Annotated in this window: 44 protein-coding genes and 4 tRNA genes (1 of these 48 running past the window's edge); 5 read left to right on the top strand and 43 right to left on the bottom strand. The window is 62.2% G+C overall.

Annotated features, from left to right (window positions below):
- Positions 1 to 2,441, top strand: partial view of a transporter substrate-binding domain-containing diguanylate cyclase gene (locus tag GS424_RS00240; protein WP_160940794.1) — the 3' portion only. Its footprint begins 67 nt before the window's first position; the window shows 2,441 of its 2,508 coding nt (coding positions 68-2,508); its start codon lies beyond the left edge, outside the window; it ends in the stop codon at positions 2,439 to 2,441.
- A gap of 41 nt (positions 2,442 to 2,482) precedes the next feature.
- Here the strand turns inward: GS424_RS00240 and GS424_RS00235 are convergent, their stop codons facing one another.
- The 33 genes from GS424_RS00235 to GS424_RS00075 all read right to left on the bottom strand — a co-directional run bounded on the left by GS424_RS00235 (position 2,483) and on the right by GS424_RS00075 (position 38,495).
- The gene (locus GS424_RS00235; protein ID WP_160940795.1) at positions 2,483 to 3,085 is read right to left on the bottom strand and encodes a hypothetical protein; all 603 of its coding nucleotides are present in this window, start codon (positions 3,083 to 3,085) and stop codon (positions 2,483 to 2,485) included.
- Positions 3,072 to 3,716 carry a hypothetical protein gene (locus tag GS424_RS00230; protein ID WP_160940796.1) on the bottom strand — a complete coding sequence of 215 codons (645 nt, stop codon included), beginning with the start codon at positions 3,714 to 3,716 and terminating at the stop codon, positions 3,072 to 3,074. The genes GS424_RS00235 and GS424_RS00230 overlap by 14 nt, the downstream gene beginning before the upstream one ends.
- A 2-nt stretch (positions 3,717 to 3,718) precedes the next feature.
- Entirely contained in the window at positions 3,719 to 4,714 is a 996-nt protein-coding gene (pilM, locus tag GS424_RS00225; RefSeq protein WP_160940797.1) for a pilus assembly protein PilM, read from the bottom strand.
- A 35-nt stretch (positions 4,715 to 4,749) separates the two neighbouring features.
- Complete coding sequence (locus tag GS424_RS00220) at positions 4,750 to 5,601, bottom strand: prepilin peptidase (RefSeq protein WP_280527517.1); 852 nt, start codon at positions 5,599 to 5,601, stop codon at positions 4,750 to 4,752.
- 30 nt (positions 5,602 to 5,631) lie between these two features.
- On the bottom strand, positions 5,632 to 6,027 hold the full coding sequence (locus GS424_RS00215) for a prepilin-type N-terminal cleavage/methylation domain-containing protein (RefSeq protein WP_244977739.1): 396 nt from the start codon (positions 6,025 to 6,027) through the stop codon (positions 5,632 to 5,634).
- A 110-nt stretch (positions 6,028 to 6,137) separates the two neighbouring features.
- Positions 6,138 to 7,346, bottom strand: coding sequence for a type II secretion system F family protein (locus GS424_RS00210; RefSeq protein ID WP_160940800.1), 1,209 nt, complete (start codon positions 7,344 to 7,346; stop codon positions 6,138 to 6,140).
- Positions 7,346 to 8,401, bottom strand: coding sequence for a type IV pilus twitching motility protein PilT (locus GS424_RS00205; protein WP_160940801.1), 1,056 nt, complete (start codon positions 8,399 to 8,401; stop codon positions 7,346 to 7,348). Before GS424_RS00205 ends, GS424_RS00210 begins: the two co-directional genes overlap by 1 nt.
- Before the next feature lie 31 nt (positions 8,402 to 8,432).
- A complete protein-coding gene (locus GS424_RS00200; RefSeq protein WP_160940802.1) occupies positions 8,433 to 10,139 on the bottom strand; it encodes a GspE/PulE family protein in 1,707 nt (568 codons plus the stop codon).
- Positions 10,140 to 10,634 carry a hypothetical protein gene (locus GS424_RS00195; RefSeq protein ID WP_160940803.1) on the bottom strand — a complete coding sequence of 165 codons (495 nt, stop codon included), beginning with the start codon at positions 10,632 to 10,634 and terminating at the stop codon, positions 10,140 to 10,142.
- Positions 10,631 to 10,966, bottom strand: coding sequence for a type IV pilus modification PilV family protein (locus GS424_RS00190; RefSeq protein ID WP_160940804.1), 336 nt, complete (start codon positions 10,964 to 10,966; stop codon positions 10,631 to 10,633). The genes GS424_RS00195 and GS424_RS00190 overlap by 4 nt, the downstream gene beginning before the upstream one ends.
- Positions 10,963 to 11,604: a hypothetical protein gene (locus tag GS424_RS00185; RefSeq protein ID WP_244977623.1), complete on the bottom strand. Its 642-nt coding sequence runs from the start codon at positions 11,602 to 11,604 to the stop codon at positions 10,963 to 10,965. The genes GS424_RS00190 and GS424_RS00185 overlap by 4 nt, the downstream gene beginning before the upstream one ends.
- Positions 11,601 to 15,563, bottom strand: coding sequence for a prepilin-type N-terminal cleavage/methylation domain-containing protein (locus GS424_RS00180; protein WP_160940805.1), 3,963 nt, complete (start codon positions 15,561 to 15,563; stop codon positions 11,601 to 11,603). Before GS424_RS00180 ends, GS424_RS00185 begins: the two co-directional genes overlap by 4 nt.
- A 165-nt stretch (positions 15,564 to 15,728) precedes the next feature.
- Positions 15,729 to 17,045 (bottom strand): coproporphyrinogen III oxidase family protein, encoded by a 1,317-nt coding sequence (locus GS424_RS00175; RefSeq protein WP_154332641.1) that lies wholly within the window; start codon positions 17,043 to 17,045, stop codon positions 15,729 to 15,731.
- Positions 17,045 to 18,340, bottom strand: coding sequence for a phosphoribosylamine--glycine ligase (gene purD, locus GS424_RS00170; RefSeq protein ID WP_160940806.1), 1,296 nt, complete (start codon positions 18,338 to 18,340; stop codon positions 17,045 to 17,047). The genes GS424_RS00175 and purD overlap by 1 nt, the downstream gene beginning before the upstream one ends.
- A gap of 133 nt (positions 18,341 to 18,473) precedes the next feature.
- Entirely contained in the window at positions 18,474 to 19,790 is a 1,317-nt protein-coding gene (locus GS424_RS00165) for an adenylosuccinate synthase (RefSeq protein ID WP_160940807.1), read from the bottom strand.
- A gap of 44 nt (positions 19,791 to 19,834) precedes the next feature.
- Entirely contained in the window at positions 19,835 to 22,015 is a 2,181-nt protein-coding gene (locus GS424_RS00160) for an ATP-binding protein (RefSeq protein WP_160940808.1), read from the bottom strand.
- Positions 22,012 to 23,298 (bottom strand): metallophosphoesterase family protein, encoded by a 1,287-nt coding sequence (locus tag GS424_RS00155; RefSeq protein WP_160940809.1) that lies wholly within the window; start codon positions 23,296 to 23,298, stop codon positions 22,012 to 22,014. Before GS424_RS00155 ends, GS424_RS00160 begins: the two co-directional genes overlap by 4 nt.
- Positions 23,299 to 23,334: 36 nt before the next feature.
- Entirely contained in the window at positions 23,335 to 24,747 is a 1,413-nt protein-coding gene (gene dnaB / locus GS424_RS00150; RefSeq protein WP_160940810.1) for a replicative DNA helicase, read from the bottom strand.
- Between the two features lie 214 nt (positions 24,748 to 24,961).
- Positions 24,962 to 25,513: a 50S ribosomal protein L9 gene (gene rplI / locus GS424_RS00145; RefSeq protein WP_160940811.1), complete on the bottom strand. Its 552-nt coding sequence runs from the start codon at positions 25,511 to 25,513 to the stop codon at positions 24,962 to 24,964.
- 15 nt (positions 25,514 to 25,528) lie between these two features.
- On the bottom strand, positions 25,529 to 25,789 hold the full coding sequence (gene rpsR / locus GS424_RS00140) for a 30S ribosomal protein S18 (protein ID WP_009305603.1): 261 nt from the start codon (positions 25,787 to 25,789) through the stop codon (positions 25,529 to 25,531).
- 22 nt (positions 25,790 to 25,811) lie between these two features.
- Positions 25,812 to 26,264, bottom strand: coding sequence for a single-stranded DNA-binding protein (locus GS424_RS00135; protein WP_101721121.1), 453 nt, complete (start codon positions 26,262 to 26,264; stop codon positions 25,812 to 25,814).
- A gap of 61 nt (positions 26,265 to 26,325) precedes the next feature.
- Complete coding sequence (gene rpsF / locus GS424_RS00130) at positions 26,326 to 26,619, bottom strand: 30S ribosomal protein S6 (protein ID WP_101721120.1); 294 nt, start codon at positions 26,617 to 26,619, stop codon at positions 26,326 to 26,328.
- A 465-nt stretch (positions 26,620 to 27,084) separates the two neighbouring features.
- The gene (locus tag GS424_RS00125; RefSeq protein WP_154332635.1) at positions 27,085 to 27,603 is read right to left on the bottom strand and encodes a hypothetical protein; all 519 of its coding nucleotides are present in this window, start codon (positions 27,601 to 27,603) and stop codon (positions 27,085 to 27,087) included.
- 198 nt (positions 27,604 to 27,801) lie between these two features.
- A complete protein-coding gene (locus GS424_RS00120) occupies positions 27,802 to 28,272 on the bottom strand; it encodes a MarR family winged helix-turn-helix transcriptional regulator (RefSeq protein WP_160940812.1) in 471 nt (156 codons plus the stop codon).
- Positions 28,273 to 28,417: 145 nt separating this feature from the next.
- On the bottom strand, positions 28,418 to 28,876 hold the full coding sequence (locus tag GS424_RS00115; protein WP_160940813.1) for a hypothetical protein: 459 nt from the start codon (positions 28,874 to 28,876) through the stop codon (positions 28,418 to 28,420).
- Between the two features lie 13 nt (positions 28,877 to 28,889).
- Positions 28,890 to 31,946, bottom strand: a complete 3,057-nt coding sequence (locus tag GS424_RS00110; protein ID WP_160940814.1) for a LamG domain-containing protein — start codon at positions 31,944 to 31,946, stop codon at positions 28,890 to 28,892.
- A 10-nt stretch (positions 31,947 to 31,956) separates the two neighbouring features.
- Positions 31,957 to 32,937, bottom strand: a complete 981-nt coding sequence (locus GS424_RS00105; protein WP_160940815.1) for a hypothetical protein — start codon at positions 32,935 to 32,937, stop codon at positions 31,957 to 31,959.
- A gap of 336 nt (positions 32,938 to 33,273) precedes the next feature.
- Positions 33,274 to 33,366 (bottom strand) — tRNA-Ser (locus GS424_RS00100).
- A gap of 60 nt (positions 33,367 to 33,426) precedes the next feature.
- Positions 33,427 to 33,517, bottom strand: a tRNA-Ser gene (locus tag GS424_RS00095).
- Positions 33,518 to 33,583: 66 nt separating this feature from the next.
- On the bottom strand, positions 33,584 to 34,438 hold the full coding sequence (locus GS424_RS00090; RefSeq protein ID WP_160940816.1) for an ABC transporter ATP-binding protein: 855 nt from the start codon (positions 34,436 to 34,438) through the stop codon (positions 33,584 to 33,586).
- A gap of 116 nt (positions 34,439 to 34,554) precedes the next feature.
- On the bottom strand, positions 34,555 to 35,802 hold the full coding sequence (locus tag GS424_RS00085; RefSeq protein WP_160940817.1) for a peptidylprolyl isomerase: 1,248 nt from the start codon (positions 35,800 to 35,802) through the stop codon (positions 34,555 to 34,557).
- A gap of 221 nt (positions 35,803 to 36,023) precedes the next feature.
- Entirely contained in the window at positions 36,024 to 37,835 is a 1,812-nt protein-coding gene (typA, locus tag GS424_RS00080; protein WP_160940818.1) for a translational GTPase TypA, read from the bottom strand.
- 90 nt (positions 37,836 to 37,925) lie between these two features.
- Positions 37,926 to 38,495 (bottom strand): J domain-containing protein, encoded by a 570-nt coding sequence (locus GS424_RS00075; protein WP_154332618.1) that lies wholly within the window; start codon positions 38,493 to 38,495, stop codon positions 37,926 to 37,928.
- A gap of 330 nt (positions 38,496 to 38,825) precedes the next feature.
- On the opposite strand from GS424_RS00075, the gene GS424_RS00070 reads away from it, so the two are divergent.
- Both GS424_RS00070 and GS424_RS00065 read left to right on the top strand, forming a co-directional pair.
- The gene (locus GS424_RS00070) at positions 38,826 to 40,586 is read left to right on the top strand and encodes an FAD-dependent oxidoreductase (protein WP_160940819.1); all 1,761 of its coding nucleotides are present in this window, start codon (positions 38,826 to 38,828) and stop codon (positions 40,584 to 40,586) included.
- A 164-nt stretch (positions 40,587 to 40,750) separates the two neighbouring features.
- Positions 40,751 to 42,202, top strand: coding sequence for a helix-turn-helix transcriptional regulator (locus GS424_RS00065; RefSeq protein ID WP_160940820.1), 1,452 nt, complete (start codon positions 40,751 to 40,753; stop codon positions 42,200 to 42,202).
- 70 nt (positions 42,203 to 42,272) lie between these two features.
- Here the strand turns inward: GS424_RS00065 and GS424_RS00060 are convergent.
- Positions 42,273 to 42,348 (bottom strand) — tRNA-Ala (locus GS424_RS00060).
- 83 nt (positions 42,349 to 42,431) lie between these two features.
- Positions 42,432 to 42,508 (bottom strand) — tRNA-Ile (locus tag GS424_RS00055).
- A 186-nt stretch (positions 42,509 to 42,694) separates the two neighbouring features.
- On the opposite strand from GS424_RS00055, the gene GS424_RS00050 reads away from it, so the two are divergent.
- Entirely contained in the window at positions 42,695 to 43,570 is an 876-nt protein-coding gene (locus GS424_RS00050; protein WP_160940821.1) for a LysR family transcriptional regulator, read from the top strand.
- A gap of 127 nt (positions 43,571 to 43,697) precedes the next feature.
- Positions 43,698 to 44,210, top strand: coding sequence for a bifunctional nuclease family protein (locus GS424_RS00045; protein ID WP_154332610.1), 513 nt, complete (start codon positions 43,698 to 43,700; stop codon positions 44,208 to 44,210).
- Between the two features lies 1 nt (position 44,211).
- Here the strand turns inward: GS424_RS00045 and GS424_RS00040 are convergent, their stop codons facing one another.
- The 8 genes from GS424_RS00040 to GS424_RS00005 form a co-directional block, all read right to left on the bottom strand.
- Positions 44,212 to 45,849 (bottom strand): MATE family efflux transporter, encoded by a 1,638-nt coding sequence (locus tag GS424_RS00040; RefSeq protein WP_244977622.1) that lies wholly within the window; start codon positions 45,847 to 45,849, stop codon positions 44,212 to 44,214.
- A 207-nt stretch (positions 45,850 to 46,056) separates the two neighbouring features.
- A complete protein-coding gene (gene gyrA, locus GS424_RS00035; protein WP_160940822.1) occupies positions 46,057 to 48,855 on the bottom strand; it encodes a DNA gyrase subunit A in 2,799 nt (932 codons plus the stop codon).
- A 182-nt stretch (positions 48,856 to 49,037) separates the two neighbouring features.
- Entirely contained in the window at positions 49,038 to 50,990 is a 1,953-nt protein-coding gene (gene gyrB / locus GS424_RS00030) for a DNA topoisomerase (ATP-hydrolyzing) subunit B (RefSeq protein ID WP_280527516.1), read from the bottom strand.
- 165 nt (positions 50,991 to 51,155) lie between these two features.
- Positions 51,156 to 51,731 carry a phosphoadenosine phosphosulfate sulfotransferase gene (locus GS424_RS00025; RefSeq protein WP_160940824.1) on the bottom strand — a complete coding sequence of 192 codons (576 nt, stop codon included), beginning with the start codon at positions 51,729 to 51,731 and terminating at the stop codon, positions 51,156 to 51,158.
- A complete protein-coding gene (gene recF / locus GS424_RS00020) occupies positions 51,728 to 52,843 on the bottom strand; it encodes a DNA replication/repair protein RecF (RefSeq protein WP_160940825.1) in 1,116 nt (371 codons plus the stop codon). The genes GS424_RS00025 and recF overlap by 4 nt, the downstream gene beginning before the upstream one ends.
- A gap of 18 nt (positions 52,844 to 52,861) precedes the next feature.
- Complete coding sequence (gene dnaN / locus GS424_RS00015) at positions 52,862 to 53,962, bottom strand: DNA polymerase III subunit beta (RefSeq protein WP_160940826.1); 1,101 nt, start codon at positions 53,960 to 53,962, stop codon at positions 52,862 to 52,864.
- Between the two features lie 362 nt (positions 53,963 to 54,324).
- On the bottom strand, positions 54,325 to 55,851 hold the full coding sequence (gene dnaA / locus GS424_RS00010) for a chromosomal replication initiator protein DnaA (protein WP_160940827.1): 1,527 nt from the start codon (positions 55,849 to 55,851) through the stop codon (positions 54,325 to 54,327).
- A gap of 91 nt (positions 55,852 to 55,942) precedes the next feature.
- Positions 55,943 to 57,034 carry an ATP-binding protein gene (locus GS424_RS00005; RefSeq protein ID WP_244977621.1) on the bottom strand — a complete coding sequence of 364 codons (1,092 nt, stop codon included), beginning with the start codon at positions 57,032 to 57,034 and terminating at the stop codon, positions 55,943 to 55,945.
- Between the last annotated feature and the right edge of the window lie 637 nt (positions 57,035 to 57,671).

Genomic DNA, 57,671 nt, shown 5'->3' with positions numbered 1-57,671 from the left:
AGGTCCAGGAACGCATCGTCACCGTCGGCTACATGGACAGCGCGGGCATGTTGACGCAAAAAAGCGACGGCACCTACGAGGGATACACGTACGATTACCTCATGCGCATCGCGCAATTCACCGGCTGGACGTTCGAATTCGTCGAAGCCCAAGGCGAAACGAGCAGTGAGCGAGCGGCCAACCTCATGGACATGATCGACAGCGCCACCGTGGACGTTGTCGGCAGCATGACGTACAGCCCCGCGCTCGGCGAGCTGTACGAATACCCGGAGAACAGCTACGGCGCCGCGCACACTTCGCTGTTCGCGCCGAACGCCGGAGCAACCGTTTCGCAAACCAACCTGTTCACGCAAGACGAGCTGCGCGTCGCCATCGTCTCCACGGCGAAGCAGCGGCGCGCCGAGCTCGAATACTATTGCGAGCAGAACGGCATCAAGCTGGTCACCATCGAATGCGACACGATCGCAGAGATGCAGGAAAAGACGCTGACGGGCGAGGCCGACGCGTTTCTCGAGATCGACATCAACATCCAGGACGGCTTCCACATCGTCTCGTCGTTCGCCGAGCGCCCCTACTTTTTAGCCGGCCCGGCAGGCGACCGCACCATCATCGACGAGATCGACGCCACCATCGAGCACATCAACCAAGGCAACCCCCAGCTTCAAAGTACGCTGTATGACAAGTACTTCATGAAGGCCGACACCAACTTCGCGCTGACGGACGAAGAGCTGCAGTACGCGAAGCAGCACGAGACGCTGCGCGTGGGCGTGATCTCCGAGAAGGCTCCCCTTCAATCGTTCGACAAGCAAACCGGCCAGTTCAAGGGCGTGACGAAAGGCGTGCTGGAGTATCTCACCAAACACGCCGGGTTCTCGTTCGAGGTCGTGCAGATCTCCCCTTCGGACGACCTCGACGAGGCCATTCGCGACGCCAACGTGGACATCATCGCCGGCGTGAACGACAACGACAGCACCGCGAACGATCACAGCCTCGCGCTGACGGCGTCCTACATGACCACCTCCACGCTGCTGGTGTACAGCAAATTCGTCGACCCCGACGACCTGGAGGGCAAGACGCTTGCGCTCCCCTGGGAGCTGGGCGAAGTAGCCCCGGAAGGTGCGAACACGCTTATTTACGACACCCTGGAAGAGTGCTTCGAAGCGGTGAATTCCGGCAAGGCCGATTATACGTACGGGCAATCCTACACCACGCCCTACTACCTCAACATCGACAACCTCAACAACCTGCTGTACCTGCCCATGTCCACGAAGACGGTGGACATCTGCTTCGGCATCGTGCAACCGATCGATCCCGACCTGCTGGTGATCTTCAACAAATCGCTGCGCGATTTGAGCGCCACCGATCTCGACTCCATCATCTACGACAACTCGCTGATCGACCAGAGCGAGCAGATCAGCTCGTTCATCAGCGATCACCTGCTCGAGTTCGCGCTGGGCTGCATATCGCTGCTGCTTATCATCATCGTGCTGCTCATGCTGTACCTGCGCTCCCGCATGGCCGCCGCGCGCGCCGTGCGCGAGGAGAACCTGCGCTTCCAAGAGCTGTACCGCCTGGCCAACGAGCAGTTCTTCGAGTACTCCATCAAGACGGACACCCTGCGCATATCGAAGTCGAAGAAGCTTATCGACGGGCTGCCCGAGGGAGACGCAACCGATCGGAACGAAAACTCCTCGTACCTCGCGCTCGACAACGCTCGCGAGCGCATCAAGACCGGCGGCAGCGCCGAGCTGCTCGACGCCTTCACGGCTCCGTCGCATGCCGTGACGGAAGTGCTGTGCAACACGGGCGAAGACTCCAAAAACGCACGTCAATGGATACGCGTCACCTCGCACTTCGTCGAGGACGACGACGGCAAGCCCATCTCGGTCATCGGGAAGATCGCCAACATCGACGAGGAGATGCGCGAGAAGATGGACCTGTCCGAGCGCGCTCATCACGACGGCCTAACCGGGCTGCTGAATTGGAAGACGTTCCAGGAAAAGGCAGGCGCGTTGCTGGTCACCGGGAAAGCCGGCGCGCTGCTGGTGGTGGACACCGACGACTTCAAGAGCGTGAACGACACCTTCGGCCACCTCGCGGGCGATCGCGCGCTGCAGCAGACGGCCACGGCGCTGGCGAAGGCGTTCCGCCCACAGGACCTGGTCGGGCGCTTGGGCGGCGACGAGTTCGCCATCTGCATCGACGGGGAAATCGACTACGACCGCCTCGCGCAGGCCTGCGCCTCAATCGTGGGCGACGGCGTGTCGTTCCCCGACCAGCAGGGCGATCCGCACGCCGTGACGCTCAGCATCGGCGGCGTGGAGCTGCACGGCAAGGCCGACTCGTACCAGAGCGCGTACCGGCAAGCCGACAAGGCGCTCTACCGCGCCAAGGCCGACGGCAAGAACCGCTTCGTCATCGAGCACTACCGACCCGAATAGGCTCCTCGCAACCGCACCCCTCGCTCCTCGCTGCTGCCGTGCTACTTGGTGCTCTTCTCCACGAGGCCGCTGGTGTTCGTGGCGCCGTTCGTCGTCTCGAGATACGTCACGCTGAGCGTCGCGTTCACGCTGCTGACGCTACCGTCGGCCAGCAGCTCGCCGGTCATCGTGAAGTCGGTGATCTGGCAGCGATACGTGCCGTTCTCCAGCTGGCGCACCACCTCGAGCGCCGACGCGTAGCTGGGAGTCGTGAACGACACCGTCACCGTGCGGCGCACGAGCTGACCTTCCACCGTCGGCTGGCCGAACGACAGGTTGTACGTGGTCGCGCTGCCCAGCAGCGTGTTCAGCTCGTTCAGCTCGTTGCGGATGTTGTCGTAGACGGCCACCTCCGGCAGCGTTTCGTCGTCGCCCAGCTCGTCGAGCTCGGCTTTCATGCGCGCGCGGTCAGCGGCCAGCGACTCCTGCGCGCCGATGTTCATCTCGATGCCCGCAAGCTGCTCGTTGTTCGCCGCCACCGTATCGGACACGTTCTTCACCACGAGGAAGTAATAGCACGCCACGACGAGCAGCAGCGCCAGAACCAGAATGAGCACCGTCTCGCGCGTGGAAAACGAGCGGTTCAAAATGCTACGCCGCGCCATTGTCGGCCCCCTCTCCCTCGTCCGAGGCTTCCGCTTCGATATCCAGCGGACCCTTAAACACGATCTGGATCGTGGCCGACGTGCCGCTGTCGTTTTCGCCCTGCGCCGTCGACACCGTCACGTGCGACACGCGCTCGTCGCTCTCCAGGCTTTCCACCAGCGCAGACACTCGGCTCAAGTCGACGCCCAAACAGGTGGCCGTCACCGTGTTCGACGCAACGCGCAGGGAGTCCAGGTAACCCACATTCATGACCTTCTGCTGCAACAGGTCGAGCACCGTGTCGCGGTCGACGAGGTTCTGCTCCTGGTCGCTGAGCCCCGGAACCACGTAACGGTCGTACTGCGCGTTCAGCTCTTCGTAATCGGCGTTCTCGGCAACGAGCGCATCGAGGCGCGCCTGGGCGGCGGACACCTCGTTGCTGCTGGCCATGCTGGCCGACAGCGGATCGACGACCGCGAACTTCGCGAAGATGCCGATCAGCACGAGCGCGATGGCGAACAGCGCGAGCTGCACCGCCAGATTGCCGCGCGCCTGCTCGGTATCGACCAGGTTGATGGACGTTTTGGTCGGGTACGTCGGCGCCTTGCTGCGCTTCAGCGAGCCGAGCGACACTTCCCGCTTCAGATCCATGGCTATCGCCCCGCCTTCATGGTGGCGCCGATGGCGGCCGGGCAGCGGAGCGCCTCTTCGACGGGCACGCGCGCGGGCGGCAGCACGTCGGCGATGGAGGCGACGCGGATGTCGGCGTGCTCGGCAACCGCTTCGACCAGCGGGTTGAGCAGCGACCCGCCGCCGCAGCAGTACGCCACCTCGATGGAGGTGTTCGGGTTGTTGAAACCGTAGAAGTTCAGAGCACGGCCGATTTCCACCGCGATGGATTGGTACACGCCGCGCGCGCCTTCCGAGCTTTGCGCGTGCTCGTAATCGGCGCGCTTGTACTGGTTGGCCACGTGCTCGTCCACGCCGAACTCGCGCGCGATGGCGCGGTCGATGTCGATGCCGCCGATCTCGATGACGCGGGCCACGTCGTAGGCCCCCTCGAGGAAGAAGTGCAGCTTCGTGACATGGTGCGAGAAGTCGATCACGCAGCAGTTCGCCAACGCGCGGGAGTTGCCGCCAACGAGGTTCTGGTACGCCGCCTGCTCGGGCAGCGCCATTTTCAGCTTGAGGCCGGCGCGACGGAACATCTCGGTGTAGTCGGCAATCGCCTGTTTCGGCGCGGCGACCGCGAGCAGTTCCATGCCCTCGGGCGTGCCGTCGGGACCGTTTTGCATGCCGAGCATCGCGTAATCGTAGAGGTAGCGGTCCTTGCCCTGCGAGATGTAGTCGCGGAACTCGTAGGGCAGGTTCAGCTGCAGCTCTTTCTCGGTCATGGCGGGCAGCGACAGGCGGCGGAACAGGCTGTCGGCCGCCGGCACGACGAACGCCACGTCCTTCGGCACGCCGCCCGTGTTTTTCACCACGCTCTTGATGAAGTCGGCCATTGCATCATGGCTGACCACGCGGCTGTCGACCACCAGGCCGTCGGGCAGCGTTTCTATTGCGACTTTGGTCACCGTCTCGCCGTCGCAGACCGCCAGCTTGACGCTGCTGTCTCCGATATCGACGCCCGTGTACGTTTTGCCCATGCGGCGCGTTTCCTTTCAGCCCGCTGCATACCCTGTCAGAACAACCCCGCATACCACGTGAGGATGGTCGGCCCCGCCAGCAACGTGAACACCGTCGCCGCCGCGATGGCCGGCCCGAAGGGGATCGCCCTTGTTCGGATGCTTTCGTCCTCGTCTTGCGAGGACGGAGCGGAAAGCCCCCGAACAACCGCGAACGCCAATCCCGCCACGCACGCAACCAGCAGGTTGAGCATCGACCCTGCCAGCCCCAAGAACAAGCCCACCATGAACAGCAGCTTCACATCGCCGCCGCCCAGCGACGAGCGCTTCGTCACCATGTCGAACACGAGCGACAGCAGCAGCACCCCGCCGGCCACGCCCACGGCGCCCACGATGCCGTCGAGCGCCACCGAGCCACCCGGATGCACCCAGCCGGCGAACAGGCTGCCCACCGAGAACGCGTCGGCGCGCGGCGCGGGCATGAACCAGATGGTGACGAGCCAGAGCACGCAGCCGGCCAGCACGAACCCGTTCGGGATGGTGAAGGTGTCCAGGTCGACAAGCGCCACCGCCATGAGGATGCAGACGAGCACGAGATACGCCGCCGTCTGCACCGACACCCCGTAGCGCACGACCACCGCCGCGAACAGCACGGCCATGAGCGCTTCGACGATCACGTAGCGCGGGCTCACCCGCTGCCCGCAGTGTCGGCAGCGGCCGCGCAGGGCAAGCCACGAGACGACGGGGATCAGGTCGAGCACGCCCAGCACGTGACCGCACGAGGTGCAATGGCTGCGGCCGGCCAGCACGCTTTCGCCGTTGGCCTGCCGCCACGCCAAGCAGTTCACGAAGCTCCCCAAGCAAGCACCGAGTACGGCGGCGATCCCCAAAAGGATCGCCGCCTGCACCGGAGAGAAAATTGCTAGAGGGATGGTCACTTACGGATTGGTGACTTGACCGCCAACCGCAGGCAAATCAGTTTGAGTAATAGCCGCTGTGACAGCCCAAGAACCATCGTCTTGCTTTTCGGCGTTGTCGGTTCCCGTTCCTTCGTTCACCGTGAGGTTTGTAATAGTGCCATCGTTACCCACCGTGGCAGTAGCAACCCAGGTCGTGTTTGTTCCAACTTCGTAGGCCTCGTCAGTGAGGATAGCTGTTGCAGCTGCCGATTTAACCGAATGGACGTTGGCATCCCCAACTGCTTGTTCCGCATTACCCAGCGCACCCGTGAACACGGGCACCGCAATCGCCACGAGCACGGCTACGATCGCCACGACGATCAGCAGCTCGGCTAGCGTGAAGCCGCTGCGATCCTCGCGCACCTTCTTTATCATTTCTTTCACTACGATTCCTTTCTCCGTGTTCGTGTCATCCAGGCATCGAACAAATCCCACTTTTCTCCTGTACAATGTGACATTTTCGATACCCCGGGGTGTCGAAAGAGTTACATCGCAGCATACAACGAAAACATAGGCAAATACAGCGCGATAACGATGAAACCTGCAAACAGCGCCATCAGCACCAGCAAGGCCGGTTCCATGAGCGCGAGCGCTTTGTCGGTCACGCGCTGCGTCTCGTCGTCGTAGAACACGCCCATGGTTTCCAGCGTGCCCTCAAGCTCGCCGGTCTGCTCGCCCACGATGGTCATCTCGATGAGCGTGCGTGGCAGATAGGTGCTCGCCTCCAGCCCCTCTCCCAGCGTGCGGCCCTCCTCCAGGCCGGCTTCCATGCGCCCCACCTCGCGCGATAGCACATGATTGCTCATCACGCGCGACGTGATGGCAACCGCGCGCGTGATGGGCAGCCCCGCCGCAACCAACATCGACATCGTGTTCGCGAACTGGGCGGCGCCAGAATACACGCCAACGACGCCCAGCACGGGCAGCTTCAGCTTCAAAACGGCGAACGTCGTTTTGCCTTGCTCCGTGTTGCTGAACAGCTTCACGCCCACGATGACGAGCGCGATGACCACGATAATGACCAGAATGTTGTTCGTGACGAAGTCCGATGCATCAATTAAAAATTGAGTCATGGCGGGCGTGTCCGCGCCCAACGACGAGATCATCCCCGTCATCGAGGGGATCACCATCACCATCATGACCGCGATCACCACCACGGCTATGATCGCCACGAAGATGGGGTACGTCATCGCGCCCTGCACCTTCGCCTGCACCTTCGCGCGCTTGTCGTAGTAATCGTGCAGACGCTCGAAGCTTTCGGGCAGATGACCGCTTTCCTCGCCGGCGCGCACCGTCTCGATGAACACGCGCGGAAGGTTCTCGCCCTTGTTCTGAAAGCTTTCGGCCAGGCCATGACCTGCCGACACGTCTTCGGCCACCTCGGACAGCACGCGCTTCAGGTACTTGTCGTTGGTCTGCTCGGCCACCAACGACGTCGCCCGCGAAATGGCGAGGCCCGCATTCAGGATGGTGGCGAATTGCGCGCACATGATGGCGAGGTTCTTCTGCTTGGCCTTCGGCTTCGTGATGTCCATGGTCAGCAGGTTCTTGCCTTCGCGCACGGGCTTGACGCTCTGCACGATGCGGCACTGCTCGCGCGCGCGTTCCATGGCCTCGATCTCGTCGAATGCTTCGACGACGCCGTCCACGCGCTCGCCGGCGGCCGTCATTCCGGTGTAGGTAAAGGTGGGCATCAGCGGAGGTTCTTTCTCACGTAGTCGACGTCGTGGGCGGCGGCGATGGCGGTATCGGACGCGATCTCGCGGTTGCGGGCCAGCGCGATCAGCGCGTTGTCCATGGTCACGCTGCCGGCCGCGGCCGACGTTCCCAGCGCGCTCGCGATCTGCGGCGTCTTGCCCTCGCGGATGAGGTTGCGGATGGCGGGCGTCACCATCATGAGCTCGCACGCCAACGAGCGCCCCACGCCGTCGCGGCGCGGCAGCAGCTGCTGCGACAGCACGGCTACGAGCGTCGTGGACAGCTGCATGCGCACCTGGCGCTGCAGGCCTTCGGGAAACACGTCCACCATGCGATCAATTGAGTCGGCGGCCGACTTCGTGTGCAGCGTCGCCAGCACGAAGTGGCCCGTCTCGGCCGCGGTCAGCGCCGTCTGGATGGTGTCGAGGTCGCGCATCTCGCCGATGAGGATGATGTCGGGATCCTCGCGCAGCACGGCGCGCAGGGCGTTGTGGTAGCTTTCGGTGTCCTGGCCCACCTCGCGCTGCGAAATGATGGATTGATCGGGCGTGTAGATGTACTCGATGGGATCTTCCATCGTGATGATGTTCTCGGCGCGCGTGTGGTTGATGCTGTCGATGAGCGCGGCGAGCGTCGTCGATTTGCCGCTGCCGGTTTCGCCCGTGACCACCACGATGCCGCGTTGGATGCCGGGGAAGTCCATGACCGCCGGCGGCAAGCCGAGTGTTTCGAGCGCCGGGATGCGGTCGGACAGCAGGCGCAGGGCCGCGCTCACGTGGCCTTGCTGGCGGAACAGGTTGATGCGCACGCGCACGCCCGCAAGCGTCTCGGCACGGTCGAGCTCGCCGATGCGCTTGATGCGGTCGAAATCGTCGCCGGCCAGCTCGCGCGCAAGCTGCTCGCAATCTTCGTGCGACAGCGGCGCATCGCCGTCGACGCCCGCATCCATGAGGCGGCCGCCCACGCGAAACTTCACGGGCAAGCCGCACACGATGTGCACGTCGGACGCGTTCACTTGATGCGCGAGGTCGATGATCTGTTCAACGTTCATGAAGGGGTCCTTCGCTCGGAGGTGAGGGTCGCTATTCCAGCGCCGTGATGGTCTTGCGGGCTTCTTCGACGGTGGTGACGCCGGACAGCACCAGCTCGCGGCAGCTGTCTTCCATCGTCTTGAACGAACCCGTGCGGTCGATGGCGTCCTTCAACTCTTCGCGCGTGGCGCCACCTGTGATATGGCTGCGCAGCGCGCGGTCGATGACGAGGATCTCGAACACGCCCGTGCGTCCGCGGTACCCCGTGCCGAAGCACATAGGGCAACCGGTTCCGCGGAAGAACTTGACGGAGGGGTCGTGCGGCAGGCCGAGCGCGTCGAATTCTTCGGCGTCGGGGCGGTACTCCTCGCGGCAATGCGGGCACACCTTGCGAACGAGGCGCTGCGAGATGACGCCGCGCACGCCGCTGGCGATGAGGTACGGCTCCACGCCGATGTCGATGAGGCGGTCGATGGTGGACGCGGCGTCGTAGGTGTGCACGGTCGACAGCACGAGGTGGCCGGTGATGGCGGCGCGCATGGCGATCTCGGCCGTCTCGCCGTCGCGGATTTCGCCCACCGCCACGATGTCGGGGTCCTGGCGCAGGATGGCGCGCAGACCGCTGGCGAACGTCATGCCCGTCTTCTCGTTGATCTGCACCTGGTTGACGGCGTCGATGTTGTACTCGACGGGGTCTTCCAACGTGACGAGGTTCACCGAGTCGGTGTTCAACTGGCGGATCATCGTGTACATGGTGGAGCTCTTGCCCGAGCCCGTGGGGCCGACGATCAGCACCATGCCGTTGTTCGCGCCGATGAGGCGTTGGTATTTGTCGAGGTTGTCGCCCTCGAGGCCGATGCCCGACGGGTCGAACAGCGCCTCGCTCTTGTCGAGCAGGCGGATGACCACCGTCTCGCCGTGGATGGTGGGCAGCGTGTTGATGCGCAGGTCGATGTCCTGCTTCTTGAGGCGGATGTTGGCGCGGCCGTCCTGGGGGACGCGGCGCTCCGAGGTGTTCATGCCGCCCATGATCTTGAGGCGCGAGATGACCGACGCTTGCAGCTCTTTCGGCACGGTGAGGATCGTGCGCAGCACGCCGTCGATGCGCATCCGCACGTGCAGGTCGGCTTCGCGCGGCTCGAGGTGGATGTCGCTGGCGCGCTCGGTTGCAGCGCGCTCGATGATGCTGTTCACGAGGCGCACCGTGGGTGCGGATTGCGCGTCGGCGTCGTCGCCCAGCGTGGAAGTCTGGAACGAGCCGGCCGCCGCGTCGTCGGAACCCGTGGCGCGCGCGTCGCGCTTCATCTCCTCGATGGCGCGAGCGGCGCCCTCGTTGCCGTACAGCGTCATGATGGCGCGCATGAGCGAGTCTTGCGTGGCCACCATAGGGACGACGCGTTTGCGCGTGGCGTTCTTCACCGCCTCGATGGCCATGAAGTTCAGCGGGTCGCTCATGGCGAGGTACACTTCTTCCGGCGTGGTGCGCACGGGCACCACGTTGTACTGGCGCGCGACGTTCTTCGAGATCACGCGGCTCATATCGGGATCGAGGTCGATCGCCGACAGGTCGATGAACTCCACGCCCAGCTGCATCTGCAGCGCCTCGATGAGGCCCGCCTCCGTGATGACGTCCTCGGCGATGAGCTCGTCGCCCAGGCGCCGCTTCGTCTCCTTCTGCTGCTTCAGGGCATACCCCAGCTGGTCCTCGGTGATGAGGCCCGCATCGATCAGCACGTCTCCCAAACGTTTATAGGCCATCTACGATCCTATCCTCTTCACGGTCATGGTAGTGTCGGCAAGCGTGGAGCCGCCCGATTGTATGGTTATGCGGAACGACCAGGTGCCGGCATAGGCATCGTACGAAAGATCGCTGAGCGTAGGACTGAGCCCGTTTTCAGTCGGCGCGAGGTTGTATTGCGTCCCGTCGGCTTCAAGCCAGATGCCTTGCTCGCCGGATCGCAGCGTCGCGCTCTCGTGGCGCGTCGCGCTCACGAACGTGACGTTGTCGGCCTCGACGCTGAGCGCGTACACCAGCTCGTCGCTTACCACCTCGACTGCCTGCGACAACATCGAATCGGCCTGCGTCTGCGTGGTGATGCGGCCATACGAGTTCATCGCCACCTGCAACCCCGCGGTCACCGCAATGCACAACAACCCGATGAAGATGATGCTGATCAGCTGCTCAGCAATCATAAACCCGCGCGTGTCGCGCAGGCGGGCAAGAAGACTTGTCTTGTGGAAATGGAAGATCATTTTGATTGACCTTCGCGATAGTAGTTGTATCCACCTGAGCTGTACAACATCACTTTGATGCTTTGAGAAGTCGTTGTTCCATCTTCTCCATCGGGCATCACAACCGTAACGCTACCGATGTTGGGAGATGACGACAACAGAGAAGACTCCGCTGCATAGGATGCGTGCAAAACGCGCTCGCTTCTGGATGTCACGCTTACGGACGCCATCACCATAGTTGCAAGCATGGTGGCGCCCAGCACAGCAATCAAGATGGCCGCCAACGCTTCGACCATCGAATCGCCCCGCTGATCGGCCAGCTTGCTATACACTTTATCGAGCAAGCGCATCATGACTGGCCTCCTTGCGTTTTCACTATAGACGTGTTGTCGCCATACGTGAACTCGACCAGTTGGCCTGACGCGTTAAACGTTGGGGTACATTGTATAAGCACGGTCATGTTGTACTTCGAATCCGCAGAAAGAGATGGATCCAACGACAGATCGACTTTCATGTTGAGATCGGCATCTATTGTAATTTTTCCATATACAGTTTTGAAGTTCCACTCGTCGCTGGGTTTTATTTGAAGACGGTTCGTATCAGAACCTCCAACGACATACGTTTCTTTGTTAGCACGCTTTTCGAGTATCGTGTTTGCTTGTTTTTGCGTCCAAAAGCTTTGGCCTAATACCGACGTCACACCATCGACGTCAGCTGTTACCTTCGTACCCGCGGTGACGACCTTTACCGTGACCGACCTTTGATTCCAAGTTAAATCATCGCCGCCTAGCTGTTGAGCGACCAGTTCCGCCGCCGATTGCATCGTGTATTCGTCCTGTTGCAGGTCAATATGCGTCTGCGCCGCCTTTGCCTGCACCGACGCCGCCGTGACCACCACCGACCCAATGATCCCGCAGATCAGAAAGAACACCAACGCGATGACGATAGAGGCGCCGGAGGTATCGCGGAGAATATGTCGGGTGCGCATCATGGTCGGCCGACCTCGTCCGCAACAGCCTCCTTCTCAGTTCCCACAGAAAGATATATATCCGAATAAGTATTTCCGCTATACAGACAAGCGAAATCAGCAAAACCTATCGCTTGCCCGCAATACCGATCTGTCTTCTTTTCTTGCCCCTCTTCCACTTCCTCTTCCTCAGGAACATAGAACGTAACGCTTGTCACCGTACCTGCGGATTCGTTTAGCTGAGAGCCACGTCCCACAAGGCCACCGAGGTTAACGCTTTTGCGCCAATGAGCATCGCCGGCAACTATTTCTATCGTGCTTTTTTCCACCGACGGGCTCTCCACAATCGCGCGCTCCGCATTGCCCAGCAAGAGACCTATATAAGCATCTTTGTCTGTTCTACCGGTTCCGATGAAACGTATGCTCGAGTTCAGAACTTTGCATCGAGTCACCTTCGCGTCAGCCGCGTCTTGGCCTTCAGGCGTCGTAACTCTACCTATCAATCCCCCCGCCTCGATCGGATCGCCCCACGACCCCCCTTTGACCTCAAAGCTGGTAGACAAGCCTTCCACTGTAGAATCTACCACCTCTCCACCATACACCCAACCAACGAGCACTCCCGCAACCCCGTTGTTAAGCGCTATATCGTGAAGGGTGAATTGACCGTCCCCTCCTTCAACATGGCAGTTCTCTACCTTCGCCCCTTCGATGACCCCTGCAAGCAATCCGAAGCAGCCCTTTGCATTCGTTCCATACGACTCTATCGAGGCTCCATCCGCAACAAGTCGTATATTTTTCAATGCGGTTTCACGTTCGGAGCTCTTTCTCACATAGGGGAAGAGCCCTTGCCCTTGCAGGCTGCCGCCTCCGGAGACGGAATCGCCTCGGTACCCACCGTTACCGAGCGCCGTGTACGTGACCACCGTGAAATTTCGAATAGCATACCCACCGCCATCGTATACCCCGGTAAACACATTTGTAAACTTATAGCCGCTTACCGAGCCAAGCTCGATGTCATGCGTTTGCAGGAAATAATCGCTCGCATAGTACGACTGTATCGAATCGTTTGTAATCCATGGAAGAGACCCGAAGAACTGGGTAGCATCTCTCACGCACCACGCCGAATCTTCACTATCACCCCAGACCTTGGCAACATTTTCATCAAGCGTCACCGCTCCGGCAAAGTTGAAGTTCACATAATACGACACCTGTTCCTTCTCAAGCGTCATAGTTGCCGTGCAATACTGTGCTTTTCGCGCAGCATCTTTTGGGGAGAGCAAATAGGTGTCGTACCCTTCTATAAGATTACTCTTTTGCCCCATTGTCACATTGTCTGCGCTCAGCTTTACGTTGTTCCCAGAAGGGACCACGATATAGTAGCCCCAGTTGCTGATTTCACCATCGTTCAAATTATCCGCAAGGTTTTCTTTGTAATCCAGATACCCATACGAGCCGGTAATGTTGTTGTTCGAGTCAAATTCCAGATACACCAATCCCAGGCCCATTTTCGGCTTCTCTTTGTAGGTTGCGATCAGCTTTACTGCGCCGTAAGAGAGCTGGTCGTTGTGATCGCCTACGGTGGTCCCGCCTTCGCCTAGCTGAATGGTGTACTCCTTGCCAGCAGGGTATGCACTCCCCTCAGATACTTTCCATCCGGTGAAGATAGAGCCCTCTTTTTCGGGTGCGTCTTTGATTGCGGCATAGGTTGCATCGTTTTGAACCGTATAGGGAACGTATTGCCTCTCGTATTCGCTCAGGGGATTTCCCTCTTCGTCACAATAGGTCAAAACGCGATAGAACAGTTCGTCGCGGCCGCTCTGCAGGAATCCCGTCGTCGTCGAGTTGTAGGGTATTTCGAAATCTGCAGAACTTGATTTGACCAGCTTGAAGCCGTCCTCTCCTTCCGACAGGCGCGCTTCGGACACGTACGCATCAGGCGTAGCCACGTCTGTTCCCCATGAATAATTGGATGTTGAGGGGAAATACCATAGAACCACACTTGGCAACGCAGTATAGGACGAGTAAACGTCGTAGCTAGAATTTTCAGGCAGCCATCCAACGGCAGGGGTTGCCGAATAGTACACGCGCAAATCCTTCGATGCCGGGAACTCCTCAAGACCGCCGCGCATGGTGGTCACATTCCATAGAGCAACGGCAGAAGAAGCGCCGAACTCGTTCTCGAACGTCTGTCTAACGGGCTTTCCCCAATTGCCGCCACGCGATCCGGTGGTGCCTACTCCAGCATTCCAGACGAGGTATTTTCCACCCAGCGTTGGGGCGGTATCCTCGAAGAACGATTTTACTTCAGCGATCTTTGGCGTTGTTCTGACGTACACGTCGTAACCGCCAGCATCATTTTTCGGGATGACGCTGAGGTCGGCGGCATTGAGATTCTTGGTATTGAACGTGATGGTCGTCAAGTCGGTAGGAGCCTCACCCTCTTGCAGCCCATCAACGCAGCCGGCCGAGAACGCCTCCCCTACTTCTCCATCCCAATGCCAGACATTGTTTTCCAGGTAGCCGGCTCTCAGCTCGTTTACCCATAACTCGTAAATTTGGTACTGGTGGCTTTCGGTTCCCGATTGAACCGATCCCAAGTTCGTGCCAGTCTCCGTCGTCGATCCGTTCGGCGTGTACGAACCCGTAGTCACTCGTATATTGGCTTCTTTTTGATCTGCATCGTTGAGTTTGACCCAGCCGCCCGTATACGCTTGCCGCGACGACTCCACGTTCTCGCTTATTAGCTTATCGTTGTTAGTTTTTACCCCTCTGATAACAGCCTTATCCTTGTCTTTCAGCGATATGCCGACAACGTCGCCCACTCCCGAAGCAGGCACCAACTCGACAACAGGATCTGTGTACGTTCCTTTAATATGAGATGCTTGGGTCTTCTCTTTGGTACCGTTTTCATCAAGGTACCTATAGCTGGGATTCGTCACCAAAACGGTCAATCTAGGGACTGGTTCCGGCCATTCGATAAAGGCTTGCGCCGACGAGGGAACAGACGCCCTGTCTCCCGTAGTCACCTGAGCCTCGACTTGAATTTTATCGTGATACGCGAAATTATCCATAAACGTGCTTGCAGCTTCGCTCTTTGCTGCAATCAAATCGGAAAGCGCATTCAGATCAATAGCGTAAACCGTAGGGCTCGTCGAGGAAGTCGTACGATTAACGAGCTGAACCGCATTCGCCGATGTCGGCAGATCCATTTCGACCGCATCATCAGAAGACTTCACCTCGAACATCCCGGAGAGAGCACCGCCCTCCAGCTGCAAGCCGCTGATAGTGATTGAAACGCTGTTCTTGCCTTCAGCGAGATCGGTGAGCTCAATCGACAACGCTGAGCCATTTGCCCACGACGCGCCGCTGGCAAGGTTTGGGTTTTCGATGCAAAGGTAGCTCTCTGCTTCATCCACCCAGATCACGGGGTTTCTGAGGGCTACTTCGGGGGTGGCGCCGGACGGGGTGCCTTCGTAGTAGCCGATCATGGGGTCGTTCGCCATGCGGGCTGTCTGGTCGGTACTTCCGCTGCCACCCGCATAGTAGGTCTGCGCGGCATTCGTGGTGGCGGGGGCTTGGCCGAAGAAGCCGGTTTTGCCGTCGGTGTAGAAAACCGCCGTCACCGAGGCGGTGTCCCGGTCGAACACGATGACGTAATCGCCGTCGTATACGGTGGAGTCGACCGAGAGCGATGTGAGTATATTGGATGCGCGCGCCTCGTCGCGGAGGAGATACGTTCCCGACCCTTCGGCGCGGTCATCGAGAAACGCCATCCACGTGCCCGACACCTTCATGGCGGTCATTTGGGTTTGAGCGGCGTTGGCTATGGACTGGGCGGCGTTGTTGAGCTCGACCATGCGCATGTTGCTCTGCGCGTTGAAAATGGAAGGGATGGCGATGGCCGCAAGGATGAGAATGATGGCGATGCTCATCATCAGCTCAGCGAGCGTGAAACCCGCCGTATGCTTTACCCGATCGGTCATAGCTGTGCCGCTTCCTTCTCCTATCAGGCAATAGAGCATAAAAAAGCCTTAGCCATGCATCATAACACTTACAGCACGGGGGGATATCGAAACGGTAGTCCATACACCAGAAACGCCCGCGACGAGGCGCGGGCGTTTCAACTTTTAATTGAGGGTAGCGCGCGGTTATTTGCCGTCGCCGAAGATCAGCTCGCGCTCCTCGCCCACGAGGGCGGCGCGCGCCTGATCGCGCAGGTTGTTCACGCCGATGAAGAACTGGCGCATCATCACCACCATGAGGTAGCGGCCTTTCGGCGTGAGTGTCAGCTCGTCGGCGTTGTCGCGATCGAACGCGCCCGACGCTTTCATGAACGTCATCTCCACCGGCAGACCGCGCTCCACGGACACGCCGAAGTCCTTCTCGAACTGGCGCTTGTCCAGGCGCAAGCCGAACAGCTGCATCATGAAACGGTAGCGCATCTGGTCGTGCTTCGAGAACGTGGCCTTGCCCATGAGCGACATGCGGTCGTGCTCGATGGCGTCGTTGTAGTCGTTCACCGAGAACGTGTTCACGTACAGGTTGTTGCCCAGGTAGGTGATGCCGCCGCTGCCGATGGCCGGGTACTCCTCGTAATCGACCACGTACTCGTCGATCATCGCGTCCTCGCCCGCCGCGCCCGTGCCGCGCTTGTTGAACGTCCAGGCGCTGCCGTGCTCGAACAGCGGGTTTTCGCCGCCGGCCAGCACCTCGGAGATGATCTCGTAGAAGCGCTGCTCGCGCGCATAATCCACCTTGCCCACGGTGCGCGCCAGCGAGCGCGACACGCTGGGGCTGGCCATCAGCGGGTAGAACGTCGTCTGGCTCGTGCCGCTTTCCACCACGCGCTCGATGTCGGAGAACAGCACTTCCTCGGTCTGCGCCGGGAAGTTGAAGATCATGTCCACGTTGAGCGACGTGAAGTAGGGGCTCGCCTCGCCGATGCGCTCGAGGATTTCCTCGCCGCTGCCGTACTTGTCGAAACGATCCATCTGCTTGAGCAGGTCGTTGTCAAAGCTCTGCACGCCCACGCTCAGGCGCTGGACGCGACCCTGCAGCTTGTCCAGGTAGCTGGGGATCAGGTGGTTCGGGTTCGTCTCGCTCGACACCTCGCCGATGGAGAACGTCTCGCGCGCCAGGTCGATGGTGTCGCACAGCTCGTCGATCATGATGGTGGGCGTGCCGCCGCCCACGTACAGGCTGTCGAAATCGTAGCCCAGCTCCTTCAACATGAGCATTTCCTTGCGCATGTTGGCGAAGTAGGGCACGGCGCGGTCTTCCGCGAACGGGAAGCGGTTGAACGAGCAGTAGGGGCACAGCCGCTCGCAGAACGGCACGTGCATGTACAGCATGTACTTCTGGCCGGGAACCGGGCCGGGCACACGCCGTTCCTGCGTCGGCTCGAGGCGCAGGTAGTTCTTCGTGCATTGACGCACGACGGAGGTGAGCAAACGTTCTGAAAGCATTAGTTCTCCCACGCGGCACGCCCGGCGGCGGCGCGTTTTCCGATATCGCTGCGGTATTGTTTGCCCTCGAAGTTGATGAGGTCGCACGCTTCGTACGCCTTCTCGCGAGCATCGTCGAACGAATCGCCCAGCGCCACCACGTTCAGCACGCGGCCGCCGGCGGTAACCAGTTCGTCGTCGAAATTCTTGGCGGTGCCGGCATGGAACACCGTCACGCCCTCGATCTCCTCGGCGTCGTCGATGCCGAGGATGACCTTGCCCTTCTCGTACGCACCCGGATAGCCCTCGCTCGCCAGCACCACGCACACGGCCCACTGCTCGGACCAGCGCAGGTCGATGTCGTCGGGACGGCCCTCGGCAACGGCCAGCATGATGTCCACAAGGTCGGACTCGAGGCGCGGAAGGACCACCTGCGTCTCGGGATCGCCGAAGCGCGCGTTGAACTCGAGCACCTTCGGGCCCTGGGGCGTCAGCATGAAGCCGCCGTACAGCACGCCGCGGTAATCGTTCGCGAACGGGTCGCGCGCCGTGGCGGCGGCGGAGCGTTCCATGATCTCGCGCATGGCGATAAGCTCGTCGGGCTCCACGATGGGCACCGGCGAGTACACGCCCATGCCGCCCGTGTTGGGGCCGCGGTCGCCATCGAACGCGCGCTTGTGATCCTGCGCCGTCACCATGCAGTGCGCCTTACCGCCCGTGACGAACGCGAGCAGCGAGCACTCGGGGCCGGTGAGGAACTCCTCGACCAGCACCACGTTGCCGGCGTCGCCGAACGCGCCGTCGAAGCAGGAGCGCACGGCGTCTTCCGCGTCCTCCAGCTCCTCGGCCACGATGACACCCTTGCCCGCGGCCAGGCCGTCGGCCTTCACCACGATGGGAGCGCCCAGCTCGCGCACGTAGGCCAGCGCCGGCTCGAGCTCGGTGAAGCTCGCATAGCGCGCCGTGGGGATGCCGTTGGCGTCCATGAATTCCTTGCTGTACGTCTTGCTGCCCTCGAGCTGCGCGCCCTGCGCGTCGGGGCCGAACACGGCGGCGCCCTCGGCGCGCAGCACGTCGGCCACACCCGCCACGAGCGGCGCTTCCGGACCGATGACCACGAGGTCGATGGCATGCTCGCGCACGAACGCGAGCACGTCCTGACCATCTTCGGCGTTCAGGCCCGCAACGTTCTGGGCGATGCCGTCCGTGCCGCCGTTGCCCGGCGCCACGTACAGGTTGTCGGTACGCGGGGACTTCGCCAGCGCCCACGCGATGGCATGTTCGCGACCGCCGCCACCCAATACCAAGATGTTCATATCAGGTCCTTTCAAACCCAAAAGCATTTCGATGGTCCGATGTTTCACGTGAAACATTTGTTCCCTTATCGCACGCTTTTGCGACGATTTGTTTCACGTGAAACATCGCGATGTCCTACAGGTCGTCGCAGCGTTACCGATCCCAGCCGCGCATGATGGTTTGGTCGCGATCGGGGCCGACGGCGATGATGCTGACCGGCACGCCGGTGATCTTCTCCAGGTACTCGACGTAGCGCTGGGCGTTCTCGGGAAGCTCCTCGAACGTGCGGCACTCGGTGATGTCGACGCCCTTCCAACCCGGAAGCTCCTCGTACACGGGCTTCGCGTGGAACAGCACGCTCTGCTGCATCGGAAAGTAATCGTACACCTTGCCGTCGCACTCGTAGGCCGTGCACACCTTGATGGTGTCGAAGGCCGACAGCACGTCGAGCTTCGTCAGCGCCACGTCGGTCAGGCCGTTGACCTCGGCCGCGTAGCGCGCGATGACCGCGTCAAACCAGCCGCAACGACGCTTGCGCCCCGTGGTCACGCCGAACTCGTGGCCCACCTTGCACAGCAGTTCGCCGACCTCGGCCTCCTCGCCCGTGCCGCCGTCCTCGGGGAAGCGCTGCTCTGTGGGGAAGGGGCCCTCGCCCACGCGCGTGATGTAGGCTTTCTGGATGCCCAGCACGCGGTCGATGACCGTGGGGCCCACGCCCGTGCCCGTGGCGGCGCCGCCGGCGCAGCACGACGAGGACGTGACGTAAGGGTACGTGCCGTGATCGATGTCGAGCAGCGTGCCCTGCGCGCCCTCGAACAGGATGGACTTGCCGTTGCGCACGGCCTCGTTCAGCAGCTGGGCCGTTTCGGCCATGTACGGCTTGAGGATGCGCGCATAGGGGAGGTACTCGTCGCAGATCTCTTCGACCGTGTAGGTGTGCAGGCCGTAGATCTTCTCGAGGATGGGGTTCTTCTGCGAAAGCACCGCTTCAAGCTTGAGGCGGAATATCTTCTCGTCCAGCAGGTCCTGGATGCGGATGCCCTTGCGGGCCACCTTGTCCTGATAGCAGGGGCCGATGCCGCGCTTCGTGGTACCGATCTTGTTGTCGCCCAGGCGCTTCTCGTCGGCGCCGTCGAAATCCTTGTGGTACGGCATGATCACATGCGCGTCGCACGAGATCTTGAGGTTCTTGCAGGAGATGCCTTCGGCTTCCAACATGGCCATCTCTTTGATGAGCACGCCCGGATCGACCACCACGCCGTTGCCGATGACCGGAACCGCATGCTCGTACATGACGCCGGAGGGCATGAGGTGCAGCGCGAGTTTCTTATCACCGTGGATGACCGTGTGGCCCGCGTTGTTTCCGCCCTGGTAGCGCACCACGTAATCGTATTCGCGCGCGATCAGGTCGGTGACTTTGCCCTTGCCTTCGTCGCCCCACTGGGCGCCAATCAGAACCGTGCTCGGCATGTCTGTTTGTCCTTTCGGTGTTTGAATCGCAGACTCACAGTATATTACAGTTCGACTTCATTCAGGGTCGGATCGGCTTCCCTCATCGTCTCGACGATTTCTTCATGGCAGGTGAACAGGATCACCTGGCGCATGCGGGCGAGCTCGGCCAGCGCGCGAGCGGCGCCGACGCGCCGGGACGAGTCGAAGTTCACGAGGATGTCGTCGGCCAGGATGGGCACAGCGCGACCCACGTTGTCGGCGGTCATGAGCAGCGCGATGCGCAGCGCGAGGTACAGCTGCTGGCACGTGCCCAGCGACAGATGGCCGGGGTCGCGCGTCGTCTTCACCGCATCCGTCACCTGCAGGCGACCCTCCGCGGTGAGGCTCACCTTCGTCCAACGACCGTCGGTCATAAGCGACAGCAGACGGCTGGCCTGGCGATACACTTCCGGCTGGCTCTTGCTCTCCCAGGTGGCGATGGCCGATTCCAGCATGCGGCGCGCCAGCAGCAGGCGCGCGTAATCCTGCGCGCTCTCGTCCTGGCGCGTGCGAATCTGCTGGTAGAGCAGCTTGTACTCGTCGAAGTCGCGCAGGTGCTCGGCATGGGAAAGCTCCTGCTTCAGCTCGCCGTAGCGACGGTTGAGCCCTTCGCTCGTCTCCAGGAGGCCCATGCGCTGCTGCGACTTCTGCGCGATGGCGTCGTCGATGGCGTCGATGGTGCGCTCGGCGCGCAGGTCGATGCGCTCGTACAGCCGCCGGCGCTGGCGTTTCGCGGACGCGAGGTTTTCCTCGAGCGCGCTGCGGCGCGACACGAGCGCCTGCAACCGCTGTTGGAACAGGTTGTTCTCGACGCGCAGATCCTTCGCCTCGTCGAGCAAGGTGCGCGAGCGGCGCAACGACCCCTGCGCTTCGCCCAAGCCGGCGGCGTCGAGCTGGGCGCGGGCGCGATCCCTGAAGGCGGCTTGGCTCTCAAGGCACGCTTCCAGCTTCTTCTTGTCCTGCAGCATGACCCACTGGGCATCCTGCTTGCGCGCCTCCTTCGCCTCCTCCTCCTTGTTGGGGCGGAACAGCATCACCATCGCGGCGAGGGCCAGCATGATGGCGAACACCACGAGGCCGATGCCGAGGGCCGTGAACGACAGGCTGGTGATCTCGCGACCGTGGACGAACAGCGGCAGGCCCGTGCATACGAACATGAGGGGGAGCACGATGGACAACCCCACCTGCACGCTGCGCTGACGGCGCGCGCGGTCGCGCTGGGCGCGTTCGTCGGCGGTTTCCAGCAGCGCTTCGTACGCCGCCTTCGACGTGGCGAAGTTGTCCTGCGCCAGATCGACGGCGTGCTCGCATTTCGCCTCGTCGACCGCGAGCGAGTCGATTTGGTCGCGCAGGGCGCGCTCCTCCGACGTGCCCAGGTTCGCCAGCTCGGATGCGCCGCGAGCCTGCGCGCGATGAGTCGCGACGAGCGCGTCCTCCTCGTCGTGCAGCGATGCCACCTGATCGGTCAGCGAGTCTATCTCGTGATCGAGCTTCTCGATGTTCGCGCGCTGGGCGGCCAGCGTCTCGATGGCGGTGTTCAGCGCGTCGAGGCGCGAGAGCAGCTCGTTGCGCTGCGGCTCCAGCTCGCGGAACTCCTTGTCCTGCCGCTTGAAGCGCTCGGCTTCGTCGGCGGCGGCCGTCATCTTGGCGCGCAGCTCGTTCTGCTGCGTCGTGAGATTGGCGATGGAATGCTCGATGCCGGCGGCGCGCGAGGTGTATTCCGCGAGCTTGTCCTGCACGGTCGCCAGCGCGTGGGCGGGCGAGGCGCCCGTGCCCGAGCCGGCGGTGAGCAGCTTCGCCGTGACGTCGGTGGTGTTGCGCAGCGTCCGCAGCTCGTCGCTGGTCAGGGAGAACATCGTCTGGAAGGTTTCCTTGTCGATGTCGGCCACCAGCGATGCGTCGCCCTGGAGCCCCTCGCTGTTGCGGACGCGAGAAAGCTCGAGCTCGTTGGAGGACGGGCCGTCGGCCTCGGCGAAGAACAACGACCCGGCGCGATCGGCGTTCGACGGCTTATAGGTGTTGCGGCTGCCGCGCGCCTCTTCCCACCCGAACAGCACGCCACCCACGAACGACGCGAGCGTGGTCTTGCCCGCCTCGTTCGGGCCGTACACCACGTTGAGGTGCGGGGCGAACGGGCCCACCGCCTTGTTGGAGAACGCCCCGAAGCTGACGATCTTGATGCGTTCGAGATAGGACGGCCTCATTGGTCATCATCCTGAGCGAGCAGGTCGAGCACGAGATTCTCGGCGGCCTCGGCGAACTTGTCGATGTTGCGCGTGTAGGCGCTGGGCAGCTGGATGTTCTTCCTGATGAACTCGTCCTGCAAGAAGGCGATGGCCTCGTCGGGATTGCGGCGCTGCGCGTCGGCCACCTGCAGGAACACGGCGGGGAACAGCCCTTCGCGCCGCAGCGCCTCCTTGTCGCGCGGCGGCACGGTAAGGTTTTCCAGCGCGTCGCAGAAGAACGCGGGGTACGCGTCGTTCACGTGCTTGCGCAGGCCGGCCAGCACGTCCGCGCGGTCGAGCATGGCGTGGAGCGGCGTATCGCCCTCGAGGGCGATACGCACCACCATCTCCTCGCAATGCGCCTTGCCGTTCTCGCGGAACAGCTCGCGCATGATCTTGTCGGTGATGGCCGGCAGGTTCGCGCAATCGGCCACGTCGATGCGCATGCGCTGCCACACGACGCTGGCCGTGGGGATGAACTCGATCTCGTTCGCCGCGCCTTCCCTGAGCGTGACCTGGTACACGCCGCGCTCGCCCGTCTCCTTGATGTCGCGGCCCTGGATGCAGCCCGAGAACACGAGCCGCGGGTCGTCGAAGGATGGGTAGGCGTACTTCATGTGGATGTGCCCGAGCGCCCAGTAGTCCATGCCGGCGCGCATGAGGACGGCGGGATCGACCGGGGCTTTCACCGGGTCGAGGTTAAGGCCGGTGTGCAGCAGGCCCACGGCGAACGGCGCTTCGGCCGCGCGCGGATGCTCGGCGGCCAGGGCGCGCTCGGCGGCTTCGCGCGTGACGCCCTCGGCGATGCATTCGTCCATCGGCCACGTCTGGTTGTAGTAGCCGCGCCCGCCGATCAGGCACAGCGGATCCCCGTCGCGCTCCACCAGCGCGAAGCCGGGACGGTCGCCCGGCAACATGACGGCGCCTGCGGGCAGCGAGAAGAAATCGTGCTGCCACGAGGTGTAGGGATCGTGGTTGCCCGTGACGAGGTACACCGGGATGCCCGCCTCGTCGAGCCGTTCCAACCCGCCGAAGAAGTGCAGGTAGTCGCCGTACGACGGGCGCGCAGAATCGAAGATGTCGCCCGAAACGACGACGAAGTCCACGTCGCGCGCGATGGCCGCGTCGACCACGCGATCGTACGCCTCCGGAATGGCAGTGAGCAGGCGGTTCGCCCACTTGGACGAAAGCGCGCGCAACCCACGGAACGGCGCCCCCAGATGGAGGTCCGCTGCATGGATGAATGTGACGCGTTTCGGCATGTGCCCAGTGTACCGCGAAACGGCTCAACAGGGGCTTTACATATAGCCGCCCGCGCGCGAATCGTCGATGAAATCCATGAAGCGCGTGTACTCCGCGTTGAAGGCCAGGGGGATGTCGCGCGTGGGGCCGTTGCGGTGCTTCGCGACGATCAGCTCGGCCGAGCCCAGGTCGGGACGGTCTTCGCTCTCGGCCTCGATCTCGTCCATGCTTCGATCGATGAACATGACGATGTCGGCGTCCTGCTCGATAGAGCCCGATTCTCGAAGGTCAGACAGCATCGGGCGCTTCTTGCCACGCATCTCCACCGCACGGGACAGCTGCGACAGGGCGATAACGGGCATGTCCATTTCCTTCGCGAGCACCTTGAGGCCTCGCGAGATCTCGCCGACCTCGACGGCGCGGTTGCCGTCCTTGCGCGACTGCGGCGGCGACATGAGCTGCAGGTAGTCGACGATGATGATGCCTTTTTCCGCAGAGCGCAGCTCGCGGCGGGCCTTGGCGCGCAGCTCGAGGATGGACAGCGACGGCGTGTCGTCGATGTACATGTCCAGCTTCGACAGCGTGTTGGACGCATCGGCGATAGCGCCCCAGTCCGACTCCTGCACCTGGCCGGCGCGCAGGCGCGACAGGTTCACGCGGGCTTCGGCGCACAAGATACGCTGTACCAGCTGCGCCGCGCTCATCTCGAGCGAGAGGAAGGTGACGGTGGCGCCCGATTTGGCGGCGTTCGTGGCCAGGTTCAGCGCGAACGACGTTTTGCCGACGCCGGGGCGAGCCGCGAGGATGACGAGGTCGCCGCCGCGGAAGCCGTGGAACAGGTCGTCCACGTCTTTGAACCCGCTGGGGATGCCGGCCATGGCGTCCTTCTGCTCGGCCAGCTTCGTCAGCTCCTCGAACGCCTCGGTGAGCAGCACGTCCATGCGCTTGAACGCGGACGAAACGCGCTTCTCGGTGACGTGGAACAGCGTCTTCTCGGCTTCTTCGACCACGACGCCCAGATCGTCGGGGGCATCGTAGGCCAAGGCCTCGATCTCGCCCGAAGCGCGGATGAGGTCGCGCAAGATGGACGTGCGCTTGACGATTTCCAGGTGGTTCTGCCAGTTGGTGAGCGCGAAGGTGTTGTCCGCAAGCTCGATGAGGTACGCTTTGCCGCCCACGGCTTCAAGCTGGCCCATGGCCTTCAGGTTGTCAGCGAGCGAGATGTGGTCGATGGGGATATGACGCACGTACAGGTCCATCATGGACTCGTAGATATGCTGATGCGCGAAGCGGTAGAAGTTCTCCTTCACCAGCTTCGGCGCCACCTCTTCGATGGCCTCCTGGTTCAGCATGCAAGCGGCGAGGACGGACCTTTCCGCTTCGATGTTCTGGGGATCGATCTTGCGACGGTCGGATGCGGCGCCATCGTCAGGTGCGAAGTCGGCGCTGTACGGCGCGGGTGAAGACATGCTCAAACTCCCTCTCGAATTGCGTGAATCCCTATGATACTGCAACGGTTATCGCAGGTCATTAGTTATTTTTGTGCAGCGTTTTCCCTCGCGGGCGTTATCCACCGACATAGGAAAACCCCCTCCGAGCACCATCAGGGCGAAGGGGGTTTTCCACTGTTTCCACAACCGTCGGTTGTGGATAAGTATTTTTTCCGAGCGGACGCTCCGGCTGCTATTCAGCGGCCTCGGCGGTCTCCTCTGCGGGAGCCTCGACGGCTTCTTCAACCGTCTCGACGACCTCGGCCTCAACCTCGGCCTCGGCCGGGACGGCCTCGTCGTCGGCACCGCCGACGAACAGCTTCACCGTCGTCTTGATGTCGCGGTACAGCGAGATCGTAACCTCGTGCTGACCGGACGTCTTGATGGCGTGGCCCAGCTCGATGCGACGGCGGTCGACGTCGACGTCCGTCGCGGCCTTGATGGCGTCGGCGATCATCTGAGCGGTTACGGAACCGAACAGCTGACCCTCTTCGCCCACCTTGGCTTCGACCTTGACGAGCACGCCGTCCAGCGTCTCCTTGATCTTGGCGGCATCGCCCACGCGGTTCTCTTCGCGCTTGGCGATGTTGTGCTTACGCTGCTCGAGCTGCTTCAGGTTGCCCTTCGTAGCGAGGATGGCGGCCTTCTGCGGGAGCAGGTAGTTGTTGGCAAAACCGGGAGCCACGTCGACGACGTCGCCCTCACCGCCCTTGCCCTTCAATTCTTGGAGCAGGATGACTTTCATGGTTCCTCCTTGCGCCTAGCGACTGCGGCGGTCGCCGCGGCCGCTGATGGCGGGAACCGCGTAGGGCATCAAAGCCATCTCGCGAGCGCGCTTCACGGCGTTCGCGATGTCACGCTGGTGCTGGGTGCAGGCACCCGTCACGCGGCGCGGCTTGATCTTCCCGCGGTCGGTAACATACTTGCGCAGCATCTGGGTATCTTTGTAGTCGATGTACTGCGTGTCCTCTTTGCAGAACTGGCAGAACTTGCGACGCGGCTGCTTCGCGTAATCGGACATTGTCTAACCTCTTTCGTATCGCTTAAAACGGGATATCTTCGTCATAGACCGAAGAAGAGGCATCAACCACCGGTGCGGCAACCACGGGAGCGGCTGCGGGAGCGGAGTAACCGCCGCCCATGCCGCCGCCGTACGACGACGAATCGTTGCGGCTCGACATGAACTCGAGCTCGTCGACGATCACTTCGATCTTGCTGCGCTTCTGGCCCTCGCGCTCCCACTGGCTCCAGCGGAGCTTGCCCTCGATGGACACCTTGGTGCCCTTGTTGAGGTAGCGCGAAAGGCTTTCGGCGCGCGCGCCGAACATCGTGCAGTCGATGAAGTTCGGATAATCCTCCCACTCGCCCGTCTGCTGGTTCTTGCGGCGGTCGTTGACCGCCACGCCGAAGCCGAGCACGGGAAGCCCGCTCGCGGTGGAGCGAAGCTCGGGGTCGCGGGTAAGGTTTCCGCTGATGATAACTCGGTTGATGCTCATGTGTGTCTACCTCTTCTCATGCCGGACGCTGGGTTGTCGCCCAGGCCCTCTACGTCGTCTCCTAGTCGCGGTCCGTGCGCTTGACGATCATGTGGCGTTCCACAGCGTCGGTAATACGCAGAACGCGATCGAGTTCGGCAACGTCAGCGGGATCGGCGTGGAAATCGATGAGAGTGTAGTCACCATCGGTCAATCCGTTGATCTCGTAAGCGAGTTTACGCTTGCCCCAGTTGTCGACGTTGTCCACCGTGCCCTTGGCATCAGCGATCGTGGTGTCGATACGCTTCATAACAGCGGCGCGGGTTTCCTCGTCGATAGACGGAGCGACAAAAAACAGCAATTCATAAGCCTTCATCAGCTCACCTCCTTTGGTCTTTACGGCCCCGGTGCTGAGAAGGCAAGATTGCCGGGGCAGGATTAGCCCGACTATTCTAGCAAACGGGAACGGAAACGACCAACACAATCTTTCCGCTCATCGTTTCCGCACCGTTTCGCCACACTTGCCTTGTCCCAACATCGTGCCGAACTTACATGATTCCATGATAGCAACCCCGTCTTACGCGGCGATGGCGCGTTTCTAGCACGCATCTTTCTCAATCTTGCGCGTTTCCAACGTCCAGCGAACGCGGATCGCACGCGCCGTGCCCACGTTTCCAACGCGGATTGCACACGGCGCGCCCGTCGTTCTCACGCGCATCCAACGCCGCGCCCGTCACACGCCCCGTTCGTGCGCCGTATCCCGGCATAAAAAAGCCGCGGCCCAGGTGGGAGCCGCGGCATGCGTTTCGTCACGCGCTGTGGAAAACGAGCGGGGCGCTGCTTATTCCTCGTCCTCGAGGTCGTCTTCCTCGAGGTACTTCTCGTCGATATCCTCTTCGGCATACGAGTCGGCATCGCTCAGCGCGATCATGAAGTTCGGCGCCTCGCCCACATACGCGGGCTCCTCCTCGAACGTCACCTTGCCCTCGTCGTCCATCTCGTAGAGGTAGCTCACCGCGTAGCCCGCATCCTCGCCCGGCACGCCGCCCTCGGCGATGATCGCGTCCTTCACGCCTTCGTCAACTTCGATGTAGCCGTCGTAGCACAGCGCGTACGCCGCGGCGCCGCGGGCGTGCTCCACCGTATGACGAGCCAGGTTGAAGCACTCTTCGGCCGTGTCGGCGGGATGGTTCTCGATGAACAGGTTCTCCTTCACCACGAGCGCCGTGAACGGCACCACTTCGGCGCCCTGGGTCATCTTCTCTTTGGCTTCGTCCAGCGAGAACAGGAGCACCTTCTCCAGAATCTCGGGGATCTCGGGAACTTCGACGTCAGAGCTCTCTACTTCACGATCGGCCATAGCCTTGTCCTTTCAAATGGATACTTCGTTGGCAACCAGTGTAGGGCTTGCGGGCGCGGGTGCGCACCTCCCCCTCCGCTTATTCGGCGTATCTGCAGAACTGAGAATGTTTCACGTGAAACATTCGTTCGGATAGGAAAACGCCCCGGCTCAGCAGGAGCCGGGGCGTTGGAAGGTTGAGCAACCTGCGGATTCGACCTAGTGGCAGCAGCACTCGTGGGCTTTGCGGCCCTTCTTCTTGCCGTTGACGCCCTTGTCCTTCATCGAGAGGATGAGCTTCTCGGTGATGGCATTCAGCTGGGCGATCTCCTCTTCGGACAGGCAGTCGATGATGTCGTCGGCCGTCTTGTCGTTCGCGACGATGCGCTTCTCGGCAACCTTGCGGCCCTCGTCGGTGAGCTTCACGGCGTAGGTGCGCTCGCCTTCGGCGTCTTCGATGGTGACGTAGCCGTTGCGCTCGGCCTTCTTCACGATGTCCTTGAGCTCGCTGCGGCTGAGGCCGAGGATCTTCACGAGCTCGCGTTGCGTGGTTCCGTCGTTGTCGATGAGCGCGTTCAACAGCGCGCCCTGGCCGCGCTTGTAGCTCTTCGGGCCGTTCTTGTGGAAGGCGAGGCGAGTGAGCTTGCTGGCCTTCTTGAGCTGCGCGAGGGTCTGGGATGCCTGGTTCATGGAGGGTCCTTCTTTCTTCATTTCTGTCTCTCTATGAGGCAACTATAGAACGCCTCGCGCAGGATCGATCTATTATCCACAAATATTCACTGAATAATTATTTTTCGAGGTGAACATGCTTACTTGTATTATTCATGAATAAGTATTAATGCAGGCAGTTCGCCGCTTCTTTGTCGAGGGATACGGCGAATGGCCGGACATCGACCTCCGTTGTGCCGGCATTCGACACGGAAATCAACAGGTTTCCGCGCACGAACCGCTGGGCCGCCTGGTTGCCGTAAGAGACATCGCCGAGGTGCGGCACGGCCGAAGGCGGCACGATGGAAGAGCAGTTCCGAAAGCCGGCCAGCAGCTCCTCCTTCGCGCCGTCGAACGAATGGGCGGGAACGACGTCCACCATCAAGCGGCGGTCGTCGGCGTCGTGAACGTAGACGCTGCGGTACGCGTGCCGAGGGCCGGGCAGCGCATCGCGCCACACGAGACGGAACCGTTCCCGCTCGAACAGATCGGCCGGTATGACGAACCTCTCGCAGCGCCCGTCGAGCTGGGCGCGGCGCGGCCAGCGGTCGGACCCGTACCTCTGGGAAAGAGCCTTGTCGTCCATAGCTCATCCTTTCCTACGGCATGGCTGAGCGGCGTTGCTCGCTCGCCCAATGATAGATGCAAAGTCCGACGCCCTCGGCGTCGTTCGTGGCGAAATGCTCGCGATAGGAGGATCGCGCGACAATCGTACGCGGAATGGGCGCGGTGTCGTCGTAGTCGGAGAAGCTCATCCCGTTCGACAGCACGGGATCGCGCCCGCTCGTCGACGCGGGCGTGGCCGACCCGTTGAGCGTGCAGCAGGCGTCGTATACCGCACGGTTTTGATTGCCCGTCGCCGCCGCTCTCTTGGATACGGCCACCTCATGATAGGTGAACCTGCCATCTTTCCAAACCTTCTTGCCGATCGATTTCACCTCCACGAACGCGAACGGCTTCATGGATGCGGGATCTTCCATGCGCGCCTCATACAAGTCGCATCCCAGCGCGTTGGCGAACGTGGTCACGATCGTCGCGCAGTCCGTGCAGTTGACCAGGTGCGAGTAGAGGGTCAGGAAGCCGCTCAGGTAGAACAGGCCATTCGTTCCGCAATAGTACGACTGGCCCCAACCCGACGTGTCGTACTCGAGGCCCAGCCCCTCGTTCACCTTCAGCTCAATCGCGCCAGCCACTTCCTCGGGCGTTTTCTTCCCCGCCGCCCAGGTGCAGGCCTTGTCCAACAGCGACACCCAGGGATACTGGGTTGGCCCGTTACGGCTGAGCCACGGCTCGTTCGGGTATGCCAGCAGCGTGTACATCACATGCTTCGTGACGGTCATCTTCTTCCATTCGCCCTGGTAGTAGCATTGCCACTCCAGCTGCAGCGCGTGCTTTCCCACGCCTTTTCCCGCCAGCACGTGGTAGGGAAACGCCAGCATTATGCCCGAGGCCTTCCCGTACCTGAACGTCGCCGTGGCCTCGTCGGAGTTGCCGAGCAGCGTCGAGCGGCTCTTGTCGATGGCGCGCACGTTCACGGAAGCCAGCGATGGATCGGAACACGTCAGGTTCACCTTGACCGTGATCTTCTTGTCCTTGACCGCCTCGATGCAGTACGCGCACGGATCGCTCTTGCCGCTATCCCACTCGGGTTTCGACACGAGTTGCGTCCCGCTCCAGGCCAGCGCAATGGCATCGGCTTCGCCTGCGGGCAACGAGGTGGTACTCGTCACCGCATGATGGTCGAAGAACAACGCGCTCACGCCGCACGGCAACAGCGTGCCCGAGGCGGGCATGTCGGCGAGGTGAACGATCAGGCTGACGGCCAGGTCAGCCAACGCCGTAGCGTAATAGAGCAGGCCCATGCCCGTGCAGATAGCCACGGCCATCGTCACCATCACGGCAATCGACCAGATCACCTTGAACCAGCGCAGCCCGCTCATGGCAGCCTTCAAAAGCGGCGTCAGCAGCCCGTTCGTCTTCAAAAGGTAGAAGAACGTGATGATGGTCTTGAAGGACACCGATCCTGAGAACAGCGAGCGAAACGCCGGGTTCGGCATGATCTTCGTCACGATGAAGTTGGTGATCTTGTCGCCGCCGGTAACCCTTACGCCGGCGAGCACGGTGAGCGCGCCGCCCACCAGCAGCAACACGAGCTCGATGTACCACAGCGTCCACTCGTCGAAACCCGCCTCGGCCTCGGCGATGGTCTGCGAGCCGTCGCGGTAATGGCCGACGAAGTACACGCGGCCGTCCTTTTCCAAGCGGCTCACGCGCAAGGGGGCAGGGTCGTTCCCCTTGAGGCACGCGGCCCGGCAGCGTTGCAGCTCTCCATCGCTCAGCGGTTCGGTCGCGGGCGCGCATGCGGCCATCATCGGCGTCGCACCCGCTTCCTGCACGACCTCGTCAACCACCGCGCCATTGCGCAATCCTATCGGATCGGCGGATACGGCGTTGTTGACGTCGGAGAAGCTTAAATCGTAAGAAGCTTGCAGCCCTTCCGCATCGAACGAAGGCTCTTCGGCGGCGTAGCTCTTCACCTCCGCGGCAGTGAGCGCGCGATTCCACATATCCACGCGCGAAATAGCTCCCGAGAAGCAATCCTTTCCGTTGTCGCTTCCGTTCGAGAGGTCGGCGCCGATGCGCAGCTTCGGCTCCTCGAGCACGTCGGAAATCGGCAGACACGTGGAAATCTGGCTGTCGAGCACCCCGTCCACGTACAGCGATTGGGTTTGGAGGCCGTCGTACGTCACGCACACGTTCGTCCAAAGCTCCGGCGGCACGGTGCCCTTCGACACCATGGGCGCCTCGTTGCCGCGCAGTGCGCCAAGACGCCAGCTCGTTCCGTCGCGCGCCACGTACAGCGACATGCCGGCTTCGCCCATCTGGTCGCCGTTCGCGAACACGGTGTACGCGTCCTGCCCATCGAATGGTTCGAGCCTGATCCAAGCCTGGACAGAATAGGCGTCGTTGCGCCGCCCTGCCGGGTTGATGGCAGGCTCGTTGGAGATGGCCAGGTACGCGCTGCCCCGCAGCTTGACGGAGGGGAACAGGGCGCGCATGTTCGCATCGCCCTGCAGCGCGATGGACGAGCCCGACACGTGCTCGACAGGCGCCTTGCATCCGAAGTCGTAGAACGCTGCCAGGTCGCCCGCGTAGGAAGACGCCTGGATATCGGCGTAATCCATCAGCAGCAGGTCTTGCACTTCCATCCCGCCGAGCGCGCGGTCGAACAGCCGCAGCTGACGTACGCCGCCCTTGACGCCCGCGCCGATGGCGAACGGCTTGGTGCTCGCGCTCCCCTTGCACGGCTTTTGCATGACCCGATCGAGCGCGCCGTTGACGAACAGGCGCACCGTTCCCGGTTCGTAGGCGATGCACAGATGGTTCCATTCGCCCTGCTGGAACGCTTCTCCATCGCTTGAAGTGGAACAGGTGCCGAATCCCTCGCGCCAGAAGGAAAATCCCTTCGCTGTCAGCCTGATATCGAGCGCCCCCTCCTGGCGCAGCACCGATGCGTCGGTCTCCACCGGGACGCCCCGCACCATCGCGTCGAGCGTGAAGGGCACGGTCCCGTCCAGCGCGATACCCGGCGCCGGGGCAGAAGCGCTGCCCGCGCCGCCAAGGCAGAGCGCGATGTATTGCCCTGCGTATTCCATGCGTCCCCCTCTACGCCGTCTTGAAGACCGTGCCGCAGGCCCCGACCATCACCAGGCGAAACGCCGCGTTGAACAGGCTTGCATCCGACGCGCACAGCACGTCGTGCGGATTGATGCCCCACTGGTGGCTCTGCATCGACGGCGCCATCTCCACGCCGTAGTCCAAATCGAGGCGCGCATCGTCCGGCCACGAGGGCTCCGACAGAGGCAGCGTGGCCCACACGCGCACGAACCCGTCGAAATACGGGGGCACGGCAGGCACCGCGGCCGAGAGTATCTCGGGGTCGGTCGAGGTCACCATGCTGGCATTGAGCTTCGCCGGTTCGCACTGCATGCCGATCGTCGTTCCGATGGGCACGTTGGTGGCGGTGAGGTAGAACGCGGCGTGGCGCGGCGTCCCTTCCGGATTCTTCAGGCCGTCGAGCTGTTCAAAGCTGGTTTTCGCCGTGCTGATGACATTGAGGTTGCGAACGCACACGCCCGGATTCTGGTGCACCCACACGACGAAGTCGTCGTAGGTGCGGAAATCCTCAGGAACGGTTTCCGTACTGTCGGTGTTGGCAATCCCGACCAGGCAGAATCGGTCGCTCGCCGTGGCGTCGAGCAAGAAGGGAGTGACGCCGACGGCGATGTCGTCCTTGTGGGGCGCGCTCACCTTGACGAACGAATCGCCAGCCGGGGTCTTCATGGCGTTGCCGCGCCAGACGCTCGGCGTCATGAACAGGTTGACGTTGGCTCGGTAGAGGCGGAGGTAACCCTCCTGCGGCGACGAGTCGAGGCTCTTCACGCGCGTGTACACGAAATTGGTCTTGCTCCCACTGGGCACCCGTTGGTTCACGTCATGCGTGTACGAGCTGGAAAGCTCGGTTTGGGGATCGGCAATCTGTTCGTGGGAGATGATGTCGGGCGACGAATACGTGCCGCCGTGCGAGGGAGTGGTGCCGTCGTCGGTTGTATCGTCGCGGAAGAGGAGCTTGTTTTGATAGGCCATGATCTTCGCCTTCCTGAAAGGGGTGTAGTTGGCAAAGGTGCGCGAATGCGCAGGACGTCAAGTGAGGAACGACATGAGAAGCCTCCTCTCGCCTATATATATGATTCATTCAATTATAGTTTAGACCGATCCGCGTGAGCCTCGCGAAGAGCACATCGTCCGCCAACGATCTCGCCGCTGCGCAAACGGTTCGAACCAAGCCGCCCGACGGAACAAGAACCGCATGCGTATCAGGGGTGCGACGCCGCGCCCACGGCGGTGTGTCGGGGGTGCGAGGATGGGGGAAGTGGGGAATTGGGCGCAAAAAAGCGCCCGAGGGCGCTTGTTTGGTAAAACTGGCGGAGGAGGAGGGATTCGAACCCTCGTCACCGGGGTTGCCGGTGAAACGGTTTTCGAGACCGCCGCATTCAACCACTCTGCCACCCCTCCGCACGGGGTGTCGGGGCCGAGCCCCGTATGAAACGCGCCACAGCGGGCGCGGGTGTAAACTGGCGGAGAGATAGGGATTCGAACCCTAGGTACTCTTTTGGAGCACACACGATTTCCAATCGTGCACCTTCGGCCTCTCGGTCATCTCTCCGCATCGCTGACAAGCATGCTCGCGCGTGGCGCGGTCATGCAGCAGCTACGTAGTATACAACAGCTACTAGGCGCTCACAAGCGAGAAATATTCCTCTTCACGAGCACCATCGAATTTCCCTCCCGCGCGGGCGGCGGAGGACGGGGCGACCGTGCGCTGCACGTGCAGCGGCACCTCGAAGAGCCCGCTCATAACCTGATCGTTCATCAGGGATTCCTTCGTTCCATCGGCGTGCAGGCGGCCGTTTTTGAGCAGCACCACGCGCTCGATTTCGGGGATGATATCCTCGGGGTAATGGGTGACCAGCACGATGCTCTTGCCCGCTTGCGCAAGCGTGCGCATGCTGGAGCGGACGTAGTACATGCCCTCGGGGTCGAGGCCCGTGCAGGGTTCGTCGAAGATGAGCGCGTCCGGATCGTGCACGAGCGCGCGGGCGATGAGCACGCGACGCGCCTGGCCGGTGGACAGCGTCATGATGTCGCGGGCGGCCAGGTCGTCCACGCCGAGGAGCTCCATCGCCGCATGCGCCCGCACGCGCGCATCGTCGACGGCGACGGCGTCGGTACGCGCGGGGATGCCGAGCGATCCGAACAAACCGCCGGCCACCACGTCCACAGCCGGCACGTGCACGGCGATCTGATCCTGCATCGACGACGACACGATGCCCAGGCTCCGCTTCACCTCGTCGAGCGTCGCGCGGACGCGGCCGCGGAACAGCACCGGCGGATCGTCGCGATGCAGCGGCAGCACCTCGCGCGTGATCAGCTTCACGAACGTCGACTTGCCCGAGCCGTTCGGCCCCAGCAATGCCAGATGCTCCCCTTCGTCAAGCCTGAACGCGTCGATCGACAGGATGGGCGAGCCGGCGCGCTGCACCACCGCATCGCGCAACTCGAGGAAAGGAGGGGTTCGGGAATCCATATCGCTCCTGATCGTCGGTACGTGTTTCACGTGAAACACGCGGGAGGCGTACATAAAAAACGGCGGGGCCCCGAAGGACGCCCGCCGTATCAGACTTGCGTTGCGCGTGCGCGCGGTTAGGCAGCTTCCGCAGGCTGGCCGGAGGCGTCGTCGCCCTCGGTCGAACCGGCGTCGGCATCGGCGTCAGCGTTGGCATCGGCGTTACCGTCGGCCGCAGCGTCGCTCTCGCCGTCGCTCGCGGCAGCGTCGTCCGTGCCGCCGTCGGTCGAACCATCGGCGGTGCCGTCGGTCGTGCCGTCCGTGCCCTCATCGGTGGTCGCGGCAGAATACTTCGACATGTCCACGTCGTAGGGCAGACCCTGCGGCATGTCGTTGATCTTGATGTCAGCAGCCTCGGTGGCCTCTTCGAGCCACTGCTGATAGGCCTCTTGCTGCTTCGTCGACTTCAGCGACGAGGCGATGTTGGAGATCCACTCTTCCGGGATCTGATCGAGGCTCGTCACCTCTTCGGGCGCGGTGTACACATCGGTGCACTTGATGATGTGGATGCCGTAGTCGGACGTGACCAGGCCGCTCACTTGATCCTTCTCAAGCGACGCGAGGCCGTCGGTGTACTCCGTCACGAGGTTGCTCGTCTTGTCCCAACCCACATCACCATCCTTCTCGACGGTGCCGGTGTCCTGGGAGTACTCCTTCACCGCTTCGACGAAATCGAGCTCGCCGGAGTTGATCTTGTTCAGCACCTCCTGGGCGGTAGCCTCGTCGTCGGAATTGAACAGGATATGGGAGGAGCGCTTGGCGCCGTCGTACGCGGTCGCGTACATCTGCGCGTACTGCAGCATGTCGGCATCGCTCGGGTCCTCGTCGGAGGCGAACGAAGCGTACAGCTTGTTCTCCTTGAGCTTCTGCTCGATTTCGGCGCGATAGCTTTCCTCGGTCATGCCGGCCTGATCGAGCGCCGACTGCCACTTCTCGTCGGTGTCGAAGTTCTGCTTCACCTTCGCGATCTGCTCGTCAACCTCGGAGCTCTCGACGGTGATGCCCTTTTCCTCGACGCCCTCCTTTATCAGCTCGCGCTGAGCATAGGAGTTGAACACCTCGTCGCGCACCGATGCGGGCGTGTACTCGTTCTGCGAAAGCCACGTGCCCCACGACTCTTCGTCGGCGGCACCCAGCTGCTCGCGCACGCCCTGGATGTAGTTCGTGACCGTGTCTTCGGCGATTTCCACGCCGTTGACCGTGCCCGCCACGCCGCCGGTGCCTGCCGAGGCGTTGCCGTCGGTCGAGCAGCCGGCCAAGGCCCATGCGCACGCGGCCGTCAGGCTCACCGCGCATACGGTCTTCATGATGTACGTTTTCTTCATATGACCCTTCCCTCGAACATGAGCTTCTTCGTCACACCGCTGACCGAAGCGCCCATGAGATAAGTACTGTGCTGTATTCTCGCACACGTGAGAAAACGGGTTCTTGCGTTGCACAATATACCCATCATCGATTCACAGTCCCCACGCCAGGTTCAGGGATAAACCCGCCGCTGGGATGCGGAGCGCACCGCATCCCAGCGCGCGGCTTGCGCCGCAGGCGGCTACTTCTTGGAGGCCTTCTTGCGGTCGGTGGCCGACAGCATGCGCTTGCGCAGGCGGATGCTCTTCGGCGTGACCTCCACCAGCTCGTCGTCCTCGATGTACTCGAGCGCTTCCTCGAGCGTGAACGTGATGGGCGGCGTGAGCGAGATGGCCTTGTCGGCGCCCGACGAACGCTGGTTGCCCAGCTGCTTCGACTTGGCGATGTTCACCACCATGTCGCCTTCCTTCGACGACTCGCCCACGATCATGCCCTCGTAGCAGTCCTCGCCGGGGCCGACGAACAGGCGGCCGCGCTCCTGCAGCGCGTCGAGCGCGTACGCCACGCTCTTCTCGGTGGACATGGAGATCATCGAGCCGTTCTTGCGTCCCGACATATCGCCGCGGAAGGGGCCGTATTCGGAGAAGTGGTGGAACATCGTGGCTTCGCCGCGCGTGACGTTCAGCAGGCGCGTGCGCAGGCCCATCGTGCCGCGGGACGGGATCTTGAACACGAGGTGCGTCTGATCGCCGCGCTGGTACATGTCGGACATCTCGCCGCCGGCGCTGCCGAACACCTCGATGGCCTTGCCCGCATACTCGCTGGGCACGTCCACCGTAGCTTCCTCGATGGGCTCCAGCTTGCGCCCGGCCTCGTCCTTCTTGATGAGCACGCGGGGGCGGCCTACCTGGAACTCGAAGCCCTCGCGGCGCATCGTCTCCATGAGCACGGACAGGTGCAGCACGCCGCGGCCGGCAACCTCCACGCCGGTCTTGTCCTCAAGCTCCTCGATGCGCATGGAGATGTTGCTCTCCTTCTCGCGCATGAGGCGCTCCTTGAGCTGGCGCGCGCCGACGATGTCGCCCTCGCGGCCCACGAGCGGACTCGACGAAGCCTCGAACACGATGGCCATCGTGGGCTCTTCCACCTGGATGGGATCGAAGCGCACGGGATTCTCGCGGCTCGTCACCATGTCGCCGATGTCGGCGTCCTCAACGCCCACCACGGCCACGATGTCGCCGGCGTGCACTTCCTGCTGTTCTTTCTTGCCCAGCGCCTCGAACGTGAACACCTGCTTGATGTTCGTGTTGTAGCGCGTGCCGTCGTTCTTGATGACGAGCGCGGGCTCGCCCTTGTGGATGGTGCCGGAGAACAGGCGACCCACGCCGATGCGGCCGACGAAGCTGGAGTGGTCCACCGTGCAGATCTGCAGCGCGACCGGGCCGTTCGGCTCGCAATCGGGTGCCGGAACCTCTTTGAGGATGGTCTCGATCAGCGGAACCATGTCCATGTTGTCGTCTTCGGGCGCATAGCGGGCGTAGCCGTTCATGGCGCTGGCGTAGATGACGGGGAAGTCGAGCTGCGCGTCGGAAGCCTCGAGCTCCACCATGAGGTCGAACACCTCGTCCACCACTTCGTGGGGGCGCGCGCCCGGGCGGTCGATCTTGTTCACCACGACGATGATGCGCAGGCCCTGGCCGAGCGCGTGCTTCAGCACGAAGCGCGTCTGGGGCATGGGGCCCTCGAACGCGTCGACGATGAGCAGGGCGCCGTCGGCCATGTTCAGCACGCGCTCCACCTCGCCGCCGAAGTCGGCGTGGCCGGGCGTGTCGATGACGTTGATCTTCACGTCGTTGTACGTGACGGAGATGTTCTTGGACAGGATGGTGATGCCGCGCTCGCGCTCCTGGTCGTTGCTGTCGAGCACGCGCTCGTCAACCTGCTGGTTCTCGCGGAACACGCCGCTGGCGTACAGCAGGCGGTCGACGATGGTGGTCTTGCCGTGGTCAACGTGCGCGATGATGGCGACGTTGCGGATGTTCTCTTGCTTCATGCCTTCCTTCTTCTTTCTAGTCAAGCCGCGCCGATGCGGTGCGACGATGATCCCGTAGGCACCGCGATTCGCGGGCGGGCGGCGGAGGCGCTACTCGTCGTCGAGCTCTTCGGCGAGACGGCGCTCTTCCTTGTTGAGCTCGGCTATGTGCTCGTTGAGCGTGGTGATGGTGCGCTGCGACGACACGATTTGGACGATGCCCCATACGGCCGCCGCGCTCGCAACGGCCGCGACGACGCCGAACAGGCCGAACGGCTTGCGCCCCGTCAACAGCGCCACGAGGCCGCCGATGACGGTCATGGCGATGCCGTTGCGGCGCTCGTCGAGCACCACGTCGCGCTGCTTGACCAGCTGCGTGCGCGCGGCGGCGATGCCGGCCATGCGAGCTTCGACCTGGTTGGACGAGGTGTAGCTGCGGGCGCGCTCGGCAGCGGCGCGCGGGTTGCGCGCTGTGGTGCGCGAACCTTTTCCGCTGGTCAGATAGTCGTATGCTTCTTGGAGGTTTTTGAACTGCTCGGTCGCGCGGTCCTGGAGCTTCTTGTTGTTGGCGAACCGGTCCGGGTGCAGGATCTGCACCGTTTCCTTGTATGCGGTTTTAACATCCTCGGGCGTGGCGTCGTCGTCGAGGCCGAGGATGCGCAGTGCTTCCGTACGATTCATAACTCCCCAGGTAACGGTTTCGCGATGGGTATCCGATCTGGGATTCTACCACGCCGCCTGCTCACGTGCGACGCGCCCGCCCTGCGCTCACAGAATGCACGTGGGACGAAGGCCGCGCGCACGGCGTCCCGAAACGCTTGCCTGCCTGCCCTGCGCTGAATGTTTCACGTGAAACATTCGCCTCTCGGACGAAACTACCCATCCAGTGTGGGCGCGGGGCGCAGAACTACCGAACGGGTGTGAAGGGGCGGCTTCGGCCCTCGCTACCATCGAATCAGATACTCGACCGAGGGGGTATCGAAGCATTCGCATCGCATAAAAGGAGGAAACATGTCCAAGAAAAGCAGCACGGGCACGGGGTTGTCGAGGCGCTCGTTCGTGACGGGCGCAGGGATGCTGGCGCTGGCGGCCGGAGGCGCAGGGTTGGTGGGCTGCGCTCCCACGTCGAAGGGGACGGCTTCGGCGGCGCAAGATTCCGCAGCGGGCGACACGCTCACGGCCGACGTGCTCGATAGAACATGGTCGTTCGAAGTGCCGCCCGAGCCCGTGAGCGATGACGAGATAGTCGAAACCATCACGGCCGACGTCGTGGTGATCGGATCGGGGATGTCGGGTTTGTGCACCGCCGCGTCCGCGCTCGAATCGGGCGCCGACGTCATCGTCGTGACGGCAGGATCCATCCCCGTCGCGCGCGGCGGATCGAATTACGGCATCGGTTCGAAGTATCAGAAGGAGCTCGGCCTGGACGTCACGCCGGAAACGTCCAACCACATCATCAGGATGACCCAGTACGTCGGATCATTGCGCGTCGATCAGAAGAAGTGGGCGCGCTGGATCAACAACTCGGCGGAATCGATGGATTGGATGATCGACCTCATGGCCGGCGAAGGCCTGAACGTCGGTCTTGAACGGGGATACGACGATCCTGCCGGCTTCCTCACCTCCTTGCCAAGCTCGCACTTCTTCTGGAACGACGAGAACCCCAACGGCACCGTGAACGGAGCGGAGCAGCAAGTGAACGCGTACGCGTCGTTCTTCGAGAAGAACGGTGGAACGATCCATTGGAACACGCCGGCGAAGTACCTGATTCGGGAAAACGACAACACCGGGCGCGTGAGCGCCGTGATCGCCCAACGCAGCGAGTCGGGCGACTACGTGAAATTCGAGGCGAAGAAAGCCGTGGTGCTGGCGACGGGGGACTTCACCCGCGACAAGGAGATGATGGCGAAGTACAGTCCTGCCGTGTACCGGAAGTACCACGATTCCATCCCGTGGGGCGAGGTCGATTACGACGCGCTCAGCGTGCCTTTCGGCCAGTTTGCGGGAGACGGGCACAAGATGGCGCTCTGGGTTGGCGCCGCCTGGCAGAAAGTCTACCCCTGCGCTCCCATGGAAACCTGCGTCTCCATCCCGTTCCCCAGCACCGGCGAAGTCACCAACTTCCTCGGGATTAACCTCGCCTCCGACGGCAAGCGCTTCATGAACGAATGCACGAGCGTGGCCCTGTCGGCAGACAGCATCGCGAACGTCGCCGGCGACAAGGTGTTCTACGTCTGGGATTCCAACTACGCGAGCATTCACGACGAGTGGCACGCCATCGGCGCGGCCGTCGGCGGCGCGACGCTCACTCCCGAAGAGGAAGTTGCCATATGGGACGCGAAGGTCGAGGAGGGAACGTGGTTCCGCGCCGACACGATCGACGAGCTGCTCGCGCAGCTCTCGGGTTTGGACGCCGAGGCGGCGAAAGCGTCGATCGAATCCTGGAACGCTTATTGCGAGCAGGGCTACGACGAGGAATTCCAAGTCGATCCTTCCATCCTCAAACCCATCCTCACGCCCCCGTTCTACGGATCGTTCCTCGAGAAGGACACGTCCTTCATGCTGCTCACCACCTGCGGCGGGCTGCGATGCAACGAGAAGATGCAGGTGTGCGACGACGGCGACGCTCCCATCGACGGGCTGTACTGCACCGGAATCATGACGGGCGATTTCTACTCGAACACCTACTCGTTCTCCATTTTCGGACAGAACCTCGGCGGTGTTTGCTGCACGCTGTCGTACCTGCTGGGTCGGGATTTGGCCCAGCTGTAATCGACAGGCGGTTTTGAGAAGCGGGCCGAACCCGAGATCGCAGGGTTCGGCCCGATTTCACGCGACCCCCTTTCTGATCTCCTGCATAGCACGCGCGAACGGGTAGAATAGGCCTGTGCGTATGCTGGGTAGCCTTCAAGGCGGGGGAGGGAAATCGCCGAGCCATGAGAATATCGAACCTGAAACTGTTCATTCCTTTCTGCCTCGGATTCACCTTGTTCCTTTCGTTTTTCATGGTGTTCATCAGCGGAGGAAACCTCGATCTGTACGGATCGGGCAGCGATTATTGGGACATCCAATACTTCACCGCGTTGCTCACGGTGTCCCAAATTCTCACGTTCTTACTGCTTTCCTTCATAGCGTTGAAGCGTCCTATCCGAAACCACGCGCTCCTTCCGCTGGGAGCGGCGGGCGTGCTCGCTATCGGGTTCTCCCTGTTCTCCATCAACGCGATGCTGCCCGAGAAGAGCTCGGTCGTGCTGGTCGCCGCCGCCATCCTGCTGGGTTCCGCCATCGCCGGCTCGATGCTCTCGTGGCTCGATCTGCTCTCCCGCACGTTCGGCATCGAGAACATCGCCGCCATCGCGGCGATCGGCACTTCGTTCGTCGGGGTGGTCAATCTCGCGCTCATCTCCTTCAACGACGTTTCCACGACCCTGCTGTCCCTCGGCATCATCGCCGCCGCGCATTTCTTCATCCTCGCCGGAATCGGGTGGAACAGCTCGCACCGCGCCGTCTCGACCCCTCAAGCCTCGAAGCCGTCCGACCCGATGTCGTACGCGAAGCACGTGCGCAAGCTGCTCGGGATGTCGTGGCGTTCGATAACCTGGGTGGCGGTCATCGGATTCTCCGGAGGCGTGGCGCGGGCTATGCTGTACGACAGCTCGACAATCAACCAACCGATACTGCAAATCATGTTCACGATGAGCTTCTTCGTCGGCGCCATCGTCCTCGCGGTGTTCTGCAAGGTCTCATCGTTGGCCGATGGCTTCGAAAAGCTCTACCTCGTGCTGTTCCTGCTTGCGGCGACGTTCTTTTTCATCGTGCCGTTCGCCGGCACGGAATACCTCAGCATGCTCGCCGGCATCGAGAACGTGTTCGTCTGCATCGCCTCGATCTGCATGCTCGTCACCTGCGTGCAGATCGCGCAACGGAACAAGGTGCCCGTGCTGTTCGCGTCGGGCGTCTTGCTGAGCATCGTGTTCGGTTCGGCGGGGTTCGGTCTGCTGTTCGGCTCGATCGTCGGTTACAACCTGGGCACCGTGATCGCCGCGATGATCGCCGTCTACGTGATACTCCTCATCGGCATGGTCACGGCGGCGGTAAAGGCGAAAACGAAACAGACGAAAGAGCGCGTCGCCCTGCTTCTCACCGGAGACAATGCCGAGGAGAGCATCAGGAACAATCCCGTATACCGCGACGTCTACCATCTATCCGACCGCGAGATGGACGTCATGATCCTCGCCATCGGCGGGCGCAACGCCAGTTCCATTTCGAAGGTGCTCTTCATATCCGAGAACACCGTGCGGTTCCATCTGAAGAACCTGTACAAGAAGCTCGACGTTCACACGAAGCAGGAACTGCTTTCGCTCGTCGAAGGGTTCGAACTGCAGTAGACATGAAAACAGCCGGTCATCGACCGGCCGTCCTGTAAAACCAAACCCTCGCGGGCCGGCTCGTATGTAATGGTGGAGCATAGGGGGATCGAACCCCTGACCTCAGGCTTGCAAAGCCCGCGCTCTCCCAGCTGAGCTAATGCCCCAAAGTGCGCTTTTTCTGGTCTAGATATTAATAAACGCTCCACCGGCTAACTCGGCTCACGGTGGAGCGTTTATCGCTAAAAAGTGGTGGGCCCGAATGGATTTGAACCAGCGACCTCACGCTTATCAGGCGTGCGCTCTAACCAACTGAGCTACGGGCCCAAAAAAAGTGCCTGATCACTATACGTCGAATCGCTAAGATCGGTCAAGCACTTTTTGAATATTTCTTACCACTTTTTGAATATTCGGGAACAAGCACGATTTTTCAAGCGCCCGCTACGCTCCGTGCATTACATGGTACGCTTAACCCAACCGTGCCGCATCGCTCCGGAGGGAGGCAGACTTTTTTTGAATATCAAGCAGATCAACTACTTCATCGCCGTCGCCAACCACGGCAGCCTTTCATCCGCCGCTCGCGAGTTCGACATCTCCGTCCAAGCGATGTCGAAAGCGATGACCGACCTGGAAAACGAGTTCGGCGAAAACCTGTTCGAGCGGACCCACCAGGGCATCACCCTCACGCCGCTCGGTGAAACGTTCTGCAGGAAGGCGGAACCGGTCAGCGCATCCTTCCAGACGCTCGAGCAGATGGGGGAGGCCCACGCCAAAGAACTTTCCAAGCTGCGCTTGTTCCTGTGCGCTCCTTCGTTTTGCCGCAACGCCAAAGCGCGCGCCGACATGGCCGCGTTCTTCGACAAGTACCTGAAAGCCGAAACGGAAGTATCCATCGGGACGGGCGAGACGGGGCTCGGCGTCATCCGCGATGGCGGATGCGACGCGCTCATCACCATCGGCCCGTTCGACCACCCCGATTTCGACTGCTTCGCCGTGGGTACCGTGCCCGCCGGCATCTGCATGGCGTCGAACCATCCGCTGGCCCGCCAGGAAACCGTCACGCTCAAGCAACTCGAGCCGTACCGCGTCATCTCGTCGAAATCGTTCGACCACTTCAACGAATCGATCCTCGTCACCTATCAGAAGGACGGCTTGAAGTCGCCGGTCGTGGAACCTCCCGCGTTCGACATGCCGCGCCAGTTCTACGTCAAGCATGCGGTGTGCTTCATGGTGAACATCGCGTCGCTTGGCGAGATGCTTCCCCGCAGCACGATGATCCCCTTTGCACGCGAGGACATGAAGGCGATTCCCATCTGCCTCATCACGTTGAAAGGCGCCAAGCCGCCCGCGTACCAGCGCATGGAGAAGCTGCTGAAAGGGCGTGGCTGAGGCGCGGCGCGTCCGCATCTTGACACCAAAACGCCACGGCAATGCGATCGCCACCCGCGTCAAAGCGCTATAATCGGTAAGCACGCTGCACCGGCGCATTGCGCAGAACGCCCGAGGAGGAGCATCGATGATTCCCGTCACCATTCAAACGCTGATCGTGTCAACGGCTCCGTCGCCCTCCATCGTCGTGCTCCAGCCCGTCGAGGAGGTCGTCCAGGAAGGGAAGTCGCGCATCGTCCCCATCTGGGTGGGCGTGAACGAGGCGACGCAGATGGGCATCGCGCTGGAGAAAGCGCGCTTCTCGCGGCCGATGACGCACGACCTGTTCCTCGACGCGCTCACGAACCTCGATGCGCAGGTGGATCACGTGGTGATCAACGACGTACAGGGCTCGACGTTCTTCGCGCGGCTCACCCTGCGCCAGCACGACCGGCTCATCGACCTCGACGCCCGGCCGAGCGACGCCATGGCCCTGGCCGTGCGGCAGAAAGCTCCCATCTACATCGAGGAGGACGTGCTGGAGCGCGCGTCGTTCCCCTACGTGCTGAGACGGGAAGAGCCCGCCGCCGCGACCGAGGCCGAGCTGTCCGAGTTCAAGAAGTTCCTGGAAGAGCTGGCCCCAGAGGATTTCGAGGGCTGATCTACCAGAGCGCCGTCAAAGCATCGGTGATGGCCTGCACGATGCCGTGCGACAGCCCGCCGTTGTCCGCTAGCAGCAACCCCATGATCGCCGTCAGGCTGATGGCGCCCGGCTCCTTGGGGCGGCCCGGCGCGCCCGGTTTCTTCAGCACGAACATCGACGGCTTCGCATACGACACCGCGGGTGCTTCCAGGGGCGCATCCGAAGACGGCTCCCGCGCATCTGCCGTCTTCTCGGGCGGTTTCTGGCGCTCGATCGCACGGCGCCGCCAGCCGCCACGGGCGAACGTCACCACGAGGAAGCCGCCGCGCAGCCACTCGTCCACGCACATGGCTATCCACATGCCCACGATGCCCCAGCCCAATCCGATGCCCAGCAGGTACCCGCCGCCCACGGCGAATATCCACGACGAGATCACGTTCACCGTCACCGGGGTCTTCACGTCGCCCACCGCGATGAGCGCCTTCACCATGACGATGTTGAGCGCGCGGCCGATGCCGAGGAATATCTCGACGAGCAGCACCTGCCGTCCCAACTCGTGCACGGTGGGGTCGGCGGTGAACAACCCGAACACCGCATCGGCGTTCACCCAGATGAGCGTCGACACGCAGGTGGTGAGCGCGACCGCGATGAGGTCGGCAACCCACACGCGCCGCGCGACGGCGTCGAACTTCCCCGCGCCGAACAGGTACCCCAGCACGATCTGCGTCGCCTGCGACAGCGCGATGGAGTACAGGTAGGCGATGCCGGCGATCATCGAGCAGTACACCTTCACCGTGACCACCGTCGTGCCCAGCACGTTGATGAACGACAGGATGACGATCTGCGCGAGGTCGTAGTTCATCTGCTCGCCCGACGAGGGGATGCCCACGCCCAGCATGCGCCGCAGCGTTTTCCACGGGAACGGGCGCAGGTACCGCAGGCGCATGCGCACGTCGGTGTGGCGCAGCACGAGGCGGCAGGCCACCACGAGGCCCACGACGCGCGCCACCACGTTCGCAAGGGCCGCGCCCTCCACGCCGAGCGCCGGGACGAAGCCGATGCCGCCGATGAGCGCCGCGCTGGCCGCGATGTTGACCGCGTTCATGATGAGGCTCGCCCGCATGACGTCGACGCCGCGCGCGTAGCTGCGCAGCAGCGCCGTGAAGGCGAAGAACGCCCCTTGAACGACGGTCGTCGAACCGACGATCAGCAGGAACGACGAAGCCATCCCCGTGATGGAGCCGTCGATGTGCAGCCAGGAGAAGAACTGGGGCCAGAAGAGGAACAGCACCGCCGTCATGACGGCGGCCAACCCGATGTTCACCACGAGCGCGACGGTCGCGATCTCCGACACCGTGCTCGTCGCCGACGATTTCCCCAGCACGCGCGTCACGAGCACGGTGGAGGCCGTGCCCATAGCCGACAGCGCGATGGTCACGATGTTGAGGATCTGCAGCGCGTTGCCCACCGCCGCGGCCGGCTCGGTGCCGAGGGGCGCGAGCATGAATTGGTTGATGTTCCCGATCATAATTTGCATGAACAGTTCCACGAACAGCGGAACGGACAACACGAACACGTCGCTCGCGGTGGTCTTGTCCGCAGGCGCTCGCTGGGCGCGTTTTCGGAGCGCAGCGCGCGCTGCGGTTACTGGATGCATGGGTTTCCGTCCCCCTTTCGCTTCGGCAACAGTCACAAGGCGTGCAGTATACGGCACGTCAACAACCTGCCAGGGGGCTTGTTATCCCTTCATGGGATTCGCATTCATGAGCGTTTGGGGAGAGAAATGTTTCACGTGAAACATGCGCGCGCGGTTCGGCGCGGGAAAGAAGAAGGCCCCGCGTTGCGGGGCCTTCGATGCTACGTGCTACTCGTCGGTCTCGTCAACCTCGACTTCGACCTCCACTTCGACTTCGGCCTCCGTGCCTTCGACGCCGTCGTCAAGATCGTCGATCGCGTTCTCGTCGAGCTCCTCGCCCTCGACTTGCGCGCCGCCGGTTTTCTTCTTCTTGCCGCGGCTCGAGATGGCCACCGCGGTCACGCGATCCTTGTCGGCCGTCTTCATGACGCACACGCCCTGCGTGGAGCGTCCGAGTTCGGAGATGCCTGACACCGGGGTGCGCACGCACACGCCCTCTTCGGACATGATCATGATCTCGTCGTCTTCGCCGACGATCTTCATGACGGCCAGCAGGCCCTTCTTCTCGGTCATCGTGATGGTGAACACGCCCTGGCCACCGCGATGGTGCTCGGGGTACTCGGCGATGGGAGTGCGCTTGCCGTAGCCCTTCTCGGTGATGACGAACAGGTCGGTGTCGGGCTGCGCGATCTCCATGCCCAGCACCTTGGCGATCGGTGGCACGTTCATGCCGCGCACGCCCATCGTGTCGCGACCCATCGCGCGCACTTCGCCTTCGTCCCACATGATGGCCTTGCCGGCGGACGACACCATGAGCACCTTCTCGCCCTGGGCCACGCGCTTCACCGAGATGAGGCGGTCGTTGTCCTTGAGGCTGATGGCGATGAGGCCATCGCGGCGGGTGCGGTCGTACAGGTCCATCGACGTCTTCTTCACCATGCCGTGCTCGGTGGCGAACATGAGGTACTCGTCGGACGGGAAGTCCTTCGTCGCGATGACGGCCGAGATCGTCTCGCCCTTCTCAAGCGGCAGCAGATTCACGATGGCCGTGCCGCGCGCGTGGCGCGACGCCTCGGGCAGCTCGTACACCTTCAGGCGGTATACCTTGCCCTTCGTGGAGAAGAACAGCATGTAGGAGTGCGTGGACGCCACGAACAGGTGCTCCACGTAGTCGTTGTCCTTGAGGTTCACCCCCTGCATGCCCTTGCCGCCGCGCTTCTGCTGGCGGTAGGTGGCCACGGGCAGACGCTTCACGTAGCCGGCCTTCGTCATCGTGACGACCATGCTCTCCTCGGCGATGAGATCCTCGACGTCGAGGTCCTTCGCCGCTTCGGACAACAGCGTGCGGCGCGGGCTGCCGAACTTCTTCTTCACCTCGAGCAGCTCTTCCTTGATGATCTCGTGCACAAGCTTGTCGTCGGAGAGAACGCGCTTGTAGTAGGCGATCTTCTCGAGCAGTTCCTTCAACTCGTCTTCGATCTTCTGATGCTCCAAGCCGGTGAGGCGGCGCAGGCGCATCTCGAGGATGGCGGCGGTCTGCTTGTCCGTCAGGCCGAAGCGCTCGGTCATCCGCTCGGCCGCTTCCTTGTCGGTCTGCGACGAACGGATGATGTGGATGATCTCGTCGATGTTGTCGAGCGCGATGATCAAGCCTTCGAGAATATGCGCGCGCTCCTCGGCCTTTGCCAGCTCGTAGCGCGTACGGCGGACGATGACCTCTTCCTGGTGCGCGATGTAGTAGTGCAGCATTTCCTTGAGCGACAGCACGCGCGGCGCGCCGTCCACCAGCGACAGCATGATCACGCCGAAGCCCACCTGCAGCTGCGTGTGCTTGTACAGCTTGTTGAGCACCACCTGGGGGATGGCGTCCTTCTTGAGGTCGATGATGATGTCGATGCCGTGGCGGTCGGCGCCGTCGTGGATGTTGCTGATCTCGGGCAGCTTCTTCTCGCGCACGAGCTCGCCCAGCTTCTCCAGCAGGCGCTGGCGGTTCACCTGGTAGGGGATCTCGGTGACCACGATGGAGCTGCGGCCGTTCTTGCCCTCTTCCACCTTGCACTTCGCGCGCACGGTCAGCGAGCCGCGGCCCGTCTCGTATGCGTCCAGAATGCCCTTCTTGCCCATGATGATGCCGCCGGTGGGGAAGTCGGGGCCGGGCATGGCCTTCATGAGCTCCTCGGTGCTGACGTCCGGGTTGTCCAGCATGAGGCACGTGGCGTCGATCGTCTCGCCCAGGTTGTGGGGCGGGATGTTCGTGGCCATGCCGACGGCGATGCCCTGCGAGCCGTTCACCAGCAGGTTCGGGAAGCGCGCGGGGAGAACCGTGGGTTCTTCGAGGCTCTCGTCGTAGTTCGGCTGGAAGTCGACCGTCTCCTTGTCGAGGTCGCGCAGCAGTTCCATGGCCACCTTGTCGAGGCGCGACTCGGTGTAACGCATGGCCGCCGCGCCGTCGCCGTCGATGGAGCCGAAGTTGCCATGGCCGTCGACCAGCGGGACGCGCATCGAGAACGGCTGGGCCAAGCGCACCATCGTGTTGTACACGGCGGAGTCGCCGTGCGGGTGGTACTTGCCGATGACGTCGCCGACCGTACGGGCCGACTTCATGTGAGGACGGTTCGGCGTGTAGCCCGACTCGTTCATGGCGTAGAGGATGCGGCGGTGAACCGGCTTGAGGCCGTCGCGCACGTCCGGCAGGGCGCGCGAGACGATGACGCTCATGGCGTATTCCAGGAACGACGTCTGCATCTCCTTGCCGAGGTAGGCGGAGCGCACGATGGTGCCCTCGCCGCCGTTGGCGCCCTCGACGATGGAACCGTGCGGGTTCGCCATCTTCGACAGGTCGATCATCGAGCGCGCCTTGTTCTCTTCGGACACGAACGCGCCAGGGCGCGCTTCGTCCTCGTCGTCTTCCACGTCATCGAGGATGTCGTCTTCGTCGGCCTCCTCAGCCGACTCGATATCGCCCGCGTCGTAGTCTTCTTCGGCGCGATTCAAAAACTCGTCGAAAGAATCGTTGTTGTCTGCCATATCTCTCCTACTTTACAGGTTGGCGTAGTAAGTCAGCGAGGGCTTTCGCGGTGCCCGAGATCGTGGGGATGGCGATGGCGAAGCGTACTTCGGTACGCGAGTCATCGGCATCGCCGCGAGATCGGGCGGCCCGGAAGCCCGCAGCGTCGAGCGGTTCCGGCGGTCTGCCGACCGCCGGAACGCTAGATGTCCAGGAATCGGACGTCGCGCGCGTGCTTCTGGATGAACTCCTTGCGCGGCTCCACCTGGTCGCCCATGAGGTCGCTCACCACGCGCTCGGCTTCGGCGGCGTCGTCGATGCTCACCTGCAACAGCGTACGGGTGGCCGGCTCCATCGTGGTCTCCCAAAGCTGGTCCGGGTCCATCTCGCCGAGGCCCTTGTAGCGCTGCACGTCGAACTTGTTCGGATCGTCGTACTCGGCGAGCGTGGCCGACAGGGCGCTTTCGTCGTAGATGTAGCGTTCGATCTTCGGCGAGCGCGAGTTCTTCTTCTTGAGGCCGAAGATGGGCGGCTGCGCGATGTAGATGTAGCCGCGATTGATGAGCTCCGGCATGTAGCGGTAGAAGAACGTCAACAGCAGGATGCGGATGTGCGCGCCGTCGACGTCGGCGTCGGTCATGATGATGATGCGGTGGTAGCGCGACTGGTCGGCGTCGAAGTCGTCGCCGATGTTCGTGCCGATGGCCGTGATCAGCGAGCTGATGGTGTCCGACGACAGCGAGCGGTGCAAACCGGCGCGCTCCACGTTGAGGATCTTACCGCGCAAGGGCAGGATGGCCTGCGTCTTGCGGTCGCGGGCCTGCTTGGCCGAGCCGCCTGCGGAATCGCCCTCTACGATGAAGATTTCGGAGTTCTCCGGGGTCTTGGACGAGCAGTCCGCCAGCTTGCCCGGCAACGCGAACGAGTCGAGCACGCCCTTGCGGCGCGTCATCTCGCGCGCCTTGCGCGCGGCTTCGCGGGCCTTGAGGGCCTGGGTCGCCTTGCCGATGATGCGCTTGGCCGGGGTCGGGTTCTCCTCGAGGTACTCGGCGAGGCCCTGGGTCACGGCGTTCTGCACGAGCGGGCGGATCTCGGTGTTGCCGAGCTTCGTCTTCGTCTGACCCTCGAACTGCGGGTCGTGCAGCTTCACGGACACGATGGCCGCGCAACCCTCGCGCGTGTCGTCGCCGGAGAGGTTGGAATCCTTCTCCTTGAGGATGCCCTTGGCACGGGCGTACTCGTTGATGGTGCGCGTGACGGCCTGCTTGAAGCCGTCGAGGTGCGTGCCGCCCTCGTGCGTGTTGATGTTGTTCGCGAACGCCATGACGGAGTTCGTGGAGTACGAGGTGGACCACTGCATGGCCACCTCGACCGTGCCGTCGTCGTTCTCGGCCTCGAAGTAGATGGGCTTGTTGAGCGTTTCCTTGCCCTCGTTCAGGAACTTCACGAAGTCGACGATGCCGCCGGCGTACTGGAACACCTCGGTGCGCGGGTTGCCGTCGGCGTCGGTGACGCGCTCGTCGTACAGCACGATCTTGAGCCCCTTGTTGAGGAACGCCATCTCGCGGAAACGGTTCGCCAGCGTGTCGTAGTCGAAGACGGTCGTCTCGGTGAAGATATCAGGGTCGGGCCAGAAGGACACCGTCGTGCCGTTGCCCCGCTTCGTGGGGCCCAGCTCGCGCAGCTTTTCGGAGGTCTTGCCGCGATCGAAGGCGATGAAGTACTCCTTGCCTTCCTTGCGCACCTTCACCTCGACGTGCGAGGACAGCGCGTTCACGACGGAGACGCCCACGCCGTGCAAACCGCCGGACACCTTGTAGCCCTCGCCGCCGAACTTGCCGCCGGCGTGGAGGATGGTGAGCACCACCTCGACGGTGGGGATCTTCTCTTTCGGGTGTTTGTCGATGGGAATGCCGCGCCCGTTGTCGTCGACCGTGATCGAGTTGTCCGCGTGAATCCACACCTTGATCTCGTCGCAGATACCGGCGAGGGCCTCGTCGACGCCGTTGTCGACGACCTCGTACACCAGGTGGTGCAAACCGCGCGGGCCCGTCGAGCCGATGTACATGCCCGGACGCTTGCGGACCGCTTCCAGGCCCTCGAGGACCTGAATGTCAGAACCGTCGTAATGGTCAGGTTTGTTTGCCACTGACATGCTCCTTTTGTAGTGCGATGTGTGAGTGCAGCGCCGATTCGCGCCAACCTGCAAATTTTACCATATATGCTTCGTGATACCAACAAAATCCATCACTTGTGAAGGGTTCCAGAAGCCGTACGAGCCACGATCACCGGTTCGTCCGAATTTTTTCGTATCAGACTGCTACATACGATTTTTATCGGCACGTATCGCCCTCTCGAGGGCTCGTCGCACCGTCGGGCTCTCAACCGCGTCCACGCTGGCTTCGAGCGCCGCCTGCTCCTCGGGCGTCAAGGGGACGCGCGGGGCCTCGTCGCGCACGGGACGCGCCGGGCGCGCGCCGCCGCCGCCCGCTTCCGCGCGCCGGAAGGGATGGCGGGATTTCATGTCGAAGCGCGACGGCAGGATCTTGAACGTCTCCACGTGCTCGCCCTGCTCCTTCAACTTCATCTTGAGGAATTCCTGGCGCGCGTCGAGGTCCGACCGAATGAGGCTGTCGTCGGAATACACCACGAGCTGGGCGCCGGTCCCCGTGTGCGAGGCCTTCGTCGGCGCGCCCTTCACCACCTCGTCCGCAGCCATGATGTACACGGCGTTCACGTGGTCGAGCACCATCTCGGCGGCGTCCTTGTACACGGCTTCCACGGCGTTGCGCCATGCCACGTTCACCGCGGCCGCGCGCTGCGCCTTGCGCGACGCATCGTCGCCGGCGGCCAGCACGGTCATCAGCTCGTTGATGCTCTCGCCCAGCTTCCTCATGCGCGATCCCTCCCCAGCTCCACGATGCGGGCGGCGTCCAGCAGGTCGTCATCGAAGTAGGCGAGGTTCGTCGTGGTGATGAACGTCTGGATGTCCCCCGATATGAACGCGACCAGCGCGCGACGGCGCGCGGCGTCCAGCTCGCTCATCACGTCGTCCAGCAGCAGCACGGGCTTCTGGTGCAGGATGTCCTGGATGAGCGTGGCCTCGGCCAGCTTGAACGCCAGCACCACCGAGCGCTGCTGGCCCTGGCTGCCGAACAGGGCGGCGTTCTTGCCGTCGATGAAGAACTCGATGCGGTCGGCGTGCGGCCCCACGAGCGCGCGATGCCGCACGCGCTCCTCGCCGCCGCGCCGGGCGAGCGCGTCGGTCAGCGAAGCGCGCGCCTCGTCGCGGCCGAACATGTGCGTGGCGAACGCGAAGGGATCGTGCTCCTCCCATGACGGCGTGAACCCCGCCTCAAGGTGCTCGGTGCCGTCGGTGATCTCGGCGTAGTACGACGCCATCGATGCCGCGAGCTTCTCGAATAGCGCCGCCCGGTAACACGAAAGCTGCGCGCCGCACGTAATGAGGGTCTCGTTCATCGCCTCCACGAGTGCGGCCGGAGCTTCGTCCCTGAGCAGGCGGTTCTTATGGCGCAGCACCTTCTCGTAGTCGCGCCGGATGAGGTAGTGGTTCGCCGAGAGCTGCGAGCCCAGCGCGTCGAGCGCGCCGCGGCGCACCGTCATGGACCCCTTTGCCAGCTCGAGGTCGTCCGGCGTGAACGTGACGGACGGCACGAGGCCCTTCAGGTCGGCCGTGCGCTTCGCCTTGCCGTTCAGCAGGTGTTTTTTCTTGCCTTCGGCCAGCTGCACCGTCAGCTCCAGCTGGCGGCTGCCGTCGGTGACGTCGGCCGCCAAGCGCGCGAAGTCGGAGCCCGCCCGAACGAGCTGGTCGACGGGCGCGTGGCGAAACGACGACTGGGCCGTGAGCAGACCGATGCCCTCGATGACGTTCGTCTTGCCCACCGCGTTCGGGCCCACGAGCACCGTGAGCGGCCCGACGCCGTCCAAGTCGAAGCCTTCGTAGCTGCGGAAGTTCCGGAACGAGATATGGGTGATGGACAGATCCACGACGGGCCGCGCGCGTCCTTACGCGATGCGCACGGGCATGACGAGGTAGAGGAAGTTCTCGCCCTCGTCGGCCTTGAAGATGCCGGGCTTCATGGACGACTGCACCTCGAGGAACACGTTGTCGGTGTTCACGGAGGACAGGCCGTCCAGCACGTAGGCGTAGTTGAACGCGATCTCCACGTCCTCGCCCTCGCCGGAGCACGAAAGCGTCTCCTGAGCCGAGCCCACGTCCTGCGCGACGGCGGACAGCTGCACGGTCTGCGATGCCATGTTGATGTCGAAGCGCACCGGCGAGCTGGTCTGCCCCAGCAGCGACGTGCGCTTCACGCCGGCCACGAGATGCCCCACGTCCATGCTCACGCGCGTGGCGTAGGAATCGGGCAGCAGCTGGCGGTAGTTCGGGAAGTTTCCCTCGAGGCGACGGTTGATGAACACGGTATCGTGGTACGTCACCACGATCTGGTTCTCGGCCAGCGCCAGCTTGAGGTCGTCCTCGGAACGCGGCAGCGACGAGATCTCCTGCAAGAACGAACCCGAGATGACCGCCTGGAACTCCTCGGCGGCCGCATCGGGAAGCTCGGCCTCGGTGATGGCGAGGCGGTACGAGTCGGTGGCCACCATCTTGAGCGTGGTGTCCTCCAACGTGATGAGCACGCCCGTGAGGATGGCGCGGCTCTCGTCCTTCGACACGACGCGCGCGACGCGCTTCACCATCGACGAGAACTGCGAGAACGGGATGGACACTTCCTGCTGCACGTCCACGTGCGGGAATCCGGGGAAATCCTCGGCATCGAGCGTCTTGATGGAGAACGACGCCGTATCGCACGTGATGACCGCGGAGTCGTCTTCGGCTTCCACGTGCACGGCGGCGTCGGGCAGGTTCTTCACGATCTCGGAGAACAGCTTGCCGGGAACCACGGCCTTGCCCGTCTCCTCGATGAGCGCCGAGACCGAGTACTGGATGGACAGCTCGAGGTCGGTCGCCTGGAGCGTGAGGGTGTCATCGTGCGCGTCGAGGTAGATGCCCGACAGAATGGGAAGCGTCGATCGGGTGGCGATGCCCTTGAGCACCACCGACAACGCGTTCTGCAATTCCGATTGGTTGATGCTGAATTTCAAGACGTTCCCTTTCTCTAGAAGCAGCGAGCGCTTCCGCCATTATAGAGGTTCGAATGTTTCACGTGAAACATTGCGCATGATCGGTATGACTTCATCGACGTGTTTTCGGGTTGTGCTCTTTGTTTTTGATCTTCCCTTAATATATCTAAGGTTTTAATAGTTGTAATAATAAGGACGGTGGAAATGTGGATAACTGGCGTTTGTGCACGTCAACGTTCAGAATTCCTCCCGAATCGATCGTGTAGATCGGGTACCCTCCATCAACATCAATTATCGCCTTTATTATCTTTCCCTAGGGTTGTACCACTTTTCGGCAACTTGTCAGTCATGTTTCAGTCATCTTTCCGCCGAACGCTCGTACGCTACATCTCGTTGATGAGCCCGCGCAGCGCCTCCAGCTCCTCGCGCAGCTCGCGGTTCTCCTTCATCTTCTCTTCGACGTTCGTCACCGAGTACATCACGGTGGAGTGGTCGCGGTTGAACTTCTTGCCGATGTCGTTGAACGGCAGGTCGAGCATCTGACGACATAAATAGATAGCGATCTGTCGCGCGTAGATGATGTTGCGCGTGCGCTTCTTGCCCACCAGGTCGGCGTGGCTCACCTTGTAGAAGTTCTCCACTTCCTTTTGAATGTCGGCAATGGTGAGGCGCTTCGACGGCCCGCCCGTGAAATGGTTCTCCAACAGCGTGCGCACGTCGTCCAACTTGAGGTTGGGCTGGTTGAAGAACGTCATCTGGTAGATCACCTTCGTGACGGCGCTCTTCAGCTCGCGGATGTTGGAGCTCGAGCTTTCCGCGATGTACATCTGGATGTCCTCGGGGATGTTGAAGTCGGACGATCCTTCCGATTCGCGGTACTCGTCCACGAAGCTCTTCACGATGCCCAGCTTCGTCTCGATCTCGGGAGGCTGGATGTCGAACGTGCCGCCCGAGTTGAAGCGGCTGCGGTAGCGCTCGTCGATGTCGATGTTCTTCGGCGCGCGGTCGGCCGACAGCACCACCTGGCGGCCCTGGCTGGTCAGCTTGTTGAATATCTGGAACACGATGTCGAGCGTCTGCTTCTTTCCCTGCAGGTACTGAACGTCGTCGATGAGCAGGACGTCGGCCTCTTCGTAGCGCGTCTTGAAGTTCTTGTAGCTGGACTTCTGCTTGTCGTGCGCGGCGCTGGCCTCCATGTAGTCGCTCAGCAGCTCGGCCGAGTCGACGTAGATGGTGGACAGTTGCGGCATCGTCTCGTTGATGTAGTTCTGGATGGCGCGCATGAGGTGCGTTTTCCCCAAGCCCGACTTGCCGTAGATGAACAGCGGGTTGAGGTGGGCCTTGCCCGGCATCTCGGCCACGGCCACGGCCATCGAGTACGCCATGCGGTTCGAGTCGCCGATGACGAAGTTCTCGAACGTGAGCGTGGACGCCGGGCTGTCGGGGCCGTCGAGCGCGATCTCGCGCGGCCGATCGTCCTCGTCGCGTTCCGATCCGGGGGTGCGAAGGATGCTCTCAGGTTCGCGCGCGTCGCCGCCTGCGTCGCGAACCGACGCCGCGGGGGAAGCGATCGGCGCGGGGCTCGGCGCCGGTGCGGGCGCCGGCTGGGCCGAAGGGGCGGGGGCCGGGGCGGCCGCTTGCTCCGCCGCCGTGATGTCCACTTCGATGATCACCGTAAACGGCATGTGGTACAGGTCGTTCAACGCGCGCTTGATGAATTCGACGTAATGGCGCTCGATCCATGTCTTGATGAAGTCGTTGTCGGCCGTGACCATGAGGAAGCCGTCGCTCATGGCCTGCGGATGCAGACGCGAGAAGAACGCGTTGATCTGCGATGGGTCGATATTGTTGTAGCTTTTCACCTGGTCGCATACTTCCGACCAGACCTGCTCGAGTTTTTCGCTGTTCATAGCTTGCTTCCTTGCTGGGGGCACCGCGAATGTTTCACGTGAAACATTCGCCGGCGTCGAGCGGGAGCCGCCCGCTGCCGCCTTGATTGTACTATAGGGAATTTGCCACGTGGTAACCAAGATCGGTCAGAATGCGCTTCTGGCCGACTGTTTTCTCGATGAGGCCCGACTCTTCGAGCTTGGACAGCGTCACGTAGGTGCTCGATTGCGGAACGCCCGTCAGGCGCGACAGATCCGTGACGCCCAGCGCTCCCTCGTTGAGGAATATGGGCAGGAAGTCGCGTTCACGCTGCGAAAGCGGCGGGATGAGCGGTGCCATGGAGTGCTGCGCGGCCATGCCCTGCGCGCGGTACGACGGTGCGGCCGTCGGGGGGTAATACGGGTTCCCCCCTGCGTACGGGTCCTGCGCGTAACGCGGAGGGATGTACTGCGGTTCGGGCTCGTAGCCGTACGGCGGGCGCGCGGATGCCGGAACGGGCGCTTGCTCCTGGGGGTACGGCGGGTTCGCGTAGCCGTATTGCACCGGGTAGGCCGGCTGCTGCTGCATCGGCGCCTGCGGTTGCGATTGCGGCTGCGGCTGCGGGCCCAGGTCGCGCGGCGGGTACGCGGGCTCCAGGGGAGCCAGACCGTCGCCCGGCGTCGCGGAGGGCTGGCCGGCGCGCAGGCTGATGGTGACCACGGCGCCCGTGCCCAGGTTGTCTTCGATGGTGATGGTGCCGTGCGAGAAGTCGAGGTACTCCTTCACGATGGGAAGGCCCGACCCCACGCCGCGAATGTAATGCTTCATCGGCTCGATGGCGGACGTGAACCCGGGGATCTGCGCTTGATCCTTATAAGGTATGCCCGGGCCTTGGTCGGCGAAGCGGATGGTGTTGCCGTCGTCGAGGATGGACACGGTCGCTTCGGCGAACCGCGCATGGATGAAGTTTTCCGACACCTCGCGGATAACGGTGTACGGAATGGTGCCGCCGGCGCTTTTCGCTTGTTCATAAATTTTCGAAGCGAGGCTTTCAATGAATTCAGCCGTCGGCGCCGGATGTATCTCGGTTACGCGCGGCGCGCTGCGAAGATCGTCGTACAACGCGATGCGCGCCACGGCGTGCACATGCGTGTAGTCGAACGACTCCACGCCGTCATCAGCGGATTCATCCTGATGATCTGCTTTTTCAATCTGGTTGTCCAATGGTGTTCCGTTTTCAGATTCGATATTCAGCATTTTTCAGTGACATTCATTGGCATTGTAGCGTTTTTTCGATTCTGAATCCATCCACCTGGGGAATTCATAGCATTCAAACCGACACATTCATCCTTTCCTAAATTTCATAGGGCTTTCCACATGGGCTTTTCAACGTTTTCCACTTTCTATTCAGAAAATGTGGAAAACGTTGAAGAATGCTTTCTGGAAAACGTACGAACGTTGGTGAAAACCGTGCAAAAATGTTGATAGATTCCGGCTTGGGGCGCCATCCGACGGCGAAATCCTCTTTCAAATAAAACGTGACCGTTTGGCTTCATTCGTGTGAAGAATGCGTAACGTCTTGCCCGGTCGCATGAATAACGGTCGTGGTGGATACTGCAAAGTACCTGGTCAGAGCTTCGTTAATAGGTGCAGTCACCTTTCATGCCTGATGAGAGCCTTGTAAAATAATGAGAAATCATATCTTGACAAACCAATGACGTTGGAGATTTCCACAATGCGTCTCGAATGAAACGCGAGTTTTCAACATTTTCCACAATTGCACCGTGCAGAAAAGCGGAAAAACGCTTCGAACGTTAGGCACCCGGGGGCGGTTGAGGGCATTCAGAACATCCTTTCGAGG

The organism is Eggerthella guodeyinii, from assembly GCF_009834925.2.
Lineage (GTDB): Bacteria > Actinomycetota > Coriobacteriia > Coriobacteriales > Eggerthellaceae > Eggerthella > Eggerthella guodeyinii.
The sequence above is the reverse complement of the archived record's forward strand: the minus strand, read 5'-3'. Positions and strand labels throughout refer to the sequence as shown.

What these genes read in the sequence shown, in the direction of transcription:
- GS424_RS00235 (WP_160940795.1), bottom strand. Translation starts at nt 3,085, where the DNA reads ATGGCGCGGCGTAGCATTTTGAACCGCTCGTTTTCCACGCGCGAGACG.
- GS424_RS00230 (WP_160940796.1), bottom strand. Translation starts at nt 3,716, where the DNA reads ATGGATCTGAAGCGGGAAGTGTCGCTCGGCTCGCTGAAGCGCAGCAAG.
- pilM (WP_160940797.1), bottom strand. Translation starts at nt 4,714, where the DNA reads ATGGGCAAAACGTACACGGGCGTCGATATCGGAGACAGCAGCGTCAAG.
- GS424_RS00215 (WP_244977739.1), bottom strand. Translation starts at nt 6,027, where the DNA reads ATGATAAAGAAGGTGCGCGAGGATCGCAGCGGCTTCACGCTAGCCGAG.
- GS424_RS00210 (WP_160940800.1), bottom strand. Translation starts at nt 7,346, where the DNA reads ATGCCCACCTTTACCTACACCGGAATGACGGCCGCCGGCGAGCGCGTG.
- GS424_RS00205 (WP_160940801.1), bottom strand. Translation starts at nt 8,401, where the DNA reads ATGAACGTTGAACAGATCATCGACCTCGCGCATCAAGTGAACGCGTCC.
- GS424_RS00200 (WP_160940802.1), bottom strand. Translation starts at nt 10,139, where the DNA reads ATGGCCTATAAACGTTTGGGAGACGTGCTGATCGATGCGGGCCTCATC.
- GS424_RS00195 (WP_160940803.1), bottom strand. Translation starts at nt 10,634, where the DNA reads ATGATCTTCCATTTCCACAAGACAAGTCTTCTTGCCCGCCTGCGCGAC.
- GS424_RS00190 (WP_160940804.1), bottom strand. Translation starts at nt 10,966, where the DNA reads ATGATGCGCTTGCTCGATAAAGTGTATAGCAAGCTGGCCGATCAGCGG.
- GS424_RS00185 (WP_244977623.1), bottom strand. Translation starts at nt 11,604, where the DNA reads ATGATGCGCACCCGACATATTCTCCGCGATACCTCCGGCGCCTCTATC.
- GS424_RS00180 (WP_160940805.1), bottom strand. Translation starts at nt 15,563, where the DNA reads ATGACCGATCGGGTAAAGCATACGGCGGGTTTCACGCTCGCTGAGCTG.
- GS424_RS00175 (WP_154332641.1), bottom strand. Translation starts at nt 17,045, where the DNA reads ATGCTTTCAGAACGTTTGCTCACCTCCGTCGTGCGTCAATGCACGAAG.
- purD (WP_160940806.1), bottom strand. Translation starts at nt 18,340, where the DNA reads ATGAACATCTTGGTATTGGGTGGCGGCGGTCGCGAACATGCCATCGCG.
- GS424_RS00165 (WP_160940807.1), bottom strand. Translation starts at nt 19,790, where the DNA reads ATGCCGAGCACGGTTCTGATTGGCGCCCAGTGGGGCGACGAAGGCAAG.
- GS424_RS00160 (WP_160940808.1), bottom strand. Translation starts at nt 22,015, where the DNA reads ATGAGGCCGTCCTATCTCGAACGCATCAAGATCGTCAGCTTCGGGGCG.
- GS424_RS00155 (WP_160940809.1), bottom strand. Translation starts at nt 23,298, where the DNA reads ATGCCGAAACGCGTCACATTCATCCATGCAGCGGACCTCCATCTGGGG.
- dnaB (WP_160940810.1), bottom strand. Translation starts at nt 24,747, where the DNA reads ATGTCTTCACCCGCGCCGTACAGCGCCGACTTCGCACCTGACGATGGC.
- rplI (WP_160940811.1), bottom strand. Translation starts at nt 25,513, where the DNA reads ATGAAAGTCATCCTGCTCCAAGAATTGAAGGGCAAGGGCGGTGAGGGC.
- rpsR (WP_009305603.1), bottom strand. Translation starts at nt 25,789, where the DNA reads ATGTCCGATTACGCGAAGCAGCCGCGTCGCAAGTTCTGCCAGTTCTGC.
- GS424_RS00135 (WP_101721121.1), bottom strand. Translation starts at nt 26,264, where the DNA reads ATGAGCATCAACCGAGTTATCATCAGCGGAAACCTTACCCGCGACCCC.
- rpsF (WP_101721120.1), bottom strand. Translation starts at nt 26,619, where the DNA reads ATGAAGGCTTATGAATTGCTGTTTTTTGTCGCTCCGTCTATCGACGAG.
- GS424_RS00125 (WP_154332635.1), bottom strand. Translation starts at nt 27,603, where the DNA reads ATGGCCGATCGTGAAGTAGAGAGCTCTGACGTCGAAGTTCCCGAGATC.
- GS424_RS00120 (WP_160940812.1), bottom strand. Translation starts at nt 28,272, where the DNA reads ATGAACCAGGCATCCCAGACCCTCGCGCAGCTCAAGAAGGCCAGCAAG.
- GS424_RS00115 (WP_160940813.1), bottom strand. Translation starts at nt 28,876, where the DNA reads ATGGACGACAAGGCTCTTTCCCAGAGGTACGGGTCCGACCGCTGGCCG.
- GS424_RS00110 (WP_160940814.1), bottom strand. Translation starts at nt 31,946, where the DNA reads ATGGAATACGCAGGGCAATACATCGCGCTCTGCCTTGGCGGCGCGGGC.
- GS424_RS00105 (WP_160940815.1), bottom strand. Translation starts at nt 32,937, where the DNA reads ATGGCCTATCAAAACAAGCTCCTCTTCCGCGACGATACAACCGACGAC.
- GS424_RS00090 (WP_160940816.1), bottom strand. Translation starts at nt 34,438, where the DNA reads ATGGATTCCCGAACCCCTCCTTTCCTCGAGTTGCGCGATGCGGTGGTG.
- GS424_RS00085 (WP_160940817.1), bottom strand. Translation starts at nt 35,802, where the DNA reads ATGAAGAAAACGTACATCATGAAGACCGTATGCGCGGTGAGCCTGACG.
- typA (WP_160940818.1), bottom strand. Translation starts at nt 37,835, where the DNA reads ATGAAGCAAGAGAACATCCGCAACGTCGCCATCATCGCGCACGTTGAC.
- GS424_RS00075 (WP_154332618.1), bottom strand. Translation starts at nt 38,495, where the DNA reads ATGAATCGTACGGAAGCACTGCGCATCCTCGGCCTCGACGACGACGCC.
- GS424_RS00070 (WP_160940819.1), top strand. Translation starts at nt 38,826, where the DNA reads ATGTCCAAGAAAAGCAGCACGGGCACGGGGTTGTCGAGGCGCTCGTTC.
- GS424_RS00065 (WP_160940820.1), top strand. Translation starts at nt 40,751, where the DNA reads ATGAGAATATCGAACCTGAAACTGTTCATTCCTTTCTGCCTCGGATTC.
- GS424_RS00045 (WP_154332610.1), top strand. Translation starts at nt 43,698, where the DNA reads ATGATTCCCGTCACCATTCAAACGCTGATCGTGTCAACGGCTCCGTCG.
- GS424_RS00040 (WP_244977622.1), bottom strand. Translation starts at nt 45,849, where the DNA reads ATGCATCCAGTAACCGCAGCGCGCGCTGCGCTCCGAAAACGCGCCCAG.
- gyrA (WP_160940822.1), bottom strand. Translation starts at nt 48,855, where the DNA reads ATGGCAGACAACAACGATTCTTTCGACGAGTTTTTGAATCGCGCCGAA.
- gyrB (WP_280527516.1), bottom strand. Translation starts at nt 50,990, where the DNA reads ATGTCAGTGGCAAACAAACCTGACCATTACGACGGTTCTGACATTCAG.
- GS424_RS00025 (WP_160940824.1), bottom strand. Translation starts at nt 51,731, where the DNA reads ATGAGGAAGCTGGGCGAGAGCATCAACGAGCTGATGACCGTGCTGGCC.
- dnaA (WP_160940827.1), bottom strand. Translation starts at nt 55,851, where the DNA reads ATGAACAGCGAAAAACTCGAGCAGGTCTGGTCGGAAGTATGCGACCAG.